Annotated in this window: 47 protein-coding genes, 1 pseudogene and 1 riboswitch (1 of these 49 running past the window's edge); of the genes and pseudogenes, 15 read left to right on the top strand and 33 right to left on the bottom strand. The window is 72.4% G+C overall.

Annotation, left to right across the window (positions count from 1 at the left end):
- Window positions 1-35: 35 nt before the first annotated feature.
- The gene (gene miaB / locus ACFQGL_RS27665; RefSeq protein ID WP_377515460.1) at window positions 36-1,535 is read right to left on the bottom strand and encodes a tRNA (N6-isopentenyl adenosine(37)-C2)-methylthiotransferase MiaB; all 1,500 of its coding nucleotides are present in this window, start codon (window positions 1,533-1,535) and stop codon (window positions 36-38) included.
- A 56-nt stretch (window positions 1,536-1,591) separates the two neighbouring features.
- Between miaB and ACFQGL_RS27670 the strand changes: the two genes are divergently transcribed.
- The gene (locus ACFQGL_RS27670; RefSeq protein ID WP_377515461.1) at window positions 1,592-1,846 is read left to right on the top strand and encodes a DUF2277 domain-containing protein; all 255 of its coding nucleotides are present in this window, start codon (window positions 1,592-1,594) and stop codon (window positions 1,844-1,846) included.
- A 173-nt stretch (window positions 1,847-2,019) separates the two neighbouring features.
- On the opposite strand, the gene ACFQGL_RS27675 is transcribed toward ACFQGL_RS27670, so the two are convergent.
- Together ACFQGL_RS27675 and selD are read right to left on the bottom strand one after the other, a co-directional pair.
- Complete coding sequence (locus ACFQGL_RS27675; protein WP_377515462.1) at window positions 2,020-2,499, bottom strand: hypothetical protein; 480 nt, start codon at window positions 2,497-2,499, stop codon at window positions 2,020-2,022.
- A 238-nt stretch (window positions 2,500-2,737) separates the two neighbouring features.
- The gene (gene selD / locus ACFQGL_RS27680) at window positions 2,738-3,727 is read right to left on the bottom strand and encodes a selenide, water dikinase SelD (protein WP_377515463.1); all 990 of its coding nucleotides are present in this window, start codon (window positions 3,725-3,727) and stop codon (window positions 2,738-2,740) included.
- 161 nt (window positions 3,728-3,888) lie between these two features.
- Between selD and ACFQGL_RS27685 the strand changes: the two genes are divergently transcribed.
- The 4 genes from ACFQGL_RS27685 to ACFQGL_RS27700 all read left to right on the top strand — a co-directional run bounded on the left by ACFQGL_RS27685 (window position 3,889) and on the right by ACFQGL_RS27700 (window position 7,217).
- Entirely contained in the window at window positions 3,889-4,644 is a 756-nt protein-coding gene (locus tag ACFQGL_RS27685) for an amino acid ABC transporter ATP-binding protein (protein WP_377515464.1), read from the top strand.
- A gap of 57 nt (window positions 4,645-4,701) precedes the next feature.
- On the top strand, window positions 4,702-5,568 hold the full coding sequence (locus ACFQGL_RS27690) for a glutamate ABC transporter substrate-binding protein (protein ID WP_377515465.1): 867 nt from the start codon (window positions 4,702-4,704) through the stop codon (window positions 5,566-5,568).
- An 84-nt stretch (window positions 5,569-5,652) separates the two neighbouring features.
- Window positions 5,653-6,327: an amino acid ABC transporter permease gene (locus ACFQGL_RS27695; RefSeq protein WP_377515466.1), complete on the top strand. Its 675-nt coding sequence runs from the start codon at window positions 5,653-5,655 to the stop codon at window positions 6,325-6,327.
- A complete protein-coding gene (locus ACFQGL_RS27700; protein WP_377515467.1) occupies window positions 6,327-7,217 on the top strand; it encodes an amino acid ABC transporter permease in 891 nt (296 codons plus the stop codon). Before ACFQGL_RS27695 ends, ACFQGL_RS27700 begins: the two co-directional genes overlap by 1 nt.
- A 60-nt stretch (window positions 7,218-7,277) precedes the next feature.
- Here ACFQGL_RS27700 and rny read toward each other — a convergent pair whose 3' ends face one another.
- The 8 genes from rny to ACFQGL_RS27740 form a co-directional block, all read right to left on the bottom strand.
- Window positions 7,278-9,044, bottom strand: coding sequence for a ribonuclease Y (rny, locus tag ACFQGL_RS27705; protein ID WP_377515469.1), 1,767 nt, complete (start codon window positions 9,042-9,044; stop codon window positions 7,278-7,280).
- 1,038 nt (window positions 9,045-10,082) lie between these two features.
- On the bottom strand, window positions 10,083-10,790 hold the full coding sequence (locus ACFQGL_RS27710) for a 3-keto-5-aminohexanoate cleavage protein (protein WP_377515471.1): 708 nt from the start codon (window positions 10,788-10,790) through the stop codon (window positions 10,083-10,085).
- A gap of 25 nt (window positions 10,791-10,815) precedes the next feature.
- Window positions 10,816-11,514: a regulatory protein RecX gene (locus ACFQGL_RS27715; RefSeq protein ID WP_377515472.1), complete on the bottom strand. Its 699-nt coding sequence runs from the start codon at window positions 11,512-11,514 to the stop codon at window positions 10,816-10,818.
- Between the two features lie 14 nt (window positions 11,515-11,528).
- Window positions 11,529-12,575: a recombinase RecA gene (gene recA / locus ACFQGL_RS27720; protein ID WP_145784951.1), complete on the bottom strand. Its 1,047-nt coding sequence runs from the start codon at window positions 12,573-12,575 to the stop codon at window positions 11,529-11,531.
- Window positions 12,576-12,759: 184 nt separating this feature from the next.
- The gene (locus tag ACFQGL_RS27725; protein WP_377515474.1) at window positions 12,760-12,960 is read right to left on the bottom strand and encodes a DUF3046 domain-containing protein; all 201 of its coding nucleotides are present in this window, start codon (window positions 12,958-12,960) and stop codon (window positions 12,760-12,762) included.
- Between the two features lie 4 nt (window positions 12,961-12,964).
- Window positions 12,965-14,269: an MFS transporter gene (locus tag ACFQGL_RS27730; RefSeq protein ID WP_377515476.1), complete on the bottom strand. Its 1,305-nt coding sequence runs from the start codon at window positions 14,267-14,269 to the stop codon at window positions 12,965-12,967.
- 167 nt (window positions 14,270-14,436) lie between these two features.
- Complete coding sequence (locus ACFQGL_RS27735; protein ID WP_377515477.1) at window positions 14,437-16,041, bottom strand: flavin monoamine oxidase family protein; 1,605 nt, start codon at window positions 16,039-16,041, stop codon at window positions 14,437-14,439.
- Between the two features lie 564 nt (window positions 16,042-16,605).
- Window positions 16,606-17,946 carry an aminotransferase class I/II-fold pyridoxal phosphate-dependent enzyme gene (locus ACFQGL_RS27740; protein WP_377515479.1) on the bottom strand — a complete coding sequence of 447 codons (1,341 nt, stop codon included), beginning with the start codon at window positions 17,944-17,946 and terminating at the stop codon, window positions 16,606-16,608.
- Between the two features lie 34 nt (window positions 17,947-17,980).
- Between ACFQGL_RS27740 and ACFQGL_RS27745 the strand changes: the two genes are divergently transcribed.
- Both ACFQGL_RS27745 and leuE read left to right on the top strand, forming a co-directional pair.
- A complete protein-coding gene (locus ACFQGL_RS27745; RefSeq protein ID WP_377515481.1) occupies window positions 17,981-19,222 on the top strand; it encodes a bifunctional pyridoxamine 5'-phosphate oxidase family protein/GNAT family N-acetyltransferase in 1,242 nt (413 codons plus the stop codon).
- Window positions 19,222-19,890 (top strand): leucine efflux protein LeuE, encoded by a 669-nt coding sequence (gene leuE / locus ACFQGL_RS27750; RefSeq protein WP_377515483.1) that lies wholly within the window; start codon window positions 19,222-19,224, stop codon window positions 19,888-19,890. Before ACFQGL_RS27745 ends, leuE begins: the two co-directional genes overlap by 1 nt.
- Window positions 19,891-20,026: 136 nt before the next feature.
- Here leuE and ACFQGL_RS27755 read toward each other — a convergent pair whose 3' ends face one another.
- From ACFQGL_RS27755 to ACFQGL_RS27800, 10 genes are all read right to left on the bottom strand, one after another.
- The gene (locus ACFQGL_RS27755; protein ID WP_377515484.1) at window positions 20,027-20,956 is read right to left on the bottom strand and encodes a sporulation protein; all 930 of its coding nucleotides are present in this window, start codon (window positions 20,954-20,956) and stop codon (window positions 20,027-20,029) included.
- 156 nt (window positions 20,957-21,112) lie between these two features.
- Window positions 21,113-22,177: a hemolysin family protein gene (locus ACFQGL_RS27760; RefSeq protein WP_377515485.1), complete on the bottom strand. Its 1,065-nt coding sequence runs from the start codon at window positions 22,175-22,177 to the stop codon at window positions 21,113-21,115.
- Complete coding sequence (locus tag ACFQGL_RS27765; protein WP_377515486.1) at window positions 22,174-23,526, bottom strand: hemolysin family protein; 1,353 nt, start codon at window positions 23,524-23,526, stop codon at window positions 22,174-22,176. Before ACFQGL_RS27765 ends, ACFQGL_RS27760 begins: the two co-directional genes overlap by 4 nt.
- Window positions 23,527-23,697: 171 nt before the next feature.
- Window positions 23,698-24,027, bottom strand: a complete 330-nt coding sequence (mnhG, locus tag ACFQGL_RS27770; RefSeq protein ID WP_377515527.1) for a monovalent cation/H(+) antiporter subunit G — start codon at window positions 24,025-24,027, stop codon at window positions 23,698-23,700.
- Window positions 24,027-24,290, bottom strand: coding sequence for an MrpF/PhaF family protein (locus ACFQGL_RS27775; RefSeq protein WP_377515487.1), 264 nt, complete (start codon window positions 24,288-24,290; stop codon window positions 24,027-24,029). The genes mnhG and ACFQGL_RS27775 overlap by 1 nt, the downstream gene beginning before the upstream one ends.
- Complete coding sequence (locus tag ACFQGL_RS27780) at window positions 24,287-24,967, bottom strand: Na+/H+ antiporter subunit E (protein ID WP_377515488.1); 681 nt, start codon at window positions 24,965-24,967, stop codon at window positions 24,287-24,289. The genes ACFQGL_RS27775 and ACFQGL_RS27780 overlap by 4 nt, the downstream gene beginning before the upstream one ends.
- Window positions 24,964-26,469, bottom strand: coding sequence for a Na+/H+ antiporter subunit D (locus ACFQGL_RS27785; RefSeq protein ID WP_377515489.1), 1,506 nt, complete (start codon window positions 26,467-26,469; stop codon window positions 24,964-24,966). Before ACFQGL_RS27785 ends, ACFQGL_RS27780 begins: the two co-directional genes overlap by 4 nt.
- Window positions 26,469-26,948 (bottom strand): Na(+)/H(+) antiporter subunit C, encoded by a 480-nt coding sequence (locus ACFQGL_RS27790; protein ID WP_377515490.1) that lies wholly within the window; start codon window positions 26,946-26,948, stop codon window positions 26,469-26,471. Before ACFQGL_RS27790 ends, ACFQGL_RS27785 begins: the two co-directional genes overlap by 1 nt.
- The gene (locus ACFQGL_RS27795) at window positions 26,945-29,776 is read right to left on the bottom strand and encodes a Na+/H+ antiporter subunit A (protein WP_377515491.1); all 2,832 of its coding nucleotides are present in this window, start codon (window positions 29,774-29,776) and stop codon (window positions 26,945-26,947) included. Before ACFQGL_RS27795 ends, ACFQGL_RS27790 begins: the two co-directional genes overlap by 4 nt.
- 139 nt (window positions 29,777-29,915) lie before the next feature.
- A complete protein-coding gene (locus tag ACFQGL_RS27800) occupies window positions 29,916-30,299 on the bottom strand; it encodes a hypothetical protein (protein ID WP_377515492.1) in 384 nt (127 codons plus the stop codon).
- A gap of 179 nt (window positions 30,300-30,478) precedes the next feature.
- Between ACFQGL_RS27800 and ACFQGL_RS27805 the strand changes: the two genes are divergently transcribed.
- Window positions 30,479-35,161 carry an Lhr family helicase gene (locus ACFQGL_RS27805; protein ID WP_377515493.1) on the top strand — a complete coding sequence of 1,561 codons (4,683 nt, stop codon included), beginning with the start codon at window positions 30,479-30,481 and terminating at the stop codon, window positions 35,159-35,161.
- Between the two features lie 153 nt (window positions 35,162-35,314).
- On the opposite strand, the gene ACFQGL_RS27810 is transcribed toward ACFQGL_RS27805, so the two are convergent.
- On the bottom strand, window positions 35,315-35,911 hold the full coding sequence (locus ACFQGL_RS27810) for a hypothetical protein (protein ID WP_377515494.1): 597 nt from the start codon (window positions 35,909-35,911) through the stop codon (window positions 35,315-35,317).
- A gap of 233 nt (window positions 35,912-36,144) precedes the next feature.
- Here ACFQGL_RS27810 and ACFQGL_RS27815 point away from each other — a divergent pair, with 233 nt between their 5' ends.
- A complete protein-coding gene (locus ACFQGL_RS27815; RefSeq protein ID WP_377515495.1) occupies window positions 36,145-36,387 on the top strand; it encodes a CPCC family cysteine-rich protein in 243 nt (80 codons plus the stop codon).
- Between the two features lie 28 nt (window positions 36,388-36,415).
- Here the strand turns inward: ACFQGL_RS27815 and ACFQGL_RS27820 are convergent, their stop codons facing one another.
- Window positions 36,416-37,681, bottom strand: coding sequence for a hypothetical protein (locus ACFQGL_RS27820; RefSeq protein ID WP_377515496.1), 1,266 nt, complete (start codon window positions 37,679-37,681; stop codon window positions 36,416-36,418).
- Window positions 37,682-37,790: 109 nt separating this feature from the next.
- Here ACFQGL_RS27820 and ACFQGL_RS27825 point away from each other — a divergent pair, with 109 nt between their 5' ends.
- A complete protein-coding gene (locus tag ACFQGL_RS27825) occupies window positions 37,791-38,600 on the top strand; it encodes a DNA-formamidopyrimidine glycosylase family protein (RefSeq protein ID WP_377515498.1) in 810 nt (269 codons plus the stop codon).
- A gap of 172 nt (window positions 38,601-38,772) precedes the next feature.
- A complete protein-coding gene (locus ACFQGL_RS27830; protein ID WP_377515499.1) occupies window positions 38,773-42,378 on the top strand; it encodes a hypothetical protein in 3,606 nt (1,201 codons plus the stop codon).
- A 9-nt stretch (window positions 42,379-42,387) separates the two neighbouring features.
- Here the strand turns inward: ACFQGL_RS27830 and pspM are convergent, their stop codons facing one another.
- The 8 genes from pspM to ACFQGL_RS27870 all read right to left on the bottom strand — a co-directional run bounded on the left by pspM (window position 42,388) and on the right by ACFQGL_RS27870 (window position 50,423).
- A complete protein-coding gene (gene pspM, locus ACFQGL_RS27835) occupies window positions 42,388-43,173 on the bottom strand; it encodes a phage shock envelope stress response protein PspM (RefSeq protein WP_377515500.1) in 786 nt (261 codons plus the stop codon).
- Between the two features lie 23 nt (window positions 43,174-43,196).
- A complete protein-coding gene (locus ACFQGL_RS27840) occupies window positions 43,197-44,060 on the bottom strand; it encodes a PspA/IM30 family protein (protein ID WP_377515501.1) in 864 nt (287 codons plus the stop codon).
- Window positions 44,061-44,260: 200 nt separating this feature from the next.
- On the bottom strand, window positions 44,261-44,710 hold the full coding sequence (locus ACFQGL_RS27845; protein ID WP_377515502.1) for a helix-turn-helix domain-containing protein: 450 nt from the start codon (window positions 44,708-44,710) through the stop codon (window positions 44,261-44,263).
- Window positions 44,711-44,862: 152 nt separating this feature from the next.
- Window positions 44,863-45,474, bottom strand: coding sequence for a CinA family protein (locus tag ACFQGL_RS27850; RefSeq protein ID WP_377515503.1), 612 nt, complete (start codon window positions 45,472-45,474; stop codon window positions 44,863-44,865).
- Window positions 45,475-45,610: 136 nt separating this feature from the next.
- Window positions 45,611-46,201, bottom strand: a complete 591-nt coding sequence (gene pgsA, locus ACFQGL_RS27855; protein WP_377515528.1) for a CDP-diacylglycerol--glycerol-3-phosphate 3-phosphatidyltransferase — start codon at window positions 46,199-46,201, stop codon at window positions 45,611-45,613.
- Window positions 46,202-46,281: 80 nt separating this feature from the next.
- Window positions 46,282-47,790: a 30S ribosomal protein S12 methylthiotransferase RimO gene (gene rimO / locus ACFQGL_RS27860; protein ID WP_377515504.1), complete on the bottom strand. Its 1,509-nt coding sequence runs from the start codon at window positions 47,788-47,790 to the stop codon at window positions 46,282-46,284.
- Window positions 47,791-47,899: 109 nt separating this feature from the next.
- The gene (locus ACFQGL_RS27865; RefSeq protein WP_377515506.1) at window positions 47,900-49,351 is read right to left on the bottom strand and encodes a DUF2207 family protein; all 1,452 of its coding nucleotides are present in this window, start codon (window positions 49,349-49,351) and stop codon (window positions 47,900-47,902) included.
- Window positions 49,352-49,499: 148 nt separating this feature from the next.
- Window positions 49,500-50,423: an ornithine cyclodeaminase family protein gene (locus tag ACFQGL_RS27870; RefSeq protein WP_377515507.1), complete on the bottom strand. Its 924-nt coding sequence runs from the start codon at window positions 50,421-50,423 to the stop codon at window positions 49,500-49,502.
- Between the two features lie 123 nt (window positions 50,424-50,546).
- Window positions 50,547-50,614, top strand: a riboswitch (guanidine-III (ykkC-III) riboswitch).
- 59 nt (window positions 50,615-50,673) lie between these two features.
- Between ACFQGL_RS27870 and ACFQGL_RS27875 the strand changes: the two genes are divergently transcribed.
- From ACFQGL_RS27875 to ACFQGL_RS27885, 3 genes are all read left to right on the top strand, one after another.
- Window positions 50,674-50,988: a DMT family transporter gene (locus ACFQGL_RS27875; RefSeq protein WP_377515508.1), complete on the top strand. Its 315-nt coding sequence runs from the start codon at window positions 50,674-50,676 to the stop codon at window positions 50,986-50,988.
- A 477-nt stretch (window positions 50,989-51,465) separates the two neighbouring features.
- Complete coding sequence (locus ACFQGL_RS27880; RefSeq protein ID WP_377515509.1) at window positions 51,466-52,791, top strand: ice-binding family protein; 1,326 nt, start codon at window positions 51,466-51,468, stop codon at window positions 52,789-52,791.
- A gap of 149 nt (window positions 52,792-52,940) precedes the next feature.
- On the top strand, window positions 52,941-53,186 hold the full coding sequence (locus ACFQGL_RS27885) for a hypothetical protein (protein WP_377515510.1): 246 nt from the start codon (window positions 52,941-52,943) through the stop codon (window positions 53,184-53,186).
- A 90-nt stretch (window positions 53,187-53,276) separates the two neighbouring features.
- Here the strand turns inward: ACFQGL_RS27885 and ACFQGL_RS27890 are convergent, their stop codons facing one another.
- Together ACFQGL_RS27890 and ACFQGL_RS27895 are read right to left on the bottom strand one after the other, a co-directional pair.
- Complete coding sequence (locus ACFQGL_RS27890) at window positions 53,277-55,709, bottom strand: FtsK/SpoIIIE domain-containing protein (protein ID WP_377515529.1); 2,433 nt, start codon at window positions 55,707-55,709, stop codon at window positions 53,277-53,279.
- Window positions 55,710-55,739: 30 nt separating this feature from the next.
- Window positions 55,740-57,215: pseudogene (locus tag ACFQGL_RS27895) on the bottom strand (DNA translocase FtsK 4TM domain-containing protein); the annotation flags it as partial.
- Between the two features lie 113 nt (window positions 57,216-57,328).
- On the opposite strand from ACFQGL_RS27895, the gene ACFQGL_RS27900 reads away from it, so the two are divergent.
- A protein-coding gene (locus ACFQGL_RS27900) for a type III secretion system chaperone family protein (RefSeq protein ID WP_377515512.1) crosses the window boundary here: on the top strand, window positions 57,329-57,671 show its 5' portion. The gene runs 137 nt beyond the window's last position; only the first 343 of its 480 coding nucleotides appear in the window; the start codon lies at window positions 57,329-57,331; the stop codon falls past the right edge of the window.

Genomic DNA, 57,671 nt, shown 5'->3' on the forward strand with positions numbered 1-57,671 from the left:
CACGAGCGGGGGGGTGGGGGGTGGGGGGTGGGGGGTTAGTTTGTGGCGCAGCCGGCGGTGGGAGCGGGGGTGGGTGCCGGGGCGCCGATCGTGGGCAGACCGAGCAACACCCCGGGGGTACGCGGGGAACGGCCCGCCTCGGCGGCGTCGCCGGCCCGGGTACGCCGGTGCGACAGTGGCGCGCCGTCGGCGTTGAGGTGGTGCGGGGCGGCGTACGTGACGGCGGTGTGCACGATGTCGCCGGGCCGGATCGACCCCGCGAAGCTGCCCGCGTCGAAGTGCACGAGGCGGCCGTCGCGGGCCCGCCCGGACATCCGGCCGGTCCGCTCGTCCTTGCGGCCCTCACCGACGGCGACCAGCACCTCCACGGTCTCCCCCACCAGGCGCTTGTTCTCCGCCCAGGTGATCTCCTCGACGGTGGCGATCAACCGCTCGTAGCGCTCCTGCACGACCTGCTTGGGGAGCTGGCCGTCCATCGTCGCGGCGGGAGTGCCCGGGCGCTTGGAGTACTGGAAGGTGAAGGCCGAGGAGAAGCGCGCCTCGCGGACCACGTCCAGGGTGCGCTGGAAGTCGGCCTCGGTCTCGCCCGGGAAGCCGACGATGATGTCGGTGGTGATCGCCGCGTCCGGCATGGCCGCACGGACCTTCTCGATGATCCCGAGGTAACGGTCGGACCGGTAGGACCGGCGCATCGCCCGGAGCACGTCGTCGGAGCCGGACTGCAACGGCATGTGCAGCGAGTGGCAGACGTTCGGCGTCTCGGCCATCGCGGCGATCACGTCGTCGGTGAAGTCCTTCGGATGCGGGCTGGTGAACCGGACCCGTTCCAACCCGTCGATGTCGCCACAGGCACGCAGCAGCTTGCCGAAGGCGTACCGGTCGCCGAACTCGACGCCGTAGGAGTTGACGTTCTGCCCGAGCAGGGTCACCTCCAACACGCCCTCGTCGACCAGGGCGCGCACCTCGGAGAGGACGTCGCCGGGGCGGCGGTCCTTCTCCTTGCCGCGCAGGGAGGGCACGATGCAGAACGTGCAGGTGTTGTTGCAGCCAACCGAGATCGAAACCCATCCGGCGTACGTCGACTCGCGCCGGGTGGGCAGCGTGGACGGGAAGACGTCCAGCGACTCCAGGATCTCCACCTCGGCGGCGGCGTTGTGCCGGGCCCGCTCCAGCAGCACCGGCAACGCACCGATGTTGTGGGTGCCGAAGACCACGTCCACCCAGGGTGCCTTGCGGACGATTTCGCCACGGTCCTTCTGGGCCAGGCAGCCACCGACCGCGATCTGCATCCCCGGATGCTTGTCCTTCACGGGGCGCAGATGACCGAGGTTGCCGTAGAGGCGGTTGTCCGCGTTCTCGCGGACGGCGCAGGTGTTGAAGACGACGATGTCCGGGGTGTCGTCGGTCTGCGCCGCGCGCACGTAGCCGGCCTGTTCGAGCAGGCCGGAAATGCGCTCGGAGTCGTGCACGTTCATCTGGCAGCCGTAGGTGCGCACCTGGTAGGTGCGCGCGCTGCCCGCCGCTGCGGTAGTCATGACCAGGACAGCGTATCCGGGTCGGCCGGATCGCCCCGAACCGAGGAGCCCACGACATGTGCCGGAGTATCAAGACGTTGCGTGAGCCGTTCACCCCGCAGGTGACCGAGGCGGACATCGAGGCGGCTGCGTTGCAGTACGTCCGGAAGATCTCCGGCTTCCGGGCACCCGCCGCGCACAACGCCGAAGCGTTCGACGCGGCCGTCGCCGCCGTGACCGAGGCCACCCGCACCCTGCTCGACCAGCTCGTGGTGCGGGGTGCCGGGACGGCTGCCGCGGACCGGCCGGCCGCCGCCGCCAGCCCGAGCTGACCGCCAGCCCTGGCTGCCGCCGGCCCGAGCTGACCGCCAGCCCGAGCTGACCGCCAGCCCGAGCTGACCGCCGGCCTGAACTGACCGCCGGCCCGAGCTGACCGCCAGCCTGAACTGACCGCCGGCCCTGGCCGACCGCGGCGCGGCCGGGCCGACCGGACCCGACCCGGAGGTCAGGCCGCGGCGAGCGCCGGGGCGATCGTGTCGGGTGCCCAGCGCGAGCGGTGGCACTGCGACCAGCCCCGGCAACCCGGGTCGGCCAACGTGCAGAGCCGCTGCCTGCTGAGCACCTCGCCGTCGTCGGTGTCCCGCACGTCGAAGTGCACCGGGCGGACCGTTCCGTCCGGTGCCACGAGCAGGTGCCGGCTGGCGTCGAGCGTGTCGTCGCGCAGCAGGCAGTTGCGGCCCAGTATCCGGGCCAGCGCGGCGATGCCGGCGTGCTCGGAGAGCTGCTCGGGCACCCCGTAACAGTCCACGACCGTCGCGAACTCGCCGGGCGCCTGCCACACGTCGCAGACCACCGCGTACGCCGGCAGTCGGGCCGGGTCGGCCACCGCCAGTGGCATCACCACTCGGCCGAGCGCCTCGGCCAGCGCCGGGTAGACCTCGACGGGTCGAGCCCGGTCGATTCTCCAGTTCCACAGCTCGGTCATTCCGCCTCCTCGCTGCGTTCGTCCCCACCGGCCTCCGGATCGGGCCTTACACACGATGGTGGGGGGCATTTGACCCCAGCCGGGGGCAAGTTACCGGTCTGTGACCATTCCGGGCAAAATTTCCCAGAGCGACGTTGCTCGGAGTAGCGGGAAGGTGACAGTTTATCGGGTACCGTGTGCCGTCCGTACGATCGACTCTCGCCTTTTTCGGCCGCGCACCGGTGCCTCCCGGTCGAGTTCAGCGCAGGACGACCAGGTGCTCGCTCCGGGGCAGCAGCTCACCCACCACGGGCGCACCCGGCAGCTCGCCGGCGACCAGCAGACCGCCGGAGGTCTGCGCGTCGGCCAGCAGCAGCCACTCGTCCTCGCCGACCGCACCGAAGTCGGTCCACGGGGTGACCCAGTCCAGGTTGCGCCGGCTGCCACCGCTCACGTACCCGTCGCGCAGCGCTTCCCGGGCACCGGACAAATAGGGCACCTGGGCGGTGTCGATGGCCACCGTGAGCTGGCTGGCCCGGGCCAGCTTCGAAGCGTGCCCGAGCAGCCCGAAGCCGGTCACATCGGTGCCGCAGCGGATGCCGGCGGCGACCGCCGCGCGAGCGGCGTCCCGGTTGAGCGCGCTCATCGTGGCCACCGCCTCCGGGAAACTCTCGCCGGTGGACTTGTGACGGGTGTTCAGCACACCCACCCCGAGCGGCTTGGTCAACGACAGCGGCACCCCGGCCCGGCCGGCATCGAGGGTGATCAGCTCCTCCGGCCGGACCGTGCCGGTGACCGCGAGACCGTACTTTGGACCGTCGTCGTCCACGCTGTGCCCGCCGGCCAGGTGGCAACCGGCTTCCCGGGCCACGTCCTGACCGCCGCGCAGCACCTCGCGGGCCAGCTCCAGCGGCAGCACGTCGCGCGGCCAGCAGAGCAGGTTGAGCGCGACCAGCGGGGTGCCGCCCATCGCGTACACGTCGGAGAGAGCGTTGGCCGCGGCGATGCGCCCCCAGTCGTACGCGTCGTCGACCACCGGGGTGAAGAAGTCAGCGGTGCTGACGATGCCGGTCCGCTCGTCCAGACGGACCACCGCCGCGTCGTCGCCGTGGTCCAACCCGACCAGCAGCTCGGCGGTGCCGGTAGCCGGCCCGAGACCGGCCACCATGATCTCCAACTCGCCCGGCGGGATCTTGCAGGCGCAGCCACCGCCACGGGCGTAACGGGTGAGGCGTACCGGTTCGGTCATCTGTCAATAATCCCGGTAACGCCGCGCCGACGCCACCGCTGCGACGATCGTGACCGGTGTTACCGCTCCGTGACCCGCTGGGTTGCGTTCCGCCACATCTCGCCGCCTACAGTGGCCGCACCGGGGGTCAACCGACCCCGAGCCGGGAGACGACAGGGACGGTGGACGACGTGACGACGGGCCAACCGCTCATCGTGCTGGATGCGGTCAACAAGTGGTTCGGGCCGCTGCACGTGCTGGACGACGTCTCACTGTCGGTGGGTCGGGGCGAGGTGGTCGTGGTGATCGGCCCGTCCGGCTCCGGCAAGTCGACGCTGTGCCGCGCCATCAACCGACTGGAACCGATCAGCTCGGGCACCATCACCTTCGACGGCCGGCCCCTGCCGGCCGAGGGCAAGCCGCTGGCCAAGCTGCGCAGCGAGGTCGGCATGGTCTTCCAGTCGTTCAACCTCTTCGCGCACAAGACCATCCTGGAGAACGTCACCCTCGGCCCGATCAAGGTCCGCAAGGAGAAGCCGGCCGCCGCCCGCGAGCGCGGCCTGGCCCTGCTCGACCGGGTGGGCATCGCCAACCAGGCCGACAAGTACCCGGCGCAGCTCTCCGGCGGCCAACAGCAGCGGGTCGCGATCGCCCGGGCACTGGCCATGCAGCCCAAGGCGATGCTCTTCGACGAGCCGACCAGCGCCCTGGACCCGGAGATGGTCGGCGAGGTGCTGGACGTGATGACCTCGCTGGCCAGCGACGGCATGACGATGGTCGTGGTCACCCATGAGATGGGCTTCGCCCGGCACGCCGCGAACCGGGTCATCTTCATGGCCGACGGCAAGCTCGTCGAGGACGCGCCCCCGGCTGAGTTCTTCGAGAACCCACGCAGCGAGCGGGCCAAGGACTTCCTCTCCAAGATCCTCACTCACTAGGCGTCCGTTGTGGAGCGCGCCGACGACCGGCGGGTTCCATCGAAGAAGGAGAAAAGCATGCGTATCAAGCGTGTAGCCGCGCTCGCCGCGGTGGCCGCCCTGTCGATCGGGATGTCGGCCTGTGGTGGCGACGAGGGCACCGGCTCCGGCGGGTCGGGCGCCAAGGGCATCGTCGGCAAGGCCGAGAGCCAGAAGAAGCTCGTGATCGGCGTCAAGGCCGACCAGCCGGGCCTCGGTCTGCAGACCGGCAGCCAGTACGAGGGCTTCGACATCGAGATCGGCAAGATCGTCGCCAAGGGCCTCGGCGTCGACGCCAACAACATCGAGTGGAAGACGACGGTCTCCTCCAACCGGGAGCCGTTCATCCAGCAGGGCACCGTCGACCTGGTGGTGGCGACTTACACCATCAACGACGAGCGCAAGCAGAAGGTCAACTTCGCTGGCCCGTACTTCGTCGCCGGTCAGGACCTGCTGGTCAAGTCCGACTCGACCATCACCGGCCCGGAGGGTCTGGACGGCAAGACGGTCTGCTCGGTCTCGGCGTCCACCCCGGCCAAGCGGATCCAGACGGACTACCCGAAGGCCAAGCTGCAGCAGTTCGACGCGTACTCGAAGTGCCTCCCGCAGCTGGAGAGCGGCAAGGTCGACGCGGTGACCACCGACGACATCATCCTCGCCGGCTACGCCGCCCAGACCCAGTACGCCGGCAAGTTCAAGGTGGTCGGCAAGACCTTCTCCAGCGAGCCGTACGGCATCGGCCTGAAGAAGGACGACAAGACCGGCTGCGAGAAGGTCAACGAGATCCTCAAAGCCGCCGCCGCGGACGGCACCTACAAGGCCGCCTGGGACGCCACCCTCGGCAAGAGCGGCAAGGCCGCCCCCGAGCTGGACACCACGAAGCTGACCAACTGCGGCAGCGTCTGACCGGTCCCGGGGGCCGGCACCCGAGCTCGGGTGCCGGCCCCCGGCCCGTGACGACGCCGACGACCTGCCCCCGGGAGCCGACGCATGCACGTATTCGCTGATCCGACGAACTTCGACGCCTACCTGTCGGGATTTCTCTGGATCCTCAAGCTGACCGGCGCGTCGGCGGTGTTCGCGCTGGTGCTCGGCGTGCTGCTCGCCGCCATGCGGGTCTCACCCGTGCCCGTGCTACGCGGCTTCGGCGCTGCCTGGGTCAACACCTTCCGCAACACGCCGCTGACCCTGGTGGTCTTCTTCTGCTACTTCGGGCTCTTCTCCACCCTCGGTCTGACCCTCTCGGACGACCTGGACCTGAACAACTTCTGGCTGGGCGCGATCGGGCTCTCGGTGTACACGGCGGCGTTCGTCTGCGAGGCGGTCCGCTCCGGCGTCAACACCGTACCGGCCGGTCAGGCCGAGGCGGCCCGGGCGATCGGGCTGACCTTCACGCAGACCCTGCGGATCGTCGTGCTGCCGCAGGCCGGACGCTCCGTGGTGGCGCCGCTGGGCAGCATCCTCATCGCGCTCTGCAAGAACGCGACGATCGTCGGCACCATCGGCCTGATGGAGTCCTCGAACGTGATGAAGGATCTGATCAACAGCAACGGCGACGCGGTCATCCCGATCTTCCTGGTCTTCGCCGGCACGTTCGCCGCGTTCCTGATCCCCACCGGCTACCTCTTCGGCTGGCTGGCCAACCGTCTGGCGGTGAAGCGCTGATGAGCGCCAACACGGTTCTCTACGACCACCCCGGCCCCCGGGCCCGGGTCCGTAACGCGGTGCTCAGCGTCGTCTTCGGCGTCGCGCTGGCTGGCCTGCTCTGGTGGGTCTACGCCAAGTTCGATCAGGCCGGGCAGTGGGAGGGCTCGCTCTGGCAGCCCTACACCGAGGCCTCGACCTGGACCCAGTTCATCCTGCCCGGCCTGCGACAGACGCTGTTCGCCGCACTCACCGGCATGGTGCTCTCGCTCGCGTTCGGCATCATCTTCGCGGTCGGCCGACTCTCCGACCGTTGGTGGATCAGCGTCCCGGCCGGTGCGGTGGTCGAGTTCTTCCGGGCCGTACCCTTGCTATTGATGATCTTCTTTATCTTCTACGGCGTGCCGTTCCTCATCCAGGGGCCGGTGCCGGCGTTCTGGGCCGTGGTGATCGGGCTGACGCTCTACAACGGCTCGGTGCTCGCCGAGGCATTCCGCGCCGGCATCCGGTCGGTGCCGAGCGGCCAGGCCGAGGCCGCGTACGCGGTCGGCCTGCGCAAGAGCCAGGTGATGCGGTTGATCCTGATCCCGCAGGCCGCCCGCGCGATGCTGCCCGTCATCGTGAGCCAGCTGGTGGTGCTGCTCAAGGACACCGCGCTCGGCTACATCGTGGCCTTCCCGGAGCTGATGCAACGCGGGGTCAACGACCTCGCCGCCAACCGGGGCAACATCGTCGCGGCCGCGATGGTGGTGGCCGCCATCTACATCGTGATCAACTCACTGCTCAGCATGCTGGCCACGTGGCTCGACCAGCGCGGCAACCGCCGCGCCGGCCGGATGGCCCGCCGGCCCGCGACCGGTGCGGGCCCGACCACGCTCGGCGGCGCCACCGTCCTGGAGCCGCAGGGCTGACCAGCGCCGACGCACCACCGTCGTCCCCGCTCCGACGCTGTTCGGGGCGGGGACGCGCGTTCAGCGGGCGATCTCGGTGACCCGGGACTCGCGGACCACGGTGACCCGGATCTGACCCGGATAGGTCAGCTCCTCCTCGATCTGCTTGGCCACGTCCCGGGCCAGCACGGCCGCCCCGATGTCGTCGACGTCGTCGGGCTTGACCATGACCCGGATCTCCCGGCCGGCCTGCATCGCGAAGACCTTGTCCACGCCGAGCTTGCTGGCCGCGATCTCCTCGATCCGCTCCAGCCGCTTGACGTACGCCTCCAGGCTCTCCCGACGCGCGCCCGGCCGACCGCCGGAACAGGCGTCGGAGGCCTGCGTGAGCACGGCCTCGATGGTCTGCGGCGGCACCTCGTTGTGGTGCGCCTCGATGGCGTGCACCACGTCCTCGTGCTCGCCGTACTTGCGAGCCAGGTCGGCGCCGATGATGGCGTGGCTGCCCTCCACCTCATGGGTGAGCGCCTTGCCGATGTCGTGCAGGAACGCGGACCGCTTGATGGTGGGCACGTCCAGGCGCAGCTCAGCGGCCATGATGCCGGCGATGTGCGCGGTCTCCACCAGGTGCTTGAGCACGTTCTGCCCGTACGAGGTGCGGTAGCGCAGCCGGCCCAGCAAGGTGACCAGCTCCGGGTGGATCTCGGTGATGCCGACCTCGACCAGCGCGTCCTCGGCGGCCCGCTGGCAGAGCTCCTCCACCTCCTGCCGGGCCAGGTCGTAGACCTCCTCGATCCGGTGCGGGTGGATCCGGCCGTCCAGCACCAGCTTCTCCAGGGTGAGCCGGCCGACCTCCCGGCGTACCGGGTCGAAGCAGGACAGCAGCACCGCCTCCGGGGTGTCGTCGATGATCAGGTTGACGCCGGTCACCGACTCGAAGGCGCGGATGTTGCGCCCCTCCCGGCCGATGATCCGCCCCTTCATCTCGTCCCCGGGCAGGTGCAGGACGCTGACCACGCTCTCCGCGGTCTGCTCGCTGGCCACCCGCTGGATCGCGTCCACCACGATGTGTCGGGCCCGCTGCTCGGCGGTGCCGCGCGCGTCGGACTCGATGTCACGTACCAGCAGCGCGGCCTCGCGCTTGGCCTGCGTCTCGATCGCCTCGATCAGCTCCAGCCGGGCGGCATCGGCGGTGAGGCCGGCCACCCGCTCCAGCTCCCGGCGGCGCAGCTCCTCCGACTCGGCCAGTTCGGCCTCGCGTCGGACGAGGCCGGACTCCCGGGCCGCGAGGGCCGCGCTGGCGGCGGTGAGCTGCCGTTCCCGCTCCGCGAACCGCTCGACCTCCTCGGTGTGCAGCCGCTCCCGCTCGTCCATCCGGGCCGCCCGGCGTTCCACCTCCGCAGCCTGTTCCCGGGTGGTGGCGGCGAGCACCGCGACCTCCCGCTCGCCGCTGCGCCGGGCTGCCGTACGCAACTGCTCGGCATCCGCCTCGGCCTGGTTGTGCGCGCGCTCCAACACGGTGTCGGCCTCGGCGCGAGCGTCATCGAGCACCCTGCGCGCCTCGGCGCGAGCCGCCTTCGCCTCGGCCTTCGCCGCCGCCGCCTCGGTACGCGCCGCCGCCGCGGCGGACTTCGCCACGTCGATCGTGCTGTTCGCCTCGTCCGCCGCGTTCCGCAGGGCGGCCAACGACTGCTCCTGGCGGTCCTTCTCGGCGATGAAGGCGGGATCCTCGGGCGCCGGCGCGGTACCCATCCCGCGCAGCGTCCGAACGCCCACCAGCACGGCCCCGACCACCACCACAGCGAGGATCAGGACGGCCACGAGGAGCACGATGTCGAAGGCGTTCATGCCGGAACCCCGTGGGGCCTACCGGTGAACCTGTGCCGCCGCCCCGCCATGGCCGCCTCCCCTGAACGTCGAGACCGCAGCGACCGTGCCGGTGGGCACACTCCTGCGGCTGTGGACGCCCGACCGGAGCGGCTGGCCGTGGGTAGCTCTCTCCGCCGGCGGTGCCCTCGGGCAGCGTCGGCGACCGGGTGCAGTTGTCGCGGCGTCCCGGACCGGCCTGCCCGGGACTGCCGCCAAAGGCCGCGGAGTCGGCCAAAGTGATGCTGTTCTGTTACGCGTTCTATGTTGTGCGCTTAGCCTGCGCTGGTCGGGCAATGTGAGCCTGTATGGCGAGGCTAGGTCGCCGGGGGTGCTCTGGTCAAGGACTCATGATCAAACCCCCCGAACGGAGCGAAGTTGTACCGTCACCCAAAGCTGATGCGGTGTCGGACACGGAAGGACAAACACGGCGAGCCGCCAGCGCCAATCCGGATGTCGTGCCTGTTCAACGACGTCCCTACGACGTGCCAGACCGTCTCTGTGACAACAGCGACCTGTACGCGCAGGTGCCAGCCGCCCCGCGCCCCGCGCCCCGCGCCCCGCGCCCCGCGCCCAAGATCGTGCTCGATCCTGGAAATAGTGGACTCGTTGTCGCGGTGAACCAACTAGATCCTGGATCGAGCACGATCAACGCGCACGATCAGCCGCTTCGGTGCGCCTTCTTGGGCGGGTCGGGACCTGAGCGCATGGTTTGCCGATGAGCGATATACCTCAGAGTCATATTTATACCGCTGAGGCATATTGCTCAGCAGCATGTTGCCCGCTGGACCATTGACGCTCCGTAGTCGGACAGGCCAGCCGAGCCGAGCCATCAGCGCTCGGTGCGACCTCTGCGGTAGAGCGACGAAGCCAAACCGGCCACGCTGCGCCCGCAGGGTTGAACGAGTGGGCCGCCGGCGACCTGATGGCCTACCTGCGCTAACAGCGGAAGGCCACCCAACGGGCCCGCACCACCCGGCGGGCCTGCGCCTTCCGGGCCAGGTCGGGGCCGGCGGTCGTTCAGCGGGCTCCGGCCGCCAGTGCGGCGGCGACCAGCGCGGCGTTGGTTGGTGCCGGTGATCCGTCGGGCAGCAGGAGCGTGTCCTCCAGCCCGATCCGGGTGTGCAGGCCACGGCTGACCGCTTCGGCGAGCACCGCCCACGTCGCCGGCCCCTCAGCGTGCAGAAGCACGGGCAGACTCGTGGCAGTGGGTAGCGCGGCGAGTATCCGCGCCGCGTCGGCCAGCGCCACCGGCACCTCCTCGGCCATGCACTCGACCAGGAGCCGCCCGACCGGCACCCGCCAGGCCCGGTACGCCGTGACCGCGTCGAGCGTCCAGAGCCCCACCTCGACGAGCACACCGCGCTCGTGCAGGGCGGTGGCGACCGCCTCCGCGCCGGGCTCGTGCGCGTTGACCGAGGCGAAGTCGGGCAGCACCTGCCAGGCCCGGACGGCGGACACCCGGGCGGCCGGATCCGGCTCGATCCAGGCCCCGGTGCTCACCCCGACCGGCAACCCTGGCCGGGCGGCCCGGACCGCGTCGAGCGCGGTGGCTATCGCCTCCGGGAGCAGCGACTCGGCGCCGCTCGCGTCCCGGGGGTGGATGTGCACGGCCGTGACACCGAGCGCGGCGCAGCGGACCGCGTCGGCGGCCAACTCCGCCGGGGTGACCGGCACGGCCGGGCGAACGCCCCGGGCACGCCCGCCGTTCAGACACGCCTTCAACATCGGGCCCACACCCCCGCCGGGCCGCTCACTCGATGGTGCGGTTGTCGCGATCGAGCTCGCCCTCGGCATCGGCGAGCGCTTCGGCGTCGATCTGCTCGGCGAACTCGGCCGCTTCGTCGCTCTGCGCGGCGAGCGCGTCCTTCACCGCTCGGATCGCCACGCCGGGCGGGTAGCCCTTGCGGGCCAGCATGCCGACCAGCCGGCGGAAGATCGCGTCGGGCTCACCCCGGGCGGTGCGCAGTTTGCGCTCCACCAGGGCACGCGCGGTCTCCGCCTCGGTCTCCTCGTCCAGCTCGCCCAGCGCCTCGGTGGCAACGTCGCCGTCCACGCCCTTGCGGCGCAGCTCGTTGGCGAGCGCCCGGCGGGCCAGACCACGCCCGGTGTGCCGGCTGGACACCCAGGCTCGGGCGAACGCGGCGTCGTCGATGATGCCGACCTCGTCGTACCGGTCGAGCACCTCGGCCGAGACCTCCTCGGAGATCCCCCGCTTGGCCAGCGCCCCGGCCAGCTCGGCCCTGGTGCGTGGCCGGACGGCGAGCTGGCGCAGGCAGATCTCGCGGGCCACCTCCGACTCGTCGCGAGGTGACCCCGAGGGCTCGGCCGCGTCGGGCGCCTCGGACCGGTCACGGCGCCCCCGACGGGGGCGGGGTGGATCGCTGGCGTCGCCCGTACGGGGCGGACTGGCATCCCAGCCCCGCCCCGTACGGGCGCGTCGTCCTGCCACGGATCAGCGACCGATCAGAAGTCGACCGGCGGCAGCTCGGGGCCACCGGCGGCGTCACCCGCGCCGACCCCGACGCCGAGCTTCTCCAGGATCTTCTTCTCGATCTCGGCCGCCACGTCCGGGTTCTCCTTGAGGAACTCCCGGGCCTTCTCCTTGCCCTGGCCGAGCTGGTCGCCGTCGTACGTGTACCAGGCACCGGACTTGCGGATGATCGCCTGCTCCACGCCGACGTCGATCAGCGAGCCCTCGCGCGAGATGCCCTTGCCGTACATGATGTCGAACTCGGCCTGTTTGAACGGCGCCGCGACCTTGTTCTTCACGACCTTGACCCGGGTGCGGTTACCGACGACGTCGGTGCCGTCCTTGAGGCTCTCGATACGCCGCACGTCGAGACGGACCGAGGCGTAGAACTTGAGCGCCCGACCACCGGTGGTGGTCTCCGGGCTGCCGAACATCACGCCGATCTTTTCCCGGAGCTGGTTGATGAAGATCGCCGTGGTGCCGGTGTTGCTGAGCACACCGGTGATCTTCCGCAGCGCCTGGCTCATCAGCCGGGCCTGGAGACCCACGTGGCTGTCGCCCATCTCACCCTCGATCTCGGCGCGCGGCACCAGGGCCGCCACCGAGTCGATCACGATGATGTCGAGCGCGCCGGAGCGGATCAGCATGTCCGCGATTTCCAGCGCCTGCTCGCCGGTGTCCGGCTGGGAGACCAGCATCGCGTCGGTGTCGACACCGAGCGCCTTCGCGTACTCCGGGTCGAGCGCGTGCTCGGCGTCGATGAAGGCCGCGATGCCGCCGGCCCGCTGGGCGTTGGCCACCGCGTGCAGTGCCACGGTCGTCTTACCGCTGGACTCCGGGCCGTAGACCTCGACCACCCGGCCACGCGGCAGGCCGCCCACACCGAGCGCGACATCGAGCGCGATGGAGCCGGTCGGGATCACGGCGGTCTGGATGACCGGCCGCTCCCCCAGCCGCATCACCGAGCCCTTGCCGAATTGCTTGTCGATCTGAGCGAGAGCAAGGTCTAGCGCCTTCTCCCGGTCAGGCCCTGCTGCCATGGTTGCCACCCCTGCCTTCGCCGGCGTCTTTGCTGAGCTTCGCGTCACGCGGACACGCTAGGCGCTAGGTCCGACAGAAAACCAGCCGACGGGCCGCGAGCTGTGGACGAGCACCCCGCTGTGGACAATAGCCGAACAGGTGTACGACTGGAGAAGCGACACGCGGAAGCGGGGAAAAGGCTGCTCAGCGTAGTCGCGCGGGCACGCGGTCGGGGTACGCGGCACAGACCGCCCGCCACACCACGTGCGCCTGTTCCCCCGACGCCAGGGCCTGCTCGATGGTCCGCCCGTCGAGCTGGGACAGCACCTGGTCGCGGGCGATGCTGGCCGCGTAGCCAGGCCCGAACGCCTCCTCCAGCCGCGCCCAGAAGTCGGTCAGCCGCACGTGTTCAGCCCTCCTCGTCCGGTGCCCCGGTCGGCACCGGCCGCAACGCTAGCGCCACCAGGGGCACCGTTGCGACCGCCGCGAGCAGGGTGAGCACCGGATAACCGGCGACCTGCATGACAAACCCGCTGACCATGGCCGCGCCGGCGCCGGCCAGCCCCATGGTCAGGTCGGACAGCCCCTGCACGCTCGGCCGCACACCGGCCGGCACCGACTCGGAGAGCAACGTCGAGCCGGCGACCATGGTGCCCGACCAACCCAGCCCGAGCAGGGCCAGGCCGACCGAGAGCCGGGGCGTGTGGTGCCCGGCGGTGCCGGCGACCGCGCAGGCGGCCAGCAGCAGCCCGACCCCGCCGAGGATCACGACCCGCCGGCCGAGCCGGTCGGTGAGCCAGCCGACCAGCGGGGAGAACGCGTACATGCCGGCGATGTGCACGCTCAGCACGATGCCGACCAGTCGCAGCACGTCGGCGTCACCGTGCGACTCACCGAGCCGGACCGGGGTCATCGCCATCACGGCCACCATCACCAGGTGGCCGACCGCCACCGCGGCGATGCCGAGTCGGGCAGCGGGCTGTCCGCGTACCACCGACCAGGCCGACCGCATCCCGGCGCCGCGCGGCGCGCGCAGCCCGACCGGCGCGGCGGCCGGTGCGTCGCCCGCCGCGAGCCGGCGGGCGGTGAGCAGCGGGTCGGGCCGGAGAAACCCGAGGAGTACGCCGGCAGCCAGCACGAACGCGGCCGCGCTGAACGCGAACGGGCCGGCCAGCGGCGGCAGCCCCCAGCCGGTGGTGACCCGATCGGCCAGCGCGGCGAAGTTCGGCGCGGCCACCGCGCCGATGGTGGTGGCCCAGACGATCATGGAGAGCTGCCGGGCCCGACGAGCCGGCTCGGCGAGGTCCACCGCCGTGTAGCGGGCCTGCAGGTTCGCGGCGGTGCCCCCGCCGAAGAGCAGCATGCCGAGGAAGAGCAGCGGCACCGAGCGGGTCGCCGCCGCGAGCACCACCAGCAGGCCGCCGATGGCACCGACCGCGTACGCCACCGCCAGGCCGGGGCGGCGACCGTGCCGCGTCATGATCCGGGTGACCGGGACGGCGAGCAGCGCCGCACCGACCACTCCGGCGCTCTGCGCCAGGCCGGCCACCGCGGTGCCGGCGATCCGGGCGGCGAGCAGAGCGCCGACCGAGATCCCGATGGTCACGCCGATGCCGCCGACGATCTGGGTGGTGAAGAGCAGCCGCAGGGTACGCCGCTGGATCGGCGCGACATCGGGCCGGACGGGACGCGGCGCGGTCAGGTCGGTTGCCATCGGCGCTCCTCAGGACGGGGTTGCCCCATCCTCGCGCACTCCTCGGTCGGTCGACGCCTGCGGGCGACTGGACGATTGGAAGGGACCCTTCCTATCGCCTGGGCGATAGGAAGGGTCCCCTGCTAACGGTGGATCAGCACTAACGGTGGATCAGCGCCAACGGTGGATCAGCCGGCCATCACCCGCTGGTGCAGCGCGGAGACCGCCGAACGGGCCGCGACGAACGCACCGTGCTGCCAGGCCACCTCGTGGCTCAGCCAGTCACCGGCGAAGTAGACCCGGCCGGCCGGCTTGAGCAGCAGGTTGTAGCCGGGCGTGCCGTACCGGGGCGAGGTCCAGCCGCCCTCGATGTAGCGGGTCCGGTCCCAGGCGTGGGAGTACGAGGTGACCAGTTCGCTGCGGTACTTGTCGCCGTGGATCTTCACACCCTGGCTGATCGCGCGCTCCCTGCGCTGCTCCGGCGTGAGCACGCTGTACGCCTTGGCGTTCGTCCCGGTGTTGTAGTAGCCGACGACCAGGCCGCGCTTGGCGTGGAAGCCGTACGACGGGTACCAGATGTGCGACAGGTCCAGGTCGGTCTCGGTGATCCCGCCGTAGATCCGCTGGTCGTTCTCCCACCAGCGACTGCGGTACTCCAGACCGATCTTTCCGGCCGCGGTGACCGGGAAGTCGGCCAGGGCGGCGGTCACGTCGGTGCCGAGGTTGTGCGGTACCCGGGCCATCAGGTGCGGCGGCAGCGCCGCCACGCAGTAGTCGGCGGTGATCTGCGCGTCCCGGCCACCCTGCCGGTAGGTCACCTCGACCTTGCCGCCCCGGTCGGTCACACCGGTCACCTCGGCGTTGAGACGGATCCGACCCGTGCCCACGGCCTTGGCCAGCGCCCGCGGAATCTGGTCCATCCCGCCCACCGGCTGGAACATCAGCATCGCCTGGTCGTAGCCGAACTCGAAGGAGAAGTACCGGCCGACGTTGCTGGCGAAGACGTCGGCGAGCGCCGGTGGCGTGCCGAGCAGGGTTCCCTCGTCATTACCCGCGCCCGGATACGCCGAGAAGCCGCGACGGTTGGTCCCGGTGTACGCCCAATCGCTGGTACGTCCGCCGATCGCACCGAAGCTCTGCAGGAACGACAGCACCCGTTCGCGGTCGGTGGCGGTGAGCTGGCTGTCCAGCGCGCCCTGATCGGTGGCCCGGGCGAGCAGTTCCGAGACGTAGCCGTACACGTCGGCCTTGGCGGTCCGGTACCGGACCGGCTTGGTCATGCCGGCGGACTCGTTGTAGATCCAGGCGTCGGCGTTCTGGTTGGTGAAGGCCTCGATGGGCACACCGAGTTCCCGGCAGTAGTCCAGGGTGACCATCCACTGCGCGATCCGACCCGGCCCGGCGTTCATGTACACGCCGTCGGAGAAGGTGGCCCGCTGGGTGTGTCCATCAAGGTCGGTCTCGACATCGCCGCCCCGGATGGTCAGGTTCCGCCCACCCACGCGGTGCCGCGCCTCGATGATCGTGCACTTGTACCCGGCCTTGCCCAGCTCGTACGCCGTGGTGAGCCCGGCGATGCCGCCGCCGAGGATGACCACGCTGGCACCCGACCTGCCGGTCAGGGTGAAGTCGGAGCGCTCCGGTGCCCGGAATGACGGGGCCGTCGACGCAGCCGCGCTGGGAGCGAGACCCATGGCGCCCATGGTGGCGAGCATCGCGCCAGCCCCACCGCTGACTCCGACCGCACGCAGGAATCCCCGCCGGCTGACTGTCGACTGTGCCTGATCACTCATTACGTCTCCCTACAAGATCGACTCATCGCCGAGTCTGCAGAGGACCTGTTACAAGATCGCGCCAATGTCGTTTCGAGGAGGTATCGCCGTCACCGCGCGTGGTGGCGCTGCCGTCCGCGCCTCAACGGCAGGCCAGGGTCAGCAGACCCCCGGCGCAGCTTCAGCCGGGCAGCCCGAGCGGCATCACCTGCAAGATCTACATGCTTTTCGCGGAAAGCATGCCTTGCATCACGTGGAGGCGGCACTTCCTCGGAGGTTTTACGGATCTTGAGCGTCAGTCGGCGGGGCGCATGGACGTGAGGTGAATTTCTGGAGCGCCCATCCCGAGGGTTGGGCTCTCGATCCATGCAGTTACGGACGGTCACCTTCGCCCCGAGGGCCGGGGTCAGTAGCCGTTGCCTCCACCGTCGCCACCGGACGCGATCGCGATCAGCGCGATCACGATCACCACGATCACCAGGATCACCGCGATCCAGATTCCTTTGCGCGTACCACCTGAAGCCATCGTCAGCCCACCTCCGGCGCCCCGCATACCCGCCCCGTCCGCCTCGAATCGCCGGGCTGTCAGGTCGGGAAGCCGGGGGGCGGGGTCGGGTGGGTGGACCGGGCCAGGGCCGCGGCCAACGGGGCCAGGTCGGCAGGAGTCAACGGGCTGAGAGTGATGCGGAGGGCGGGTGGGGCGGCGATCCGGTAGAGCGCGCCGGGAGCCACCGCCCAGCCGGCGTCGCGCAGGGCGGTGACCGCGCTGGTCTCGTCCGCCACCGGTAGCCAGACGTTGAGCCCGGTGCGGCCGTACGCGGTCAGGCCGTGCTCGGCGAGCGCGGCCAGCAGCCCGGTCCGCCGTCGGTCGTAGCTCTCCGCGGCCCGCTCCACCAGGTCGGTGACCGCCGGGTCCTGCCACAGCGCGAGAACCAGCCGTTGCAGCACGGTGGAGACCCAGCCGGCGCCGACCCGCGTCCGGCCCGTCACCCGGGCCACCGTGGTCTCGTCGCCGACCAGCACGGCCAGCCGCAGGTCCGGGCCGAAGGGCTTGCTCACCGACCGCAGGAAGGCCCAGCTCTCGGTCGCGCCGGCCAGCGAGTGCAGCGGTACGCGGGCCAGCTCGGCGGCGTGGTCGTCCTCGATCAGCAGCAGGTCCCGACGGCCGGCGAGCAGTGCCCGCAGCTCGTCGGCCCGGGTGGCCGAGACGGCCGCGCCGGTCGGGTTCTGCGCCCGGCTGGTGACGACCAGCGCACGCGCACCGGCGGCCAGCGCGGCGGCCACCCCGGCCACCAACGGCCCGTCGTCGTCCACCGGTACGCCGATCGGCCGCAGCCCCAGCGCGGCGACCAGGTCGAGCAGGTTGGCCCAGCCCGGATCCTCCACCGCCACCGCGTCGCCGGGGCGCAGGTGAGCGCCGAGCAGCCGCTCGATGCCGTCCAGCGCACCGCCGGTGAGGGTCAGCTCGCCGGCCGGTACGCCGTCCGCGCTCAGCCGGGCCCGGGCCGCCGCGGCCAGCTCGGGCAGTACGCCGGCGTCGGAGTAACCGACCGGCGGGTCGGCTACGGCTGCGAGCGCCGCCAGGTGTGGGCCGAGCGGGGGCAGCAGCCGACGGTCGGGCTCACCCAGCGACAAATCACGGGCACCGGGCGGCGGGGTGGGGCGCAGCGCGGAGCGCCGCGCGGCCACCGGGGGCCGGGGACGGACCCGGGTGCCGTGCCGACCCGCGGTGGCGAGCAGCCCGCGCTGGCGCAGCTCCTGGTAGGCGCGGGCGACGGTGGCCGGGCTGACGCCCAGCTCGGCGGCGAGCGCACGGACGGCCGGCAGGGCGACGCCGGGCGGCAGGGCACCGGTACGGATGCCCGACTCGATGCTGGCCGAAATCGCGACGGCCGTCGCGCCGGTGAACTGATAGCGTGCTGACACAAATTGGAGATTGTACTAGAACAAAGGGGGGAACATGTACCCACCCACCGCCCGGACCACCCCCAACCGCTCCCGCGACATGATGAGCTACGACCGGACGGCCGCACACGCCGTGCTCGACGAGGCGTACCACTGCGCCCTCGGGTTCACCGTCGACGGCGAGCCACGGGTGCTGCCCACCCTGCACGTCCGCATCGGCGACACGCTCTACCTGCACGGCTCCACGGGCAGCCGGCCGTTGCTCGCCGCCCGGGGCGACGGGCTGCCGGTCTGTGTCTCGGTGACCCTGCTGGACGGGTTGGTCTACGCCCGTTCGCAGTTCCACCACAGCGCCAACTACCGCTCGGTGGTCGCGCTCGGCACCGCCCGGCTCGTCACCGACGAGCGGGAGAAGACCGCGATGCTCACCGCGCTGGTGGAGAAGGTCGCCGCCGGACGGAGCACGGACAGCCGTCCACCGAGCCGGCGGGAGCTGGCCGAGACCGCGGTACTGGCGCTGCCGCTGCGCGAGGTGGCGGTCCGGTCCCGCACCGGTGGGGTACGCGAGGACGAGGCCGACCTGCACCTGCCGCACTGGGCCGGCGTACTGCCGTTGCGGCTGACCGCCGGGCTGCCGGAACCGGCCGCCGGGGTGACCGCGCCGCTGCCGGCGTACCTGCGGGCGGCCCGTACGCCGTGGCACGACCCGGCGCCGATGGCCGGTGCGCACGTTTGGCTGGAGCCGCTGGACCTGGCGCACGCCGACGAACTGCACGCCGCAACCGCCGAGGAGGAGGTCTGGCGGCACCTCGGCATCGCGCTGCCGACCGAACCGGCCGGGACGGCCGCGGTGGTCGCCGGCGCGCTGGCCGCCCAGCACCGGGGGGAACGGGTGCCCTGGGTGCAGCGCTGTGCGGTGACCGGCGCGGTGGTCGGGACGACGTCGTACTACGAGATCGATCCGGAACGGCGTTCGGTGGCGATCGGGCACACCTTCCTCGGCCGGCCGTGGTGGCGTACCGGAATCAACACCGAGGCGAAGCTGCTACTGCTCGGCCGGGCCTTCGACGAGTTGGGCGCGGTACGGGTGGCGTGGCACACCGACCTGCGCAACGAGCGCTCGCAGGCGGCCATCGAACGGCTCGGCGCGACCCGCGAGGGGGTGCTGCGGATGCACCGGCAGCGATCGGACGGCTCGTGGCGGGACACCGTGCAGTACGCGATGACCGTCGACGAGTGGCCGAACGCACAGGTCAGGCTGCGAGAAAGACTTCGCCGTACGGCACCGGTGGCGTGATGATGGCGGGCGTGCTGGGGATCACCGACATCTGGACGTACGTGCTGGGCACCGTGGCCATCATCCTGCTGCCCGGGCCGAACTCACTCTTCGTGCTCTCCACCGCGGCCAAACGGGGCGTGGCGGTCGGCTACCGGGCCGCGGCGGGAGTGTTCGTCGGCGACGGGGTGCTGATGTTCCTCTCCGCTGCCGGGGTGGCGTCGCTGCTGAAGGCGTACCCGCCGCTGTTCATGGTGATCAAGTACGCCGGTGCCGCGTACCTCGGTTATGTCGGGTTGACCATGCTGCGCGGCGCCTGGCGGCGCTGGCGCGACCGCAACGACCCCAGCACGCCGCGGCTCATCGACGCCGCGGAGCCGGCGGCGATGCGCAGCCCGTTCCGCAAGGCGCTGGTGATCAGCCTGCTGAACCCGAAGGCGATCCTGTTCTTCATCTCGTTCTTCATCCAGTTCGTCGACCCCGACTACGCGTGGCCGGCGCTGTCGTTCCTGCTGCTCGGATTGATCGCCCAGGTGACCAGCGCGCTCTACCTGACCGCGTTGATCTTCGCGGGCACGTTCCTGGCGACGCAGTTCCGCCAGCGGCGTCGGCTCGCCGTCGGTGGCACCACCGCCGTCGCCGCCCTCTTCCTCGCCTTCAGCCTCAAGCTCGCTACCGCCTCGGTGTAAGGAAGGGCACCTTGTTAACGCCTGAGGTATAGCAAGGGTCCCCTCCTAACACCGGCGGCGCGCAGAGCAAGCACGCGTCGCGCAGAGCAAGCACGCGTCGCGCAGAGCAAGCACGCGGCGCGCAGAGCCGGCTGGCTCAGGTGCCGTCGCCGCCGGAGCCGCCGCCACCCACGCCCGCGCTGCCGGCGGTGCCGCCCAGGCCGAAGCCGGGCTGGACCGGCTCGTCGGGGTGGCGACTGACCCGGGCGGACTCGTTCACGCGAGCGGACCAGTCGGCGCCCGAAGCGGCCGCCGCATGCCTGTTGATCGCCATCCGCAGCCAACCGTCCACGGTGGCGACCCAGTCCCGCCGGTCGGCGTCCGCATGCCAGATCCGGAACCGGCTGATGCTCTGGTGGGTGATCCCGGCCAGCGCCAGTCGGCGGTCCACCCAGAGGATCACCTCCAGGCCCGCCGAGTTGGTCACGAAGATCACCTCCAGCTCGGTCATCGGGCCGGCATACAGCGGCGCCGCCCAGTAACCCCACCGCTGGTGCAGCGGCAGGGTCTGCTCCACGCCCGGCAGGCCGCCCTGCTGCAACCCGGCCTGACGGATCTGGAAACCCAGCGTCGCCAGCGTCGCCAGCACGTACTGCTGGGTGGGGACGGGGTGCACGACGACCGGCACCATCGCGCCCTGGTCCAGCTCCGGATCGACGGACACCTCGGTCCGCAGACCCATCCGCAGGCTCAACAGCGGCACCCCGCCGAAGGTGGTCACCGGGGTCTCCCACGGCATTGGCAGCGCGAAGTCGACCGCCCGCCGCCGGCCGGCCGGTACGACGAACCGGCCGGCGATCGGCACCTGGTGGAACTGCATCAGCCGCTTGGCGGCGTTCGGGTCGTCCGGCTCGACCGTGGTGACCAGGCCGAGCCGGACGTGCCGTACCAGCACGTCGTCCGGCCCGGCCGCCACCGTCACCCGACCCGGGAGGCGCAGGCCCGGTCGGGTACTTGGGTTGTCGAGCGTGGTCTGCACGGACAGCCCCGTCCAGCGGGACTCCCGGGACACCCCCGTCAGCCGCACCGCTGCCCCCTCCGGCACGGGACCCCGGTGGTCCCGCACCCGGCACGCCTACCCGGTCGAGGTCACCTCAGTCCCGCCGCGCCGGCCCTACCGAAACCACCGCGCCGGAACTGCCGAAGCCGCCGCGCCGGAACTACCGAAACCGCCGCGCCGGCCCTACCGGAGCCGCCGCCCGCGCGGCACGGTGTCGGTCTCGTCGTCGAACTCACCGATGACCTCCTCCAGGAGGTCCTCCAACGCCACGAAACCGATCGGTCGGGCTGGGCCGCCCCCGTTGCGTACCAGCGCGAGCTGGGACTGTCGGGCGCGCATCGCGGCCACCGCCTCGGTGACCGAGGACGTCGCCGGCAGCGTGAACGCGGGCGTCATCAGCTCCCCGGCGGTGGCGACGCGGCCGGTGGTGACCACCCGCACCGCCTCCCGGACGTGCACCAGGCCACAGACGTCGCCCGCCGGGTCCAGCACCGCCAGCCGGGACCGGCCGCTGTCCCGGCTGATCTGCTCGATTCGCTCGGCCGGGTCGTCCCGACGGACCGTGACCATGGTGGCGAACGGCTCCATCACCTGCGCCACCGAGGTGCCCTGCAACTCCAGCATGCTGGTGAGCAGCTGGTGCTGTTCCGCGCCGAGCAGCCCGTGCTCACGGGACTGCTCCAGCAGGATCCGCAGCTCGTCCGGGCCGTGCACCTGGGCGAGCTGATCCTGCTGGTTGACGCCGACCAGCCGCAGGATCGCGTTGGCCAGCGCGTTGAGCGCGGAGAGCACCGGCCGGGCCACCCGGGCGAAGCCGCGGAACGGCAGCGCGAGCAGCGTCGCCGAGCGCTCCGCGTCGGTGATGGCCCACGACTTCGGCGCCATCTCCCCCACCACCAGGTGCAGGAAGGTGACCAACCCGAGCGCGAAGAGCAGGGCGATCACGTGGCTGGCCGCGTCCGGCAGCCCGACCGCGTGCAGCAACGGGCTGACCAGGTGCTCGATCGCCGGCTCGGCCAGCGCGCCGAGTCCCAGGGTGCACAGCGTGATGCCGAGCTGGGCACCGGCCAGCATCAGCCCCAGCTCGCGTACGCCGTCCAGCGCGGCCCGCGCCGCGCGACCGCCGGTGGCCGCCGCCTGCTCCAGGCGGTACCGCTTACTGGCCACCAGGGCGAACTCGGCGGCCACGAAGAACCCGTTCAGCGCCAGCAGGACCACCGAGCTGAACAGCGCGACCCCGGGGCTCATGAGAGCCGCCCCTCGGTCAGCTGCAGCCGAACCGAATCGGCGACGTGCCGGTCCACCGCCAGCACCTCGACCAGTGCCCGGGGCTCCAGCTCGCCGTCCTCGGCGTCGGCGCCCTCGGGCAGCAGGCTGATCTCCAGCCGGTCGCCGACCTCCGGTACCCGGCCCAGTTCCCGCATGACCAGGCCGGAGAGGGTGTCGTACTCCGGGGCCTCGGGCAGCGAGATACCGGTGCTGTCGGCGACCTCGTCGATCCGCCAGCGGGCCGGCACCACCCAGGAACCGTCGTCCTGTCGGGCCGGCTCCCGGTCCGGCGGGTCGTCCTCGTCGCGGATCGGGCCGACCAGCTCCTCGGCGATGTCCTCCAGGGTGATCACGCCGGCGAAACCGCCGTACTCGTCGACCACGCAGGCCATCTGCCGGTGCCCGGACCGCAGCCGGTCCAGCACCGTCGGCAGCGGCAACGTCTCCGGCACCAGCAGCGGCGGCCCGGCCACCGCGCTCACCGGGGTGGTGGCGCGCTCCGCCGGGGGTACGCCGAGCACGTCGGCGATGCCGACGACGCCGACCAGGTCGTCGACGCCCTCCGCGCCGCGCACCGGGAACCGGGAGTGCCCGCTGTCCAGCAGCTCGACGACCCGGCTGACCGGATCGTGCGCCCGTACGGTGTGCACGTCGACGCGGGGCACCATGGCCTCGCCGGCGGTCAGCTCGCGGAAGTCCAGTCCGCGGTCGAGCAGCGTGGACATCTCGGCGTCCAGGCTGCCCTCCTCCCGGGACTCGGCGATGATCTGCTCCAGGTCGGCCGGTGTGGCCCCGCTGGGCAGCTCCTCGATCGGCTCGATGCCGACCCGGCGCAGCAGCCGTACCGACGCCCGGTCGAAGAGCCGGATCACCGGCCCGGCGACGGTCAGGTACATCAGGGTGGACCTGCTCAGCGCCCTTGCCAGCGGCTCGGCCCGGGCGATGGCGAGGTTCTTGGGTGCCAGCTCACCGAGCACCATCTGCACCACGGTGGCGATGATCAGGGCGAGCCCGACCGACAGCGGCAGGCTGACCCTCTCGCTGACGCCGGCCACGCCGAACAGGTCGGCGAGGCCGCCACCGAGGTACGGCTCGGCGACGTAACCGACCAGCAGCGCGGTCACGGTGATGCCCAGCTGCGCGCCGGAGAGCATGAAGGAGAGCCGGCTGGTGACGGTCAGGGCCCGGGCAGCGGCCGGATCGCCGTCATCGGCGAGCTGGCGGAGCTTGCCCCGGTCCACGGCGACGTAGCCGAACTCCTGCGCCACGAAGTAACCGGTGGCGGCGGTGAGCACGATGATCAAGAGAAGACCGACGACGATCAGCACGGGTAGCTCAGGGCTCCCGGGGTCGTCGGGACGGGGATGTGCCGGGCACGACCCGGCTGGCTACTGCTGCCCTCCTGGGCAGACGAGTCGATCATGCCGCCATTTTATCGACGCTGGCTGGGACTCCGCTGGGGGTGGGCCGAAGACGCCGATCGTCCGGTTCACCGCAGGTCAGCGGTCGGCCAGCTCGTCGGCGTCGAGCAGCTTGCGGTCGAGCCGGCCGGACCGGTACGCGGCCCGGCCGATCATCTGCGCCGCGACCGGAGCGGTGGTGAGCTGGAAGACCGCCACCAACAGGATCATGCCGAGGTCCGCCGGGGACCGCAGCCGCAGTGCGATGCCCAGCAGCAACAGGAGCACCCCGAGCACCTGCGGCTTGGTGGCCGCGTGCATCCGGGACAGCACGTCCGGAAAGCGCAGCACGCCGATCGCGGCGGCCAGGCCGAGCAACGCGCCGGCCACCAGGCAAGCCGCGCTGAGCCAGTCCGCGATCGTCCCGATCACGCCGGCTCCCGGACGGCGAAGCGGACCAGCGACACCGTGCCGACGAACCCGAGCAGGGAGAGCACCACCAGTACGGGCAGTGTGCTGGCGTGCCGGTTGACCGCGGCCTCGGCGCCCACCGCGCCGACCATGGTGGCGAGCAGCATGTCCGCGGCGATCACCCGGTCCAGCAGTGACGGACCCCGGTAGAGCCGGGCCAACGCGAGCAACGCGGTCACCGAGAGCAGTGCGGTGAGGACGACGGCCAGGAACGTGGTCACGGTTTGGTTCCTTTCTCGACGGGATCGTTCTGGACACGGTGCAGCTCGGCGGCGGAGCCCACCGCCCGGACGATGCGTCGCTCGACGGCGAGAGTGCGCTCCCGGGCGTCGGTCAGGTCCGCTGGCCCGTGGGTGTCCAGTACGTGCAGGTAGAGCGTCCCGGAATCGCGGTCCAGTTCGAGGATCAGCGTGCCCGGCACCAGCGAGACCGCCTCCGCGGTGAGCGCCAGGTTCAGATCGGTGGGCACCCGCAGCGGGACCCCGATGATCGCTCCACGGGGCCGGTAGCCGGGGTGTACGGCGATCCGGGCGACGTGCAGGCTCGCGCTGACCAACTCGGCGGCGAACCGTACGGCGAACACCAGGAGCGCCCAGGGGCGCAGCCGGCCCGCGAAGGTGACCGGCGGCAGCGGGAAGAACAGCAGCACCGCGCCGCCCACCAGCAGGCCGCTGACCAGGTTGGCCCAGCTCGCCTCGCCCCAGAGCAGGTTCCAGACCGCCACCAGCCAGCCCAGCGCCAGCGCCTGGTCCCGCCACCGCCCGAGCCGGCTCCGCCCCGGCGCGGGCGGGTCGGCGGCGGACCCCGGAATCGGCTCGCGCGGGCCGTCGACCGCCCCCGGAACCGGCTCGCGCGGGCCGTCGGCAGCCCCCGGATCCGGCTCGCGCGGGCCGGTCACGGTGCGCCGCCCGGCAGCACGGCCCGCACGTACGGGGTGCGCGAACGCAGGTCGGTGGCGGCATCGGCGGTGACGTCGAAGAGCGGACCGGCCAGCACGGTCAGCGCCAACCCGAGCACGACCAGGGCGACGGTGGCCCCGACCATCAACATGGGCAGCCGGACGGCGGGCTCGGTGGTGGCCAGCCGGGGCGCCCGCCAGAAGGCGAGGTTCCACACCCGGGACGCCACGTAGAGCGTGAGCAGGCTGGTCAGCGTGCCGGCCGCGACCAGCGCCCAGGGCAGTGGCCCGCCGGCCGACACCCCGGCCTGGAGCAGGCCGAGTTTGCCGAGGAAGCCGGAGAACGGCGGTACGCCGGCGAGGTTCATCGCCGGGACGAAGAACAGCACACCGAGCAGCGGCGCCATCCGGGCCAGCCCGCCGATGCGCCGCAGGTCGGTGCTGCCGGCCCGTTCCTCGATCAGCCCCGCGACCAGGAACAGGGTGGTCTGGATGGTGATGTGGTGCACCACATAGAAGATCGCTCCGGAGAGCCCGGCGACGGTGCTCAACGCCACCCCGAAGATCATGTATCCGATGTGACTGACCAGGGTGAACGAGAAGAGCCGCTTCAGGTCCGACTGGGCCACCGCGCCGAGGATTCCGACCACCATGGTCAGTCCGGCGACGACCATCAGCACCCCGTCGACCTGGCCGCCCGGAAAGAGCAGCGTCTCGGTACGGATGATCGCGTACACGCCGACCTTGGTGAGCAGTCCCGCGAAGACCGCGGTGACCGGGGCCGGAGCGGTGGGGTAGCTGTCCGGCAGCCAGGCCGAGAGTGGAAACACCGCCGCCTTGATCGCGAAGGCCAGCAGCAGCATCAGTTGCAGGGTCAGCCGGACACCGTCGGGCAGGTCGTCGAGGCGCTGGGCGAGCTGGGCCATGTTGAGCGTGCCGGTGGCCGCGTACACCAGCCCCACCGCGGTCAGGAAGAGCATCGAGGAGAGGATGCTGACCACCACGTACGTCGACCCGGTCCGGATCCGGGTCTCGGTGCCGCCCAGGGTGATCAGCACGAAGCTGGCGGCCAGCAGAATCTCGAAGCCGACGAAGAGGTTGAACAGGTCGCCGGCGAGGAACGCGTTGGTGACACCGGCGGTGAGCACCAGGTACGTCGGATGGAAGATCGTCACCGGCGAGGTCTCGCCGGTCTCGCTGCGGCCCTGGCCGATCGAGTACAGCAGCACGCAGAGGGTGACCGCCGACGAGACCACCAGCATCAGCGCGGCGAGCTGATCGGCGACCAGCACGATGCCGACCGGCGGTGGCCACCCGCCGATCGCCACCACCACCGGTCCGTGCCGGTACGCCTGCACCAGCAGCAGCACCGCCACGGTGAGGGTTCCGGTCAGGCAGAGCACGCTGACCGCGCGCTGGAGTTGGGGCCGGGAGGCCAGCAGCAGGGTCAGTGCCGCGCCGAGCAGCGGTACCACCACCGGCAGCGGCAGTAGCCCGCTCATCACGTCTCGTTCCCGCGCCGCAGACGTCGGCGTGCCGGCTCGGGATCGACCTGCTCCGGGTCGCTGCCCGGACCCTCACCGCCCAGGTCGGTGGTGGCCACCTCGTTGCGCTCGGCCTGGCGGATGATCTGCCGGTCCTCCAGGTCGTCGGGCACCTCGTCGTCGCCGGTGAGGTACCAACTGCGGTACGCCACCGCGAGCAGGAACGCGGTCAGCCCGAACGTGATCACGATGGCGGTCAGCACCATGGCCTGCGGCAGCGGGTCGCTCAGCCGATCCACCGGGCCGGTGCCGACGATCGGCGCCCCGCCGGACCGGCCACCGAGCAGGATCAGCAGATTGACCCCGTTACCGGTCAGGATCACGCCGAGCAGGATCCGGGTGAGGCTGCGCTCCAGCAGCAACGTCACCCCGCAGCCGACCAACACACCGACGACGAGCACCAGCACGAGCGTCGGGCCGGGGCCGCTGGTGGTCACCGCTCCCCCTTGTCGACGGCGAGCCCGCCGACGACGGTCCCGGTCGCGTCGATGTGCCGGTCCACCTCGGCCCCGAGACTGCGCAGGATGTCCAGCACCAGCCCGATCACGACCAGGTAGACGCCGACGTCGAAGAAGAGCGAGGTGACCAGGTGGGCCTCGCCGACCAGCGGCAGCGACAGGTCGACCCGGGCGCTCTCCAGCACCGATCCACCGGCCAGCAGCGCCACCACGCCGGTGCCCACCGACACGGCCAGCCCGGCGCCGAGGACCGCGCCGGCGCCGACCGGGGCCGCCTCGGCCAGCTCGTACCGGCCGCCGGCCAAATAGCGGACCACCAGGGCGAGACCCGCCACCAGCCCGCCCGCGAAGCCGCCGCCCGGCGCGTTGTGCCCGGAGAAGAGCAGGAACAGGGAGAACAGCACCACGGTGTGGAAGATCAGCCGGATGACCACCTCCAGCACGATCGAGCGGCGCTCCTCGTACAGGGTGGGCCCGCCGCGCAGCCACACCGGCCGGCCGGGTCGGTTCGCCCGACTCGCCGGCTCCGGCCGGCGCGGCCTCGGCCCGGTGCGGGACCGCTCGAAGATCAGGCTGGCCACACCGGTCGCGGCCACCACCAGCACCGCCAGCTCTCCCATCGTGTCCCAGGCCCGAATGTCGACCAGGGTCACGTTGACCACGTTGCGGCCGTACCCCTGCGCCACCGCCAGGTCCGGAAAGGCCGCGGAGATGTCCGGCGCCCGGCGGGCGCCGGCCGCGGCGAGTGCCAGCCCGGCGGTCACCACGCCCACCGCCACGCCGATCGCCCGGCGGGCCCACCGGCTGCTGCGCAGCGGACGGGCCGAGAACCGCTGCGGCAGGCGGCGCAGCACCAGCACGAAGACCGCGATGGTCGCGGTCTCCACCAGGAACTGGGTGAGCGCGAGGTCGGGCGCGCCGTGCAGGACGAAGAGCATGGCGGTGCCGTATCCGGTCATCCCCACCAGCAGCATTGCGGTCAGCCGGCGGCGGGCACCGACCGCCAGCACCGCGGCTACCCCGATCACCAGCACGACCACCGGTTGCAGCGGCGAGTCCCAGAGCGGGATCCGGGCCCGCCACGGTCGGGCGGCGAGCAACGCCCCGCCGGGCAGCAGCACCAGGGTGAGCAGGATGGCGCCCAGGTACTGCGGCAGCGAGCCACGCTGGGTCGCGCTGGTGACCTCGATGGCGAGCCGGTCGAACCGGCCGACGATCCACTCGTACCCCCGGTTGCCGTTGACCGGCGAGCGGAGCCGGGCCAGCACCGGGGCGAGCGGCCCGCGCAGGGCGAAAAGCAGGCCGCCGCCGACGAGCACCAGCCCGGACAAGCCGAGCGCCGGGGTCGGTCCGGGCCAGAGCGCCAGGTGCCCGTCGACCCCACCGAACAGATCGGCGTACGGGCGCAGCGCGTCGTCCAGCACGCTGGCGGCCGGCCCGGCGAGCAGCCCGACGCCGGCCAGCACGGCCGGGGGGATCAGCAGCGACCGGGCGATCCGGCCGGACGGCACCGGCGCCACCCCCGGCCGGTCGGCGAACGCGCCCCAGAGGAAGCGCGCGCTGTACGCGACGGTGAGCACGGTCCCGGCGACCAGCCCGGCGAGGATCAGCGGGCGGTCGGTGAACGCCGCGAACACCGCCTCCTTGGCCACGAAGCCGACCAGCGGCGGTACGCCGGCCATCGACGCCGCGGCCAGCACCGCCACCACGAACAGCGGCCGGGACCAGTGCCGCACCCCGGACAGCTCACGCAGGTCCCGGGTGCCCGCGCCGTGGTCGATGACGCCGACGACCAGGAACAGCGCCGCCTTGAACAGCGCGTGCGCCAGCAGCATGGCGACACCGGCCAGGGCGGCGTCCGGTGTGCCGGCCCCGGTCACCGCGATCAGCAGGCCGAGTTGGCTCACCGTCCCGTACGCCAGCAGCAGCTTCAGGTCGGTCTGGCGCAGGGCGGCCCAGCCTCCGACCAGCATGGTGGCCAGGCCGGCGACCTGCACGACGGGCCGCCACGGGCCGACCGTGGCGAGCACCGGCGCGAGCAGCCCGACCAGGTAGACGCCGGCCTTGACCATGGCGGCGGCGTGCAGGTACGCGCTGACCGGGGTGGGCGCCGCCATCGCCACCGGCAACCAGGAGTTGAACGGCAGCACCGCCGACTTGGACAGTGCGCCGGCCAGGATCAGCAGCACCGCGGTGACCAGGTATCCGCCGCTCGGCAGCGGACGGGCGGCGATCTCTGACCATCGGTAGCTGTCGGCGTGCTCGCCCAGCAGGATGAACCCCACCAGCATGGCCAGCCCGCCCAACGTGGTGACGGTCAGCGCCTGCGCCGCCGCCCACCGGCTGGACCTCCGCTCGGTGCTGTGCCCGATCAACAGGTACGAGAAGATCGTGGTCAGCTCCCAACCGACGTAGAGCAGCAGCAGGTCGTCGGCGAAGACCACGACGAGCATCGCACCGGCGAACGCGACCAGAACGGCGGCGAACCGCGCCAGCCCGATCGAGCCGGTGGCGAAGTAACGGGCGCTGTAGACGAGCATCAGCGCGCCGACACCGCCGACCAGCAGGGTCATCAACCAGGACAGCGTGGTGACCCGCAGTGCGACGTCCAGGCCCAACTGCCGGATCCAGGGGTACGTCTCGACCACCGCACCGCCGTCGCCGACGGCCCGGGTGTGGGCCAGCGCCCAGCCGAACGCGGCGGCCGGCGCCAGCGCCAGCGGATAGCACGCGCGGGGCCCCCACCACCGGACGAGGAGCGGTGCGACGAGGGCCGCCACGAGGTGGAGGATGAGCAGTACCAGCACCCGTGCTCCCGGTCGAGGTGGCCGACGCCCGTGCAGCGGTGGGCCTAGCAGCGATCAGACGCCAGTTCGTCGCGCGCCGTGCCGTTTTGCGGTAATTGTCCACCGGTCGACGGCGAAGCGCGGGCGGCCAGCCGCCCAGTCAGTGCAGCAGGGCGTCGCCGACGGGCAGGGCGTCGCGGGACGGGTGGTCGTGGCGCAAATCGGCCAGCAGGTCCACGCGGCCGAGCTGGCGGGCCACCTTGTCGACCACCCGCTCGGCGGCGGCAAGCGACCGCACCGAGAGCAGGCGGCCACGGCTCTCCCGGCGCAGCACGAAGTAGTGGACGGCAACGCGGACCAGCCCGCGATCGGCCGCGCTGGCCTGGGCGGTGGAGACGACCAGCTCCCTCAGGCAGTGCGCGAGCCGCTCGGCGAGCAGCAGCTCGGGCCCGTGCAGGCCGCCGCGGAGCATGGCGAGGTGACTGTCGACCTTGCGGATCAGCACGTCGGTGCCGGGAGCGACGTTCCGCTGCTCGCCGGCCATCCGGTCCCCTCCACCTTGCTTCGCGTTGGCAGTGAAGTTACTTTATGTTGCACCTCACAAGCAAGCAGTTAAGTGAGACTTAACGTATTAAGCACGCATCCGGTGCTTACCGCCTACACCCGGACACAATCCGCCGTCGATCGCTCGTGGTTGTCGTACCGGCGGGGCACGATGGACCAGTGACGGAGGCAGGCGCAGACACGAGCCGGGTGCTGGACGGGTTCGGCCCGGCCACCCGCGCCTGGTTCGATGCCGCCTTCGCCGCGCCCACCGCCGCCCAGGCCGGTGCCTGGCAATCGGTCGCCGCCGGTCGCAACGCCCTCGTCGTGGCGCCCACCGGTTCCGGCAAGACGCTCGCGGCCTTCCTCTGGTCGCTCGACCGGCTGTCCCGCGAGCCCGCACCGGCCGAGGCCCGACAGCGGTGCCGGGTGCTCTACGTCAGCCCGCTCAAGGCCCTCGCCGTCGACGTCGAACGCAACCTGCGCGCCCCGCTGGCCGGCATCCGGCAGGCGGCGACCCGGCTCGGCGTCGCCCCGCCCGACATCACCGTGGGAATGCGCACCGGCGACACCCCGGCCGACGAGCGCCGAGCCTTCGCCCGCACCCCACCGGACATCCTCATCACCACCCCGGAGTCACTGTTCCTGCTGCTCACCTCCGCCGCCCGGGATTCGCTCCGCGGCGTCCAGACGGTGATCGTCGACGAGGTGCACGCGGTGGCGGGCAGCAAGCGCGGGGCGCACCTCGCCCTCTCGCTGGAACGCCTCGACGAGCTGCTGCCCACTCCTGCACAGCGGATCGGCCTCTCCGCCACGGTCCGGCCGATCGACGCCTGTGCCCGGTTCCTCGGCGGTGCCCGGCCGGTCGACGTCGTGCAGCCGGCCACCCCGAAGACCATCGAGGTCAGCGTCCAGGTGCCGGTGGAGGACATGACCCGCCTGGACGAGCAGGAGCAGCCTCCGGAGGACTCCCTCGGCGGTCCCGGGCCGCGCCGCGCCTCGATCTGGCCGGCCGTGGAGGAGCGGGTCTTCACACTGATCGGGCAGCACCGCTCGACCATCGTCTTCACCAACTCCCGACGCAGCGCCGAACGGCTCTGCGCGCGGCTCAACGAGTTGGCCGCCGAGGCGGCGGCCACCGCGCAGGTCGACGAAACGGGCGGCGGCGGCGCGGTGGGCGTACCGGACGAGTGGTCGCCGCGCGACGACCCGGCGGGCGACGGCGGCCCGGCACACGGCGCGCAGCGCTGGGGTGGCCCCGCCGGGCCGGTCCGCAACCGGCCCCCGGCGGAGGTGATGGCCCAGTCCGGTGCCGCCGCCGGCGCGGCACCGGTGATCGCCCGCGCACACCACGGCAGCGTCTCCCGGGAGGAGCGCAAACACATCGAGGAGGCACTGAAGTCCGGTCAGCTCCCGGCCGTGGTGGCCACCTCCAGCCTGGAGCTGGGCATCGACATGGGCGCGGTCAACCTGGTGGTGCAGATCGAGGCACCGCCGAGCGTGGCCGCCGGGCTGCAACGCGTCGGCCGGGCCGGGCACCAGGTGGGCGCCGTCAGCCGCGGGGTGGTCTTTCCCAAGCACCGCGGCGACCTGCTCTCCTGCGCCGTGGTCGCCGAGCGGATGACCGACGGCGCGATCGAGGAGCTGCACTACCCGCGTAACCCCCTGGACGTGCTGGCTCAGCAGATCGTCGCGATGGTGGCGCTGGAGCCGTGGCGGGTGGGCGACCTGGCCGTGCTGGTCCGCCGCGCCGCACCCTTCGCCGAGCTGCCCGACTCGGCGCTGCACGCCGTCCTCGACATGCTCTCCGGCCGCTACCCGTCGACCGCCTTCGCCGAGCTGCGGCCCCGGTTGGTCTGGGACCGCGCCACCGACCTGCTCACCGGTCGTCCCGGCGCACAACGGCTCGCGGTGACCAGCGGTGGCACGATCCCCGACCGGGGCCTCTTCGGAGTCTTCCTGGCTGGCGCCGAGCGCGCCGCCCGGGTCGGTGAGCTCGACGAGGAGATGGTCTACGAGTCGCGGGTCGGCGACGTCTTCCTGCTCGGCTCCTCGTCCTGGCGGATCGAGGAGATCACCCCGGACCGGGTGTTGGTCTCGCCGGCGCCCGGGCAGGCGGCCCGGATGCCGTTCTGGAAGGGCGACCAGCTCGGCCGGCCGGTGGAGCTGGGCCGGGCCATCGGCGCGCGGGTACGCACGCTGCTGCGGCAGAGCGACGAGGCCGCCCTTGCCGCGCTGCGTGCCGGCGGGCTGGACGACTGGGCCGCCGGCAATCTGATGGCATACCTGCGCGAGCAGCGGGAGGCCACCCGCTCGCTGCCCGACGACCGCACCATCGTGGTCGAGCGTTTCCGCGACGAGCTGGGCGACTGGCGGCTCGCCGTGCACAGCGTCCTCGGTGCCCGCGTCAACGGGCCGTGGGCCCTCGCGGTAGGCCGCCGGCTGGCCGAGCGCTACGGAGTGGACGCCCAGGTGATGCCCTCCGACGACGGCATCGTGGTGCGGCTGCCGGACACCGCCGACGAGCCACCCGGCGCCGACGTGGTGGTCTTCGAGCCCGACGAGATCGCCCAACTGGTGGAGGAATCGGTCGGCACCTCGGCGCTCTTCGCCGCCCGGTTCCGGGAGTGCGCCGCCCGGTCGCTGCTGCTGCCCCGCCGCGACCCACGCCGCCGCCAGCCACTCTGGCAGCAGCGGCAACGCGCCGCCCAACTGCTCGACGTGGCCCGCGAATACGCCGACTTCCCAGTCACCCTGGAGGCCGCCCGGGAGTGCCTCCAGGACGTCTTCGACCAGCCGGCGCTGGCCGGGCTGATGCGCGATCTCGCCGCCCGCAAGGTGCGGCTGGTCGAGGTGGAGACCAGTCAGCCGTCCCCGTTCGCCCGGTCGCTGCTCTTCGGCTACGTCGGCGCCTTCCTCTACGAGGGTGACGCCCCGCTCGCCGAGCGCCGCGCCGCCGCGCTCGCCCTGGATTCGGCGCTGCTCGGCGAACTGCTCGGCCGGGTCGACCTGCGCGAGCTGCTGGACCCGACGGTGCTCACCGAGACCCACCGGCAGCTGCGCTGGCTGACCGAGCAGCGCCGCCCACGCGACGCCGAGGACGTGGTCGAGCTGCTCCGGGTGCTCGGCGACCTGAGCACCGCCGAACTGGCCGAGCGGGGCGTGCCGGAGACCTGGCTGACCGAGCTGGAGGCCACCCGCCGGGTGCTGCGGGTCCGGATCGCCGGGGAGCAGCGCTGGGTGGGCGTCGAGGACGCCGCGCGGCTGCGCGACGCGCTCGGCGTGGCGCTGCCGGTCGGGGTGGCCGAGGCGTACCTGGCTCCGGTGGCCGATCCGCTCGGCGATCTGGTGGCCCGTTACGCGCGCACCCACGGGCCGTTCGCCGCGGCGACCTGCGCGGCCCGCTTCGGGCTCGGCGTGTTCGTGGTCGAGCAGACGCTGCGCCGGCTCGCCGCAACCGGGCGGGTGGTCTCCGGCGAGTTCACCCCGGATTCCGCCGGCGCCCAGTGGTGCGACGCGGAGGTGCTGCGCTTGCTGCGCCGGCGGTCGCTCGCGGCACTGCGCCGGGAGATCGAGCCGGTGCCACCCCGCGCGCTGGCCACGTTCCTGCCCCGCTGGCAGCAGGTCGGCTCGTCCGCCCGCGGGGTGGAGGCGCTCGCCGCGACGGTGGAGCAACTGCAGGGTGCGGCGGTGCCGGCGTCCGCGCTGGAGCGGCTGGTGCTGCCCGGCCGGGTCGCCGACTACTCCCCCGCCCAGCTCGACGAACTGTGCGCCAGCGGGGAGGTGCTCTGGGCCGGGTCGGGGGCGATCTCCGGCGGCGACGGTTGGGTCACTCTGGCCTACGCGGACGCGGCCCCGCTGCTGCTCCCACCGCCGGACGAGGCGCTGACCCGGACCCCGCTGCACGACGCGGTGCTCGACGCGCTCGGCGACGGCCAGGCGCTGTTCTTCCGGCCACTGGCCGACCGGGTCGGCTCGACCGACGACGCCGCGCTGACCGCGGTGGTCTGGGACCTGGTCTGGGCCGGTCACCTCACCAACGACACCCTCGCCCCGCTGCGCGCGGTGCTCGGCGCCGGCGGAGCGCACCGCTCACGGCCGTCCGCACCGCGTACCCGCTATCGCCGGCCGGGTCGGGTGGCGCTGCCCACCCGGGGAGGCCCGCCGACCGTCGCGGGGCGCTGGTCACGGTTGCCGGAGCGCGACCTCGACCCGACCCGGCGTGCCGCCGCCCTCGCCGATCTGCTGTTGGAGCGGCACGGAGTGGTCACCCGTGGCGCGGTCATGGCCGAGCAGGTGGTCGGCGGATTCTCCGCGGTCTACCCGGTGCTGTCGGCTCTGGAGGAGCGCGGGGCGGCCCGCCGGGGCTACTTCGTGGAAGGGCTGGGCGCGGCACAGTTCGCGGTGCCCGGCGCGGTGGACCGGCTGCGCGCGCTCGCCGAGCCGTCCGACGGCGCCCGGGGCCGGGGCGGCCCGGCTACGGTGCTCGCCGCCACCGACCCGGCCAACCCGTACGGTGCCGCGCTGCCCTGGCCGGAGCGGGTCGTCGACTCCGGCGACGGGGCCGTCCCGGCGACCGGGCACCGGGCCGGGCGCAAGGCCGGTGCCCTGGTGGTGCAGGTCGCCGGCGATCTCGTGCTCTACGTGGAGCGGGGCGGCCGAACGCTGCTGTCCTTCACCGACGACGCCGACACGCTCGCCGCCGCTGGCAAGGCGCTCGCCGACGCCGTGCACTCCGGTGCGTTGGGCGCGATGTCGGTGGAACGCGCCGACGGCGAGGCGGTGCACTCCTCGACGCTGCGCGACGCGCTGACCGCCGCCGGCTTCCGGGCCACCCCGCGCGGTCTGCGCCTGCGGGGCTGACCAGCCCTCTTCGCTGCCCCCGACCGCACCGTCGAACGTCCGGCAGGCCATACCAGGTTGAGCGGTATACCTGTGAGGCATAAATATGCCTCACAGGTATACCGCTCAACAGACAGACATGTCCCGGGCCGCCGACACGCGAACGCCCGGGGTTCAGCGGAGGTTGGCGAGCACCTTCTCGTAGCGGGCGCGATCGGCGGCCGGAGTCTTCGCCTCCAGGTAGTTGAGCACCACCGCGCCGCGCCGGTACGACTGCCCGCGCCACGTCTCGGCGATGTCGCTGGCGCTGATCTCGTCGGGGAACACGTACACCGTGACGGCGTCGGTGGCGATCAGTTCGGAACAGCCCAGGCCGAGCCCGTCGGGGCCGCAGTCGACCGAGCGGTCCTTCGGGTGCGACACCTTCAGCCCGGCGGCCTTGAACGCGTCGACCACCTGCTTCGCGCCGGGCGCCGAGGCCGGGCGGCGGGGCAGCACCACGGGCGGTTGACTGGCCGGTCGCCGCTCGGTCGGCCCCTGCGGAGGAACCGAGGGCGGGGCGGCAGGCGGGGCGGAGGGCGGGACGGGTGGCGGGACGGCGCTGGACGGGTCCGCGGCCGGCGCGCTCACCGCAGGCGGCGAGACGGTCGAGGAGACGGCGTCCGGGGTCGACGACGCAGCCGGCCGCTTGGCCTCGTCGCTGCCGCAGCCGGCGGTCAGGGCGACGGCGAGCACGAGTATCCCGACGGCGGGCAGGCTCCGATGTGTCACCAGGGCAGTGTGCCCAACGGTGCCCCCACGGCGGGAGTGGCCGGTCGGCCAGTGCCGTTGTCCCATATCCGCCAGGCACCGGTCTCGTGGCTGCGCACCACCGACTGACGGTGACTCGGCCGGGCTGGTCGCGGTGGCGGTCAACAGAGGGCGGGCGGTGGACCTGCTCGGGGTGGCCCCTGGCGTACTCCTGCGGGTATCGGCCTGACATTCGACTATGGAATGCTGCCCCGGTGGGTGAACACGTGGTTCCGTTGGGTTGTCCCTGCTGCGCCTCTCGGACCGGCGGCGGGACGTGCCCGGTCTGCTTCTGGACCGACGACGGTCAGTCCGACGTCGACGCGGATGCCGTCCGGGGTGGCCCCAACGGCGACCTGAGTCTCTCGCACGCCCGACTCAACTACGCCGTCTACGGTGCCAGTCACCCGCGCTATCAGGACATGGTCCGCCCGGCCCGCCCCGACGAGCGCCCCTGACGTACGCCCGACGGGGCTGGCCCCGCGGTCAGCAGACCGGCACGGCGCCGCCGTACACGGTGGAGACGTACGCGTGGCTGACGTACTGCCCGGCCGCCAGGCGGTTCCACCGGGTGGTGGTGCGGTAGGGGCCGGTGACCCGCTGGCCGGTGACGTAGCACTGGATCGGCACGTTGGCGAACCGCGCGGCGAGGCCACGGACCGGGTACGCGGTGCTGGCCCCGGTGCGGATGTTGAGCGGCCCGTCGCCGATCACCCCGCGCGGTCCGGCCCCGGTCCACAGGTAGGCCACGTCGACCCAGGCGTTGGTGGTCAGCCGCAGGCCGTCCCAGAAGGTCCCGTCGGCGAGGTCGACGCCGGCCGGGTTGAGCACGGTACGACCGAACTGGTCCCGCCCGTCGTTGTAGCCGGACTGGTACGCGGCCTGCGCCTCGGGCCGGCCCTGCGGCAGGTTCTTCCAGTTCTCCCGTACCGCGGAGGGGTTCCAGTAGTCGTCGCGGGTGTTCCACGGTCCGACGTCCCAGACCGGGGCGTACTCACAGCGTGCGCCGGTGGTGGTGCAGACCCGCACGGTGTAGTCGCCGCTGTTGCGCGGGGAGAGGCTGCGCCGCGACGGTAGCGCCGCGAAGTGGTCCCGCGGCTGCACTGTGCGGCCGTTTGCGGTCAGCCCGCCGACCAACCCGATCCGGGTGGCGTACACCCGGTAGGTGCGGCCGGGGGTGGCCGCGGACACGGCGGCCAGGGCGTCGGCGGTGAGCTGGACGCCGCGTACCGTCGCGGTTGGTCCCCGATCGCGGGCGGTGAGCACCACCCGGGTCTGCACCCGGCTGACCGGCCGGTCGAAGACCGTGCCGGCGGTGGCGGCCCGCCACTCGGTCCAACCGCTGACCCGCCAGCCCCGGACCTGCGCCTCGACGGTGGCACCGGCCGGCACCGTGGCGGTGATGTCGGCGGTGACCCGGGTGGCCGGTCGGGTGAGGGTACGTGGGGCGGTCAGCAGCATCCCTTCGGCGACCGCGCTGTGCGGGCTGCGGGGGCTGCGCCCCGCCGACCGCGCCTCGCGCAGCCGCAGCCCGGCCGAGGTGTGCCGGACGTTGACGTCGTCGCCGCCGACGACCGACAGATCGGCCGTCCACGACTCGCCGCCCGAGGCGACGGAGATGTGGGTGAGCGGGGACCCGGCGGCGGGGGTGGCCGGGACGGGGGTCGCGACGGGCACGAGCGCCGCGGTGAGCGCGAGGGCGAGATTGGCGGTGAGGACGATGATTCGGGTACGACGACGAGGTCGTGACATGGGCATTCTCCTCAGAACCCCCTGACCCTCGCATGTCGGAGGATCATAGGGAACCTGGGTACAAATAGCGACACATGCGAATCCTGCTCGATCGAGAGAGGATGGCGGGGTGCCCGAAGGAGACACCGTCTGGAACACCGCGCGCGTGCTGCACCGCGCGCTGGCCGGCGCGCGACTCACCGCCAGCGACTTCCGGGTCCCCCAACTGGCCACCACCGACCTCGCCGGTTGGACCGTCCGCGAGTCGGCCAGTCGAGGCAAACACCTGCTGCTCCGGCTCACCGCCCCCGACGGCGCACCCTGGACGGTGCACTCGCACCTGCGGATGGACGGCGCCTGGCGGGCGTACGGGCCGGGGGAACGCTGGGCCGGGCGGCCCGCGCACCTGATCCGGGTTGTGCTGCGCAGCCCCGCCGCGGTCGCGGTCGGCTACCACCTGCACGAGCTGGCCCTGGTGCCGAGCGCCGAGGAGGACCGGCTGGTCGGGCACCTCGGGCCCGACCTGCTCGGTGCTAACTGGGACCCGGACGAGGCGGTCCGCCGGCTCTCCGCGCACCCCGAGCAGACCATCGGCGAGGCGCTGCTCGACCAGCGCAACCTGGCCGGGGTGGGCAACCTCTACAAGTGCGAGGTGCTCTTCCTGCGCGGGGTCTCGCCGTGGACGCCGGTGGGCGCGGTACCCGACCTGACCGACCTGGTGACCCTCGCGCAGCGGCTGCTCGCCGCCAACCGGGGCCGCTGGACGCAGAGCAGCACCGGCTCGCTGCACCGGGGGCAGACCAGCTACGTGTACGGCCGCCGCGCCCAACCCTGTCGGCGTTGCGGCACCGCGATCCGCAAGCAGGAGCTGGGCGAACGGGTCACCTACTGGTGCCCGACCTGCCAGCCGGAGCACCCTGGCGGCCCACCGCCCGCCTGACCATCCGCTCGGGGACCGAGGTCATCCCAGATACGGACGATTGGGTAATTCCTATCCGGCCCGCGGAGTCGCATGCTGCGGTTGAGTGCTCACCGATCGTCAGCAGAGCGCGGGCCCGACCGGATCGCCACGTCGGGGTGGCGACCCTCGTGCCCCGACCCCGGGGAGAGTCATGGCGATGTTCCGCAGACTCCGCTCCACCTGGTTCGAGCGGACCATCCGCGACAACGGCGGCCGCGCGAACGGCCGGGTGGCGGCGGCCGTGCCGGCCGCGCGTACTGCCGAGGAGCCCGCCCCGGCGGCCAGCCTCGACCCGGCCGCCGTACCGCGCTGCTTCGGCCCGGTGCCGAACTTCGCGTACAGCCCCCGCCCGGCGCGCGACCCGGACGGGCGGGTGGTGCCCGGCACCGGGCTGCGCAAGTTCGTCGACCCGCTGCCCACCCCGGGGCAGTCGGGCCGCACCGCCCAGGGCGGTCACCTGCCGATCGGGGTACCGGACACGATCAGTTATCCGGGCTGCGACTACTACGAGATCGGCCTACAGGAGTACGCCCAGCGGCTGCACCGGGACCTGCCGGCCACCCGCCTGCGCGGCTACCGGCAGCTCAACCTGGGCACCGACGCGTCGGGGCACAACACGGTGGCGCCGCCGGAGCGGCCGTGGCACCTCGGCCCGATGATCCTCGCCCGCCGAGGTCGGCCGGTGCGGGTGAAGTTCATCAACCAGCTCCCCACCGGCCGGGCCGGCGAGCTGTTCCTGCCCGTGGACGAGACGGTCGAGGGGTCCGGCATTGGTCCGCTGGACGGGCCGGCGCCGTACCCACAGAACCGGGCGGTGCTGCACCTCGCGGGCGCGCAGACCGGCTGGACCAGCGCCGGCAACCCGGGGCAGTGGATCACGCCGGCCGGCGAGATCACCCCGTACCCGACCGGAGTGGGTCTGCTCCCCGTCCCGGACATGCCGCCGCCCGGGGTCGGCGCCGCCACGTTCTACTACCCGAACGAGCAGAGCGGCCGCCTCCTGTGGTTCCACGACAACACCCACGGCCTCGCCCGGCTCACCGTCTACGGCGGGCAGCTCGCGCTCTACCTGCTCACCGACCCGGCCGAGGACCAGCTCGTCGCCGACGGGGTGCTGCCGCCCGACCAACTGCCACTGGTCATCGAGGACAAGACGTTCGTACCGGACGACGCCCAACTCGCGACCGAGGACCCGACCTGGGACCGGGACCGCTGGGGTGCCCGGGGCAGCCTCTGGCATCCACACGTCTACCAGCCCCGGCAGAACCCGTACCGGTCCGGCGGGCGCAACCCGACCGGCCGGTGGGACTACGGCCCCTGGTCGCGGGACCGCACCGGACCGGGGCCGGTACCGAACCCGCACCACGACCCGGTCGGCGCACCGGACGAGCCGCCGCTGAGCCCGGGGGTGCCACACCCGTGCGCGGTGCCCGAGGCGTACGGCGACACCCCGCTGGTCAACGGCACCGCCTACCCGTACCTGGAGGTGGCGCCGCGCGCGTACCGTTTCCGGGTCCTCAACGCCTGCCTGGACCGCAGCCTCAACCTCCAGCTCTACCGAGCCAACTCGGACGCTCCGATGTGGACCGAACAGGGTGCGCTGGCGGACGCCGACGCCGGCGAGGTCCCGATGGTGCCCGCCGTACGGGCCGCGGACCGGCCGGCGGACTGGCCGACCGACGGACGGGACGGCGGGGTACCCGACCCGCAGGCCGCCGGGCCGACGTTCATCCAGATCGGCAACGAGGCGGGGCTGCTGCCCGCACCGGTGGTCCTGCCGAACCGGCCGATCGGCTACCGCTACGACCGGCTCGACCCGACCGTGCTGAACGTCGACGGGCACACGCTGCTGCTCGCCCCCGGCGAACGGGCCGACGTGCTGGTCGACTTCGCCGCCGTGCCGCCGGGCAGCACGCTCATCCTCTACAACGACGCCCCGGCCCCGCTGCCCGGCTTCGACCCGCGCTACGACCAGCACAGCGACGCGCCGGACCGGACCGCCGAGGGCGGCCCCCCGCGCACCGAGCCGGGGTACGGCCCGAACACCCGTACGCTGCTCCAGTTCCGGGTGACCGGAGCGCCGGCACCGCCGTACGACCTGGCCCGGCTGGTGGACCGGCTGTCCCTCGCGTACGCGGCCAGCCAGCGCCCGCCGATCGTGCCGCAGCCGGCGTACGACCCGGCGTTCGGCACCCGCACCGTTGTGGAGCCGACCGTCGGGGTGCAGGACGACCGGCTGACCTTCACCCCGGTGGGTGGCACCGGCCCGGTCACCCTGCCGATCGCGGTCAAGGCCGCTCAGCAGATCTTCGAACCCGACCACGGCCGGCTGGCCGGCCGACTGGGCGTCGGGCACCCGCAGCCTGGGCCGCTCAGCCCGACGACCCTGCCGCTCGGCCCGACCGACCCGGTCACCGAGGTGCTCTTCGCCGCCGACCCGGCCGTACCGGTGGGCGCGCCGACCGACGGCACCCAGCTCTGGCGGATCAGCGGCAGCGTCCGGCAGACCGAGCCACTGTGCTTCGGCGGCTGCGACGTGCAGGTGATCAACCGGGTCGGCTGGGACGGCACGCTCCGGCCCCCACACGGCACCGAGCTGGGCTGGAAGGAGATCATCCGGGTCAACCCCCGGGAGGACGTGGTGGTGGCGCTGCGCCCGGTCGCGCCGGCCCTGCCGTTCAAGCTCGGCGACAGCGTCCGGCTGCTCGACCAGAGCCGACCGGCCGGGTCCCGAACCGGGTCGACCCCGATCAGCCCGGCCGACGCGCGACCCGCCGTGGTGGTCAACCAACTGGTCAACCTGGGCTGGGAGTATCGCTGGCACAGCCAGCTCGCCGGGCACCGCGACCTGGGGATGAGCCGGCCGCTGGTGCTGCGGGTGGCACCGCAGGCGCCGACCGGGCTGACCGCCACCCCGGTGCCGGGCTCGGCCACCGCACTGCCGGCGATCGCGCTGGCCTGGACCGGCAACGGCGGTCGACCGCCGGCCACCAGCCACCTGCTGCAACGCGCCACCGACGCGACCTTCGGCGGCGAGGTCACCACGATCACCGTCGCGGCCACCGCCACCCGGTACACCGACGCGACCGTCACCCCCGGAGTGACCTACCACTACCGGATCCGTGCCGAGAACGCGGTCAGCTACTCGTCCTGGTCGAACGGAGTTCCCGCCGCCGTGCACCTGGCCGCCCCGGGCGGGCTGGTCGCGGCGATCCCGCCGGCCGCGCCGCTGCGGGTAGGGCTGCGCTGGACGAACCGATCCTTCGCCACCGGGATCGACGTGCAGCGGGCCACCAACCCGACGTTCACCAGCGGCCCGGGCACCACCGCCATCGGAGTGGGCGGGAACCACCTGGACGTCGCCGTCGCGCCGGACACCACGTACTACTACCGGGTCCGGACCACCTACCTGGGCGCCGCCTCAGCCTGGTCGACGGTGGCCGCGGCGACCACCCCACCCGCGCCGCTCAGCCCGAGCGGGTTGAGCGCCAGCGCCAGCGCACCCGGCCCGGACACCGCGACGGTGACCCTGGGCTGGGCGGCGAGCACGCCGGTCGGCCCCGGGGCCGGGTTCGTCGTGCAGCGGGCACTGGACCCGGCGTTCGGCGTGGAGCTGGCCACCTTCACGGTGACCGGGCGCGGCTTCACCAACAGCGGACTCGCCCGAGGCGTGACCTACCACTACCGGATCCGGTCGTTCAACGTCGTGGGCACCTCGGCGTACACCGGCCCGATCCTGGTCACCACCCCGCCGTGACCGCCGGGCTCAGCTCGTGGGTGCCCGCAGCGGGGTGCCGACGGCGCGCAGCTCGGCCAGTGCCGAGGCCACCCCGTGCAGCAGATCGGTCGCCTCGGTGAGCCGGGCGGCGGCCGGGTCGGCGGTCTCCGGTCGGGCGTCCTCGGCCAGGTAGCCGGCCGCGGCGACGACCAACCGCTCGTAGGCCACGACCCCGCTCTCCAGTTGCTCGCTCAGCACCGCGTGCGCCTCGGCCAGCGGCGGCCGGGCGTCGGGCGGAGCCAGCCGCAGCGCCCGTTCGACGCTCGCGACCCGGGCGGCCAGGTCACGCAGCGACCGGTCGGCGGCGGCGGCCTCCAGCACCGCCGGCTCGGCCAGCCCGGTGAGTCGGGTGGCCATCCCGGCCAGGGTGAGCGCGGCCCGGTCCAGCCGAGCCCACTGGGCTCCGGCGCTGGTGCCGCGCAGCGCGACCCGGGAACGGACCCGGCGTACCTCGGCCAGCACACCCGGGCCGACCGGCAGCCGCTCGACGGCGGCGACCAGCCGGGCCCGCGACCGGGCCGCGACCTCGGCCGGTGTCAACGCCGGAGGTGCCGGCTGGGCGGCCAGCGCGCGCAGGTCGAGCCAGCGCCAGGCGGCCAGGGCCACCGCACTGCCCGCGGCGCCGGCCCAGGCCGCGTCGGGCAGACCGAGCCCGGCGTACGGAGTCAGCACCGCGGCCGCGCCGCCGAGGCCGCCGGCCAGCACGCTCCACCGTCGGGCAGAACGGCGCAGCCGACCCAGTCGGCGGAAGTACCGCGTACGGTCGTCTGCCACCCTGACCTCCTCGGACCGGTCGTTCAGCTGGCGGCGGTCGGGTCGCCGGTGCCCCGTTCGCGGGCCATGCTGGCCCGGATCTCGTCCAGGCGGGCGGCGGCGGACGGATCGCCGGCCTTCTCGCCCTGCGGCACCGCCGGTCGCTGCGCCGCGCCGCCGAGCTGCTCCCCGGCCATGCTGGACCGGATCTGCTCCAGCCGGGCCGAACCGGCCGAGTCGATGGTCGCCTTCTGGATCTCCAGCATCCGGCCCTCGACCGAGTTGCCGGCCAGCTCCGCGCGACCCATCGCGTTGGCGTACCGCCGCTCGATCCGGTCGCGGACCTCGTCCAGGGACGGGGTGTTGCCGGGCGCGGTCAACGACGACATCGACTCCAGCGAGCGGGCCACCGTCTCCTGCATCTTGGCCTGCTCCAGCTGGCTGAGCAGCTTGGTGCGCTCGGCGAGCTTCTGCTGGAGGATCATCGAGTTGTTCTCCACCGCACGGCGGGCCTGCGCGGCGGCGCCCAGCGCCTGATCGTGCAGCGTCTTCAGATCCTCGGTGGCCTGCTCGGCGGAGACCAACTGAGTGGCCAGGGTCTGCGCGGACTGCTCGAAACGCCCGGCCTCGGCCTCGTCACCCTTGGCGCGGGCCTGGTCGGACAACACCAGGGCCTGCCGGGCGTTGCCCTGCAACCGCTCGACCTCGGACATCTGCCGGGACAGCTTCATCTCCAGCTGACGCTGGTTGCCGATCACTGCGGCAGCCTGCTGGACCAACGCCTGGTGCTGGCGCTGAGCATCCTCGATGGCCTGCTGGATCTGCACCTTCGGATCGGCGTGCTCGTCGATTTTGGCACCGAAGAGCGCCATCAGGTAGTTCCAGCCCTTGACGAACGGGTTCGCCATCTCCGCGGTATCCCCTCAGTAGCGTCGCTCCACCGCGGTCAGGTCGGACGGACCGACCAGCCGCGACACGGCCGGTCTCCATCGTCCCAGCCGAACGCCACCAAGGCATCCGTACCGGGCGGTCGACGGCACCGGCAGCTTCTGCGGGCCACCCTACGCGGCCGAAGCCACCCCGCCCACGGTCGACGGGGAGGTCGGGCTCAGGCGGCGCAGACCACGTCCCGGTCGCGCTCGGTGGGGCGGACCCGGGTGCTGCGGAGCGTGGCCTTGAGCGGCGAGTCCTGGCGGACCGACACGGCGACCTTGCCGTCGGAGGTGACCTGGCGTACGCCCCGGTTGGTGCTCTTGCGGACGGCGGACGCGGCGGCGACCTCGACCGGCTCGTCCTGCACCGGGACCAGCACTCCCGACATCTGCTCGGCCAGCGCCACGGTGTCGCTCACCTCGAGCAGCAGCTCGGACAGGCGGGCACCGAGCGCGTCGCAGATCGCGGCGAGCAGCTCGCTGGACGGCTCCTTGTGCCCCCGCTCGATCTCCGAGAGGTAGCCGAGGCTGACGTTGGCGGCGGTGGACACCTCGCGCAGCGTGCGCTGCTGCCCCTGCCGGCGCGCCCGCAGTGCGTCACCGATCACCCGGCGTAGCAGGACCATCGCACCTCCCCCTGAGGGATACCTCTCACCCGGCGTCGGACAGCCGGTCGCGGCGGACCGCGCCGACCCCGAGCGCCGGAGTCTTCCCGCAACCGTACCCGGTGCGGGCCCGGCCGACATCCCGCCCCGCCTGTCGGTTCCACGGGATCGACTCACCGCTGCCCGGCCCCGGCCGTCCCGGCCCCGTCCCAGGCGGCCCCGGTCGCAGTGGCGGCGGCGCTGGTATCGGCAGCGGCGTTGGTAGCGGTAGCGGCGTTGTCGGCGTTCTCGGTGGCCTCGACGGCCCGGATCCGGTCGGCGAGCAGTCGCAGCGCTTCGAGCACCGCGGCGGCGCGGACGTGCTCCCGCCCACCGTCCAGGTCGAGTTGGCGGACCGTACCGCCGTCCGGCCCGGCGACCGCGACGTAGACCAGGCCGACGGGCTTGCCGTCCTGCGGTTCGGGGCCGGCGACCCCGGTGGTGGCCAGCCCCCAGTCCGCGCCGCAGCGGCGTCGGCCGCCCTCGGCGAGCGCCGCCGCCACGTCCGGGTCCACCGGACCCCGCTCGGCCAGCAGTTCGGCCGGTACGCCGGCCAGCTCGGCCTTCAGCTCGGTGGCGTAGACCACGAACCCGCCCCGGTAGACGGCGCTGACGCCGGCGATGTCGACGATCGCGGCGGCGAGCAGGCCGCCGGTGAGCGACTCGGCCGTGGCCAGCGTCTCGTGCCGCTGCGCGAGGCTGTGCACGACCGCCGCAGCCGCGCTCCCGGCCGATTCCCGCTCCATGAACCCCGTCCTTCCCGACCCGCCCCCAGCTAACCGTGCGCGAATCCCCCGTTGATCATGAGGTTATCGCCCCGACACGCCGTGCCGGTCGACGCCAACCTCATGATCAACGGCGCGACCGGCGCGACCGATGGGGTCAGCGGGGGCGGCGGAGGCGGAGGGCTTGGGTGATGTAGTCGAAGCCGGTGGCTACCGTCACCAGGACGGCGGCGGCCATGATCCAGGGACCGACGGCAGCGAGGGCGGCGGGCATCGGCCAGAGATACCAGGCGATGGCCAGGATCTGGAGCGCCGTCTTGACCTTGCCGCCCCGGCTGGCCGCGATCACCCCGTGCCGGATCACCCAGAACCGCAGCCCGGTGATGCCCAGCTCACGAACGAGGATCACCACGGTCACCCACCAGGGCAGCCGGTCGTACCAGGAGAGCAGCACCAGGGCCGCGCCGGTGAGCGCCTTGTCGGCGATCGGATCGGCCACCTTGCCCACCGACGTGACCAGCCCGAACCGGCGGGCGATCCAGCCGTCCACCAGGTCGGTCGCCGAGGCCACCGCGAAGATCAGGCACGCCGCCATCCGCCAACCCGAGTGGGTCATCGCGGACATCACCACCGAGGCGGCGAAGACCGGCACCAGCACGAGCCGCAGCGCGGTCAGGGCGTTGGCCGCGTTGAGCACGGGCACCCCGGGAACCACCCGGGCCGCCGACGACTCGGTCGCCCCGGTCACCGCCGCCTCGCCCCGCTCGGGCCGACGTGGCGATCCCGGCACCGCACCACCTGACTCCCCCGATCCGTCCGGGCCCGCCGTCACCGTGCCGCGCCGGGCGCCGCCGAGATCATCTCATCCGGTACGGCGAGCAGGTCCACCCCTTCGGTGCCGGTCACCGTGGCACGTACCAGGTCGCCGGGGCGCAGTGCGGCCAGGTCGACTCCACCCTCGGCCGGGGCGACCAGCGTGGTGGAGCCGTCCACCTCCGGTGCCTGGTGCGCCGCCCGGCCCTCCACCACACCATCGGTGATCGAATCGACCAGGACCTCGACGGTCGAGCCGAGCCGGTCCTCGGCCCGCTGCGAGCAGAGCTCGTCGGCGAGCGCGCTGAGCCGGTCGTAGCGCCGCTTGATGGTCGCGGCGGAGACCTTGCCGGGCAGCCCCGCGGCCTCGGTGCCGTCCTCGTCGCTGTAGTCGAACATGCCGATCGCGTCGAGCCGGGCCTCGGTCAGGAACCGGACCAGCTCGTCGACGTCGGCGCGGGTCTCACCCGGGAAGCCGACGATGAAGTTGCTCCGCGCACCGGCCTCCGGTGCCAGGGCCCGGGCGCTGGCCAGCAGCTCCAGGAACCGGTCGGTGGAGCCGAAACGGCGCATCCGGCGCAGCACCGGCTCGCTGGAGTGCTGGAAGGACAGGTCGAAGTACGGGGCCACCCCCGGGGTGTTGGCGATCGCCTCGACCAGCCCGGGCCGGGTCTCGGCCGGCTGGAGGTAGCTCGCCCGGACCCGGACGATGCCGGACACCGCGGCGAGCTGCGGCAGCAGCTTCTCCAGCGCCCGCGGATCGCCCAGATCCTTGCCGTACGAGGTGGAGTTCTCGCTGACCAGCACCAACTCCCGGACGCCGGTCTTGGCCAGCCACTCCGCCTCGGCGAGCAGCTCGTCCGGCGTACGCGAGACGAACGCCCCACGGAAGGCCGGGATGGCACAGAACGCGCAGCGGCGGTCGCAGCCGCTGGCCAGCTTCAGCGAGGCCACCGGGCCGGTGTCCAGCCGGTGACGCAGCACCTGACGTAGGTGTGCCGGGGTGTGCTCGTCGGTCTCGATGCTCGTACGGGTCGGTGAGCCGTGCCCGGGCAGCGACACCGCGGCCTCGCGCCGCTTCACCGGGGTGAGCGGCAACAGCTCACGCCGGTCGCGCGGGGTGTGCGCGGTGACCTGCTCACCGGCGACGACAGCGTCCAGCCGGGCGGCGATGTCGGGGTAGTCGTCGAAGCTCAGCACGGCCTGCGCCTCGGGCAGGCTGTCGGCCAGCTCCCGGCCGTACCGCTCGGCCATGCAGCCGGCGGCGACCACCTTCGCGCCGGTCTCGGCGGCGGCCAGCAGGGTCTGGATGGAGTCCTGCTTGGCCTTTTCCACGAAGCCGCAGGTGTTGACCACCACCACGTCGGCACCCTCGCCGTCGGTGGTCACCTGCCAGCCGTCGGCGTGCAGCCGGGCGGCCAACTCCTCCGAGTCGACCTCGTTGCGGGCACAGCCCAGGGTCAGCAGGGCGACGCGACGGCCCTCGGCGGCGGGCGACTGGGACGGGGAGGTGGCAGACACCATCCGAGGGTACCGGGCCGGCCTGGAAAGACCGCGCACGCGGGCGGCCCGGAGATCCAGCGCACCCTGGCGCCGGAAAGTGCCACCCCGCCCCGGATCCGGTCCCCGGCCGTCAGCCCGCCCCACCGCGTGGCGCAGCGGGCTCCGGCGCCGCCCGCTGGACGGTCACCCCGAGCACCCGCCGGGTCCACGGTCGGACGTGTGCGGTCACCACGTCACCGAGCCGGCACCCGTCGGCGATCTGCGCCGGGAGAATCCAGGCGCGCAGTCGGTCGGCGTGGCCGTCGTCGATGACGAGGTAGTGGTTGATGATCCTGCCCGGGCCGTCGTCCGAGGCCTGCCGCTGCCAGACCTGGTGCCAGAGCACCTCCCCGTGAACCGTGGTCGGAGCGACCAGGTCGAGCAGCGCCCGGACGAGGAGGTACCCGGCGAGGACGAGCAGCGCGAACCCGAGCAGGACGATGACGAGCGTGACCGGGCCGAGGTCGGTCAACCGCGTCCAGCCGGCCGAGGACGGCCCGATCGAGGCGAGGAACGAGCCGCCCACCACCCCGGCGAACGTCCAGCCGAGGAGACCGGCGAGCAGCGCCCAGAGGATCACCCAACCGAGCGCCTTGCCGTACCGGGGCAGCCCGCCCGGGTAGCTGACGCCGACCTGCCGCCAACTGCCCCCGTACGACGACCAGAGCCGCCGCCGGTCCGCCATGCCGAAACTGATCACCGGTGACGCCGTCCGGGTGAGACCGAGCGCGGCGCCGTACGACAGATAGCGGTCCCAGACCGCCACGGCGGCGGGCGGCAGGTCGCCGAAGGCCTCGTGCCCGGCGAGCCAGGCGCGCAGCCCCAGCCAGCGGGCGGCGGCGGCCCGGCCGGCGGGGGTGTCCCGCTCCCCCAGGTCCCGCCCGGCGAGGCCGACGAGCACCATGGTCGTGACCAGGAAGGCGGCGACCGCGCCGAACCGGTCCCCACCGGACCGGGTCACGTAGTGCCAGGAACCGGCCGCGACCACGCTGGCGACGACCACGCCGAGCACGCGCTGAAGGATGACCAGCGGGCGGGAGGACCGTCGGCGGGACAGCCCGAGCCGTTGGGCGTCGGCCACGACCTCGCGGCGCAGCCGTTTGGACCAGGCGGCGGTTCGGTCCTCGTCGGAGAAGCTCAGCGCGGTCAGCGGCACCACCCCGTCGACCGCGCGCTCGGCCACCCGGTCGTAGACCTGCCGCTCGTACCGGTTGAGGTCGTCGGGGTTGCGGCCGGTCAGGTGCACCGTGGTGTTCCGGGTATCCGGATCGGCCTGGCGCAACTCCAGATAGCGCCGCGCGGCGAGGTCCAGCAGGGTGGCTTCGGCGGCCTCCGTCGTGCGCCGCCACCGGTTGGCCAGCAGGCTGACCACGGCCGGGGGCTCCTGGCCGGGGAACCCCACGGCGGCGGGCGCCGGGGTCACGGCGGCGGGTCGGCTGGCCAGCCGGACGGCCCCGTGGACCACCGCCCAGAAGGCCAGGCTCGCCACCGGCAGGCCGATTTCGAGGACCGAATCGGGAAGGTCCAGTGCGGCGAGGGTCATGGTGCCTCATGTTCGGGTTGCTCCGCCGGCCCCGTCGCGACGGTCACCCACATCATGATCAGTTCGGGGTGGCACCGGTGCCGCCCGGTCGCCCAGGTAGCCGTCCCCCGTTCGGTCAGTCCCGTCCGCGACGGCGTCCCGCCCTCCGTCAGCGCGCCGGGGCACCCACGCGGGTCAGCGCGTCGAGCAGGAAGACCTCGGTGCCGGCCAGGCCGGTGGAGCAGAAGACGGAGACCTGGTCCGCGGTGGTCCGGCCGGGGACCGCGCCGGCCAGGATGCCACCCAGGTCACGCAACCGCCCGGCGTACGGAGGTGTGGCCGCGAGCATCGGCGGCTGGTAGTCGGCCGCCTGGGCCGGCGAGTCGGTGACCAACAGGTCGGCGGTGTCCAGCAGATCGGTGCCGAACTCGCTGCGGTCGCTCTGTTTGAAGCCGACCGCGTTGACGTGCGTACCGGGGCTCAGATCGGCGGCGCGGAGCACCGGGGTGGGGCTGGTGGTCGCGAGCACCACCACGTCCCGCCCCGCGACGGCCGAGCCCGGGTCGGCCACGGCGCGGGCCGGCACTCCCAACTCGGCGCGCATCCGGGCGGCGAAGGCGTCCCGCCTGGCGCCGGAGCGGCTGTGCACCACCACCTCACGCAACCGGCGGACCGCGGCCACGGCCCACACCTGGGTCCACGCCTGCCGGCCGGAGCCGATCACACCGAGGGTGGCCGCGTCCGGTCGGGCCAGCGCGTCGACCGCGAGGCCGCCCAATCCGCCGGTACGACGGGACCCCAACTCCTCGCCGACCGCGACCGCCCGGATCGCCCCGGTGCGGGCGTCGTGCAGCACCACCAGTTGCTCGCCCTGCGGATGGCCGAAGGTGTCGTACGACCGGAAGCCGTACCACTCGCCGACCAGGTGCCCGGCGGTGAGCACCATCCGGCCACCGCTCAGCGGGGCGGCGGCCCGGGGCGGGGCGACCAGCCGTCCCTCGTACGCGGCCAGCAGTGCGGCGCGCATGGCGTCGACCGTGGTGGCGGCGTCCAGCACGGCGGCGACCTCGGGGTCGGCATAGAGCAAGGTCATGAAGGCATACTGCAACTTGAAGTCAAGTGCAGGTCAACGCGGCGTGGCGGAGGTCACCGGGTCGTCGGCACCTGCCCCGACCGACCCGCCACGACGGCCCAGCGGTGCTAGCGTCGGCGCCGGTGGCCCGGTCGCCCGTGGCCGCCCCGGACGAGTGGTGGGCGTACCCGGTGAGGCCAAGACGCCCCGCGACGTGCAGACCCGACTCGTCCCGGCCCCGGCGTCCGGGCACTCCCGCGTGAGGTGAACGATGGCCTGGCTGGTGCTGGTGATCTCTGGACTGCTGGAGACGGCCTGGGCGGTCGCCCTGGACCGCAGCGCCGGCTTCAGCCGGCTGCTCCCGTCCGCGATCTTCGTGGTCACCCTGGTGCTGAGCATGGCGGGGCTGGCGTACGCGCTGCGCGAGATCCCGGTCGGCACCGGGTACGCGGTCTGGGTCGGCATCGGCGCGGTGGGCACCGCCCTGGTCGGGATGCTGGCGCTCGGTGAATCGACGAACCTGCCCCGGATCATCTGTCTGCTGCTGGTGGTGGCCGGCGTGGTCGGCCTGAAGGTCTTCCACTGACCTGTCGCGGGCACGGGCGCGGTCCCCACCCTCCACACGTTCTCAGTAGCGATTACCGATAGTGATAGTGGCTTAAGCGCCAGATCTCCGCCGGCCTGAACGACCGGCCGGAGAAGTCGAATCTCAGGTGCTCCGAACTGCTTAAACTTGACACAGGATCAGAAAGCTTGCCATCGATGAGTTTGATCAGGCAGAATTACGTTCAGTAACCGACGCGGGTGGCGGAGTCCTCTCCGACAACGCGACCGGGCCACCTTCCCCCCTCTTCACCGCCAGTGCTGGCCGCCCACGGCGCGGCTGATCCCGGACGGCACGACAGCGTCGCGCCACTGATCAGCGAGCCGAGGTGCGCGGCGCCCGGCGGCGTCCATGAGAACCAGGTGGCGATGCCGCATCTGCGGTAACAGCCTCGGACGACACACCTCCATCCGCTCTGGATGGTCGTCGTCCTGTCCGGGCTGCGATGAGAGGAAGACCATGCAGAGCAAGACATCCCCGAAGAGCGCCAGCCCGGCCACCCCCGTGACGGTGCCGTTGGGCACCGCGTCCGCCTTCGCCGTACTCGCCGGCTCGACGGTCACCAACACCGGCCCCACCACCATCACCGGCGACCTGGGCCTGAGCCCAGGCACCTCAGTGACCGGATTCCCGCCCGGCCGGGTCACCGGCACCCAACACGTCGCCGACACCATCGCCGCACAGGCCAAAGCCGACCTCACCACCGCCTTCGACAACGCGGCCGCACGCCCGAGCACCGCAACCATCCCCGTCGAACTCGGCGGCACCACCCGCATCCCCGGCGTCTACGAATCCCCCGCCGGCACCTTCGGCATCACCGGCGTACTGACCCTCGACGCCCAGAACAACCCCGACGCCGTCTTCATCTTCAAGGCCGCCTCCACACTCATCACCGCATCCGCAAGCCACGTCGAACTCATCAACGGCGCCCAGTCAAGCAACGTCTTCTGGCTCGTCGGCAGCTCCGCCACACTCGGCACCTACTCAGTCCTACGAGGCACCGTCATGGCCCTCGCCTCCATCACCGTCACCACAGGAACCACCGTCGACGGCCGCACACTCGCCCGCACCGCCGCCGTCACCCTCGACAGCAACACCATCGTCGCGGCCACCGGCGCAACCCCTCCGCCGCCCGCACCCACCACCCCAGTGACGGTGCCATTGGGCACCGCCTCCGCCTTCGCCGTACTCGCCGGCTCGACGGTCACCAACACCGGCCCCACCACCATCACCGGCGACCTGGGCCTGAGCCCAGGCACCTCAGTGACCGGATTCCCGCCCGGCCGGGTCACCGGCACCCAACACGTCGCCGACACCATCGCCGCACAGGCCAAAGCCGACCTCACCACCGCCTTCGACAACGCGGCCGCACGCCCGAGCACCGCAACCATCCCCGTCGAACTCGGCGGCACCACCCGCATCCCCGGCGTCTACGAATCCCCCGCCGGCACCTTCGGCATCACCGGCGTACTGACCCTCGACGCCCAGAACAACCCCGACGCCGTCTTCATCTTCAAAGCCGCCTCCACACTCATCACCGCATCCGCAAGCCACGTCGAACTCATCAACGGCGCCCAGTCAAGCAACGTCTTCTGGCTCGTCGGCAGCTCCGCCACACTCGGCACCTACTCAGTCCTACGAGGCACCGTCATGGCCCTCGCCTCCATCACCGTCACCACAGGAACCACCGTCGACGGCCGCACACTCGCCCGCACCGCCGCCGTCACCCTCGACAGCAACACCATCGTCGCGGCCGTTCCGGCCCTGTCCGCCAGCGTCAGCTGACCTCCGGCCGGCCCACGGTCTGCGAGGCCGTGGGCTGGCAGCGCTGGTGCTGGCGCGAATCCTCACCAGGTGCGGAGCGGCAGGCGTGACCAGCGCCCACAGTGGGTAGTGATCGATCCGTCACGACAGGCTCTCACCCGGAGGAAGACATGGCCGACGTCCCCACCACCGCCCGCCCCCGCAGCAACGCCGCCCGGATCCTCACCATCGTGGGCTTCGTCTTCGCGGTCCTCGCCCTGCTGCTCAACCCGATCATCTTCGGCGTGCTCGGTGTCATCGCGGGCATCGTCGGCGCCGTACTGGGCGACAAGCCGCTGGGCTGGTACGCCGCCGCGGCCAGCGTCGCCGGCGCGATCATCGGCATCGTGATCGCCGCCGCGCTGCTCAACAACTGAACGCCCCCAAGGCACGGGCCCGCCGGACTCCGGCGGGCCCGTGCTGCGCCCGGGGCCCGTCCTGCGCCCGGGGCCCGTCGTGCCTCCCGGTCAGTCCACGTCGCCGCGCAGGCCGACCAGCACCTCGTCCAGCTCGTCCGGCTTGACCAGCACGTCGCGGGCCTTCGAGCCCTCGGACGGCCCGACCACACCGCGGGTCTCCATCAGGTCCATCAGCCGGCCCGCCTTGGCGAAGCCCACTCGCAGCTTGCGCTGGAGCATCGAGGTCGAGCCGAACTGTGAGGTGACCACCAGCTCCACCGCCTGCACCAGCAGGTCGAGGTCGTCGCCGATGTCCTCGTCGATCTTCTTCTTGCTCTCCTGCGCGGGGGCCAGCACGTCCTTGCGGAACTCCGGCTCGCGCTGGTCCTTGCAGAACTTCACCACGTCGGCGATTTCCCGCTCGGTGACCCAGGCGCCCTGGATCCGTACCGGCTTGGAGGCGCCCATCGGCAGGAACAGCCCGTCACCGCGGCCGAGCAGCTTCTCCGCGCCCGGCTGGTCGAGGATGACCCGCGAGTCGGCGAGGGAGGACGTGGCGAACGCGAGCCGGGACGGCACGTTGGCCTTGATCAGGCCGGTCACCACGTCGACCGAGGGCCGCTGGGTGGCCAGCACCAGGTGGATGCCGGCGGCCCGGGCCAGCTGGGTGATCCGGACGACCGAGTCCTCCACGTCGCGCGGCGCGACCATCATCAGGTCGGCCAGCTCGTCCACGATCACCAGCAGGTACGGGTACGGGCGCATCTCCCGCTCGCTGCCCGGCGGGGCCTTGATCTCGCCGTTGCGCACCTTACGGTTGAAGTCGTCGATGTGTCGTACGCCGTTGGCGGCGAGGTCGTCGTAGCGCATGTCCATCTCGCGGACGACCCAGTCCAGCGAGTCGGCAGCCTTCTTGGCGTTGGTCACGATCGGAGTGACCAGGTGCGGGATGCCCTCGTAGCCGGTCATCTCGACCCGCTTCGGGTCGATCAGCAGCAGCCGCACCTCGTCCGGGGTGGCCCTGGTGAGAACGGACACCAGCAGGGTGTTGAGGCAGCTGGAGTTGTGGGTGGGGATGCATGCGCGACTGGCCAGGTACAGGTGGCTCGGGCTGTCGACCTCGATGCATCGGACGGGCACTGAGCGGATCGGCCGCACGTCCACGATGTAACGCCGGGAGGTCGTGGCGCGGGCACTGACCACCTGGCGGCTTGCTTTGCGCGTCAGCCGGAAGACCTTGTCGGCCGGGGTGAAGTGGATTCGATAGAAGGTGGAGGACGACTCGCTCCGGCCCTTCACTTGTTTGGTCGTCATCGTCGCCTGGTAACCGAGTCCGATGATCAGCTCCAGCGCGTCCCGCGCTAGACGCTCATTGGCCAGCCCAAGCTCGACCCCGCCCTTCCCGGAAACAGTTCCGTCGGTATCCAGCAGACCTGCAAGCAGGGCTCGCCGCTGCCTCTCAGAAGAGCGCAGATAGCTGGCAGGGATGTGCTTCGTGCCAATCTCGCGGAACAGTTGCCGGAGAGTCCGGTACTGACCGCGGGCAGTAGTCTCTGGATCCAGGCGGCCCGGCTGCGTGATCCTGGTCCGGCCTTGAGCCGCCCGGCAGACGGCGGACAGGCCGATCCCGACATGCCGCGCTGCCCGAGCAAGACTTACACCGCGGGTAAACAATTCGACAGCCTCGGCGATACGCCCGTCCCGCTCTGGCTTGTTCGAGATCGTGTACTGCATCCGGCTGGAAGGGTGCTTTGTCACGACATACCCGTCCAGACGGATGTTGTCCAGCAGTTCTTCCTCGTCGCAGGTGAAGGCCGCCGAACTGGTCGTGCCATCGCCAAGCCAGCAGCCCAGGGTGTACGGAGCGATCGGAAGATCCTGCTCTGGAAAATCGAGGGGACCACACACCGCCACTGCGTGGTTGGCCCAGGATCCACTACGCCCCGCCACCCGTAGCGATGCTGCGATCTCTGCCGTTGTGACTGGTGAGTCGTCAAAGCGCAGCCTCCGACCTGACCGGCCCGGATCCGCGACAAGTTCGCGCAACGCCACGTAGACCTGGTGACGGGAATAGGTAGGGACCCGGCGGGTCACCTCGCGGCCACCCCGCAGATAGCTGGTCCGGGCAGTCTCTGGCTCCTTGGACAACTCACGCACGACCTTGTACAGCACGTTCCGGAACTGCTGTCCCGCATCGGCGATGACCTCATCAGTGGACACCGGGCGATCCGGCTCCGCCAGCACCTCGTCTGCCCGTTCCACCACTCGCTGCACATCATCCACGGACCAGTACGAGCCATCCTTCCAGCGGTGGGTTCGCTGGGTCCGGCCAGCCCTCGTCGTCGTCTGCCACTGGTGCTGCGCGTCGGCGACGATCACGGTGCCGTCCGAGAACTCCACCTCGTAGCAGGGGCGGTCGAACATCACCGGGGTGGCAGCGACGATCGTGCAACTGCGGCCATGCTCATCGAACACTCTTCCGCCGACCTGTAGGGCACCCATGGTGGACCATCCGTCAGGCGTCGGGATTGGTGTGTCCAGGGCCAGCGCCTTGCCGGCACCAGTGGCACCGGCGATGAGGATGTGCGGCATCTTGGCGAGGTTGGCCACCACGTAGCCGCCCTCGATGTCCTTGCCGAGCGCCACCACCATCGGGTGGTGGTCGCTGGTCGCGGCCCGCGAGCGCAGCACGTCGCCGAGCGCGACGTTCTCCGGGTCGGTGTTGGGGATCTCCACGCCGACCGCGCTCTTGCCCGGGATCGGGCTGAGGATCCGTACGTCGGGCGACTTCACGGCGTACGCGATGTTGCGGGAGAGCTGGGTGATGCGTTCGACCTTGACCCCGTGCCCCAGCTCCACCTCGTAACGGGTGACCGTCGGCCCCCGGGTGAAGCCGGTGACCGCGGCGTCCACGTCGAACTGGTCGAACACACCGGTCAGTGCGGCGATCACCTCGTCGTTGGCCTTGCTGCGGGTCTTCGCGGCGGCACCGGCGCTGAGCATGTTGGCCGGCGGCAGCGTGTAGTCGCCGGCCAGCCCGGTCAACGCGAGCTGCTCGGCCCGGGTCGGCGCGGGCGAGTGCTCCGGCGGCTCGGCCGGCTTGCGGCTCCCCGGCACCCTCGCCGGCGCCTTACGCGGCAGCACCAGCGTCTCCTGGAGGTCGACGCCATCCAGGTCCTCGAAGTCGTCCGGGTCCAGTGGCGGCGGCATCCGCTTGGCCGGTCGCTTGCGCGCCGGCCGGGCGGCCGGCTCCTCCTCCTGCTCGGCCTCCGGCGCGGCGACCAGCCCGCCGGCGAGCAGGCCCAGCCGCTCCGGGATCTTGTTGATCGGCGTCGCGGTCACCACGAGCAGGCCGAAGAGCAGCAGCAGGATCAGCAGCGGCACCGCGACCCAGGCGGTGACCGCCCGCTCCAGCAGGCCGCCGACGCCGGCACCGACCAGGCCGCCGGCGAAGTCGCGCTGCTCCGGGTCGGCCGGATCCTGGCCGATCTGGAGCAGCGCCGCGGTGGACACCAGCAGCGAACCCCAGCCGATCAACCCCCGGCCCCGGTGGGCCGGATCGACCGGCTGGCGCATCAGCCGCCAGGCACCGATCATGAGCAGCACCGGCACGACCACGGAGATCGCGCCGAGGAACAGCCGGACGGTGTCGGCCAGTCGCGCGCCCACCGGGCCCGCTCCGGAGAACCAGAGGGCCACCGCGCTGAGCAGGGCGAGCCCGAACATCAGCAGCCCGCCGCCGTCGCGGCGGTGCTCGGGGTCGAGGTCGCGGGCCGAGGCGGCCTGCCGCCCGGCGGCCCGTACCGCCCAGCCCATCCCGTGCGCCACACCCATCCACAGTGCACCGACCGCGCGGCCGACGTAGACGGCCGGGCCCGGTCGGGCGGGTGTGGTGCGACGCCGTACCGGTGCCCGGGTCTTCTTCGCAGGTTGACGGGCACGGCTGTTGGTGCCACCGCGCGGCGACGCGCCGCGTCGCCGGCTCGCCTGAGAGGTACGGCCCGCCATAGAGTCACGGTAACGGTGGGGCCCGGCAGATCGCCGCTTTTCCGGGTCGTGTCCGCGCGTCGCAGCACGGACCCTGCCGCCGGTCGTGATATCCGCCTCAGAAGGGATGCCCGATGGCGTCGCCGGGAATCGAGGACGGTCCGGCCGATCCCCTGGCCGGGCACCCGGGCGAACTGCGTCCGCTGACCGGCGAACTGGTCGCCGCGGTGCTCGCCGCCCGTGGCCGCCCGGTCGCCCGGTCCGTGGCCGGCGACCTGGTGGGCCGCTTCGACGACAACCTGATCTGGTTTCTCTGCCTCGGCGGGGACGGCGAGCTGCTGCAGATCCGCACCATGGTGACGCCCACCTTCGGGATCGAGCAGGTGCCCACGCTGTACGCCTTCTGCAACTCCTGGAACCACGACCGGCTCTGGCCGAAGGCGTTCGTACACGTCGACGACGACGGCCGGGCCCGGG

The sequence above is a fragment of the Micromonospora vulcania genome (genome assembly GCF_042658605.1).
Classification (GTDB): domain Bacteria; phylum Actinomycetota; class Actinomycetes; order Mycobacteriales; family Micromonosporaceae; genus Micromonospora; species Micromonospora vulcania.

What these genes read in the sequence shown, in the direction of transcription:
- miaB (WP_377515460.1), bottom strand. Translation starts at nt 1,535, where the DNA reads ATGACTACCGCAGCGGCGGGCAGCGCGCGCACCTACCAGGTGCGCACC.
- ACFQGL_RS27670 (WP_377515461.1), top strand. Translation starts at nt 1,592, where the DNA reads ATGTGCCGGAGTATCAAGACGTTGCGTGAGCCGTTCACCCCGCAGGTG.
- ACFQGL_RS27675 (WP_377515462.1), bottom strand. Translation starts at nt 2,499, where the DNA reads ATGACCGAGCTGTGGAACTGGAGAATCGACCGGGCTCGACCCGTCGAG.
- selD (WP_377515463.1), bottom strand. Translation starts at nt 3,727, where the DNA reads ATGACCGAACCGGTACGCCTCACCCGTTACGCCCGTGGCGGTGGCTGC.
- ACFQGL_RS27690 (WP_377515465.1), top strand. Translation starts at nt 4,702, where the DNA reads ATGCGTATCAAGCGTGTAGCCGCGCTCGCCGCGGTGGCCGCCCTGTCG.
- ACFQGL_RS27695 (WP_377515466.1), top strand. Translation starts at nt 5,653, where the DNA reads ATGCACGTATTCGCTGATCCGACGAACTTCGACGCCTACCTGTCGGGA.
- ACFQGL_RS27700 (WP_377515467.1), top strand. Translation starts at nt 6,327, where the DNA reads ATGAGCGCCAACACGGTTCTCTACGACCACCCCGGCCCCCGGGCCCGG.
- rny (WP_377515469.1), bottom strand. Translation starts at nt 9,044, where the DNA reads ATGAACGCCTTCGACATCGTGCTCCTCGTGGCCGTCCTGATCCTCGCT.
- ACFQGL_RS27710 (WP_377515471.1), bottom strand. Translation starts at nt 10,790, where the DNA reads ATGTTGAAGGCGTGTCTGAACGGCGGGCGTGCCCGGGGCGTTCGCCCG.
- recA (WP_145784951.1), bottom strand. Translation starts at nt 12,575, where the DNA reads ATGGCAGCAGGGCCTGACCGGGAGAAGGCGCTAGACCTTGCTCTCGCT.
- ACFQGL_RS27730 (WP_377515476.1), bottom strand. Translation starts at nt 14,269, where the DNA reads ATGGCAACCGACCTGACCGCGCCGCGTCCCGTCCGGCCCGATGTCGCG.
- ACFQGL_RS27735 (WP_377515477.1), bottom strand. Translation starts at nt 16,041, where the DNA reads ATGAGTGATCAGGCACAGTCGACAGTCAGCCGGCGGGGATTCCTGCGT.
- ACFQGL_RS27745 (WP_377515481.1), top strand. Translation starts at nt 17,981, where the DNA reads ATGTACCCACCCACCGCCCGGACCACCCCCAACCGCTCCCGCGACATG.
- leuE (WP_377515483.1), top strand. Translation starts at nt 19,222, where the DNA reads ATGATGGCGGGCGTGCTGGGGATCACCGACATCTGGACGTACGTGCTG.
- ACFQGL_RS27760 (WP_377515485.1), bottom strand. Translation starts at nt 22,177, where the DNA reads ATGAGCCCCGGGGTCGCGCTGTTCAGCTCGGTGGTCCTGCTGGCGCTG.
- ACFQGL_RS27785 (WP_377515489.1), bottom strand. Translation starts at nt 26,469, where the DNA reads ATGAGCGGGCTACTGCCGCTGCCGGTGGTGGTACCGCTGCTCGGCGCG.
- ACFQGL_RS27800 (WP_377515492.1), bottom strand. Translation starts at nt 30,299, where the DNA reads ATGGCCGGCGAGCAGCGGAACGTCGCTCCCGGCACCGACGTGCTGATC.
- ACFQGL_RS27820 (WP_377515496.1), bottom strand. Translation starts at nt 37,681, where the DNA reads ATGTCACGACCTCGTCGTCGTACCCGAATCATCGTCCTCACCGCCAAT.
- ACFQGL_RS27830 (WP_377515499.1), top strand. Translation starts at nt 38,773, where the DNA reads ATGGCGATGTTCCGCAGACTCCGCTCCACCTGGTTCGAGCGGACCATC.
- ACFQGL_RS27840 (WP_377515501.1), bottom strand. Translation starts at nt 44,060, where the DNA reads ATGGCGAACCCGTTCGTCAAGGGCTGGAACTACCTGATGGCGCTCTTC.
- ACFQGL_RS27845 (WP_377515502.1), bottom strand. Translation starts at nt 44,710, where the DNA reads ATGGTCCTGCTACGCCGGGTGATCGGTGACGCACTGCGGGCGCGCCGG.
- ACFQGL_RS27850 (WP_377515503.1), bottom strand. Translation starts at nt 45,474, where the DNA reads ATGGAGCGGGAATCGGCCGGGAGCGCGGCTGCGGCGGTCGTGCACAGC.
- rimO (WP_377515504.1), bottom strand. Translation starts at nt 47,790, where the DNA reads ATGGTGTCTGCCACCTCCCCGTCCCAGTCGCCCGCCGCCGAGGGCCGT.
- ACFQGL_RS27865 (WP_377515506.1), bottom strand. Translation starts at nt 49,351, where the DNA reads ATGACCCTCGCCGCACTGGACCTTCCCGATTCGGTCCTCGAAATCGGC.
- ACFQGL_RS27870 (WP_377515507.1), bottom strand. Translation starts at nt 50,423, where the DNA reads ATGACCTTGCTCTATGCCGACCCCGAGGTCGCCGCCGTGCTGGACGCC.
- ACFQGL_RS27875 (WP_377515508.1), top strand. Translation starts at nt 50,674, where the DNA reads ATGGCCTGGCTGGTGCTGGTGATCTCTGGACTGCTGGAGACGGCCTGG.
- ACFQGL_RS27880 (WP_377515509.1), top strand. Translation starts at nt 51,466, where the DNA reads ATGCAGAGCAAGACATCCCCGAAGAGCGCCAGCCCGGCCACCCCCGTG.
- ACFQGL_RS27885 (WP_377515510.1), top strand. Translation starts at nt 52,941, where the DNA reads ATGGCCGACGTCCCCACCACCGCCCGCCCCCGCAGCAACGCCGCCCGG.
- ACFQGL_RS27890 (WP_377515529.1), bottom strand. Translation starts at nt 55,709, where the DNA reads ATGGGTGCCCTACAGGTCGGCGGAAGAGTGTTCGATGAGCATGGCCGC.